A 57671-nucleotide genomic window follows, 5' to 3' on the forward strand; every position below is an offset into this window, starting at 1 on the left:
CGCGTTGAAATATCGTTCGCCACGAGCGTTCCGACGTGCGATGGATTCAGCAACCTTAGTGTGATGCTGTGTCCGGGATTACAGGGTCAACTCCACCATATAACCAAGTTAGACGCCAAGGAACATCATGACAGTTAGGCGCATGGACAACGTCGGCATCGTCGTGGAAGACATTGATGCCGCCATTGAGTTCTTCACCGAACTCGGTCTCGATCTCGAAGGGCGTGCCCCAGTTGAAGGAGCCTGGGCAGACGGCGTCACGGGATTGCGCGGCATGCGCGTCGAGATTGCCATGATGCGTACGCCGGACGGTCACAGCCGGCTCGAGTTGTCCCGCTTCCTCGCGCCGCCAGTGGTCGCCGATCACCGCATCGCCCCAGTGAACGCTCTCGGTTACCTACGCGTCATGTTCACCGTGGAGGACATCGACAATACGCTCGCCCGGCTCGGCAAATGCGGCGCGAAGCTCATCGGCGAAGTGGTCCAGTACGAAAACATGTATCGGCTCTGCTACATCCGGGGTCCCGAAGGAATTCTCATCGGGCTCGCCCAACAGCTCGGGCGGCATGTTTCCCGAGAGAACCCCATAGAAGATGGCGTCTAGTCCGGCAGTTGAGTGTCTGCTTACACGTAGCCCACCTTGGCGGGGGCAAATTCCGCTTTGGGTCGAGGCTGTGTGAAAACGCGAAACTACTCGGTTTTCAGATGTCGCTTTACCCTTCCCGGGCCGCTGCTAAGCCAATACACGGCGATCTGAACGGTTGAATTTTTCGACTCGAGCGTTCGGCGTGCGTTTTCACACGGCCTCGGTCGAGAGAGGCCAGTTGCGTGCGGCTACTCTCGGCCATAACAGACCTGCGTGATGATCCTGTGAGAGCCTGCTCCTAGATGTTCAACGAACGTTGGTTGTTCAAAACGCGTGCAACGGAAGAAGCGTGCGAGGCTCAATGCGACGAGACATACGTGGTATCGGCGAACGCCGGTACGGCGAAGTTTTCGCGCATGCGCTTAGTCTCTGCCGCTGGCGTCAAGCCGAAGAGGCGCTTGAACTCCCGGCTGAACTGAGAAGGACTCGTGTAGCCCACGGCGTGACTCGCGGCCTCCGCGGTCAGGTCCTGGCGCACCATCAACAGGCGAGCCTGATGTAGACGCGTCGACTTGACGTACTGCATGGGCGATACCTGCGTGATCGCCTTGAAGTGGCTGTGGAAGCTAGGGACGCTCATGCCCGCCTCCTGAGCAAGCTGCGTCACGTCGAGCGACTGCGCATAGCTGGCGTGGATGAGGCGCAGAGATTTGCCTATTCGGCCGAACTGTCCGCGCATCGCCAGGGCCTCTTTCATCGAGTGTCCCTGTGCGCCAGTGAGCACACGGAAGTACAGTTCGCGCAGCAGGCCTTGGCCCAATACGGCTGCTTCGAGTGGCCGGTGCATCGCCTCTAGAAAGCGCAAGACGGACGACTGCATTGCGTCGTCCATCGGCGTCGACATCATGCTCTGAGGCGCCTGCACGCTTTCCGTCACGCCTTCGCGATCAATCTGCGCCGCAAGTTCGGCGGCCATAGCGAAATCCAGATGTAGGTACAGCGCAAGCAGCGGGCGCTCCGGCGTTGCGTCAGTTTCCATCGTGAATGGGACGGGCACGGACACGGCGAGGTAGTGATGCTCATCGTAGAGATAGAGCTGGTCGCCGAAGTAACCTCGCTTGCGGCCCTGGCAAACGATCACAATGCCGGGATCGTATAGAACCGGCGTGCGCGACAGCGCCCGGTTCGAACGCAGGACGCGGACGCTCGGCAGCGCCGTCAGGTTGTAGCCTTCGTCGGGCGCCAACGCGCGCAGCAGGGTAACGATGTGGTTCTGCCTTCCACGGGAAAGTTCAGGCTGCTCAGTGGAGGCGGGTTTTGCTTTCATAGTTTTGTGCAAGAAAATTAGCGAAACCAGCCTATCTTGGCCTCGATCGCGAGATTAGCATGCACTTTTCATTCGACATTAGGAAGAGTGCTTCAATGGCATCCAGCAAAACTCTGCTCATCACTGGCGTCAGCAGCGGCTTTGGCCGTGCCCTTGCACAAGAGGCGCTCGCGGTGGGGCACAAGGTTGTCGGTACGGTGAGAAGTGCGCAGGCTAAGCGCGATTTCGAGTCGCTCTCCGCGAGCAGCGCGTTTGGATGGGTTCTTGACGTGACCGATTTCGGCGCCATCGATGGCGTCGTGTCGGAAATCGAGACGAGCGTGGGTCCCATCGATGTGTTGGTCAACAATGCCGGCTACGGTCACGAAGGCATCATCGAAGAATCGCCTCTGTCGGAGATGCGTCGCCAGTTCGATGTGAATGTCTTCGGCGCGGTCGCCATGATGAAAGCCGTCTTGCCCCGAATGCGTAAGCGTCGACGCGGCCACATTCTGAATATCACGTCGATGGGCGGTCACATCACCATGCCAGGAATCGCTTACTACTGCGGAAGCAAGTTCGCGCTTGAAGGCATCTCCGAAGCCCTTTCCAAAGAGGTCAAGCCTTTTGGTATCGCCGTGACAGCCGTGGCGCCCGGTTCCTTCCGCACTGATTGGGCGGGCCGCTCAATGACGCGGACGCCCCGGTCGATCCCGGATTACGACGAAATCTTTGACCCCGTCCGCAAAGCGCGCGAAGAAAAAAGCGGCAAGCAACTCGGAGATCCTAGGAAAGCAGCACGCGCGATGCTTGCGGCTATTGCTGCAGACAGCCCGCCCGTTCATCTTTTACTGGGCAGCGATGCACTTGGGCTGGTGCGAGGCAAGTTGTCGGCGCTCGAAGAAGAGATCCGGGCGTGGGAGACTGTCACGGTCTCGACGGATGGCTGAACGCGAGTCTTGACGGTCTGAGCACCATGAAGCGCGCCGGCGGTGTCGCCCTATGGCTTCGGAAGCGCTTCGAGCGCCTCCGTTGCCTGATCTCAATTACGCCACGTCCGTGGCCCGATGACGAGTTTCTTTATTCCGAGTCGAGCGTGTGACTGCCGACATTGAATTTCGGCTCCCGTGAGGTGTTTTCGAAGCCACCGTGTACATGGTTTGCCACGCTGTTATTGATTGCAGCGACCCGCCGCGTCAACCGCGGGTGGGTCCGGAAGATTTCAGTGAGGAAACCGAAGATGGGCGGCACCATCTTTTCTTGAGCCATAAACGCGTCGGAATCCATCGATGCATTCAGGCGTCGGCAGCCGCAACCCAGCATCTGCAACGCGCCGCGCGACGCGTGCGTGTCCTTTGATAGATAGGCGCCAATGCTGTCGCAGGTGTATTCCCGCGAACGCGAGTAAGCCTTGCCGAGAAATGGGACGACGTGCGCCGGGAGCTTGAGCCCGTTGAGCCACGGGTTCAAGTGTCCCGCTGCATGATGGCCCAGCTCGTGACCAATCACGAAACGCACTTGGGCATCGCTATTCGCTTCGACGAGTGCACTGGTCAGGAAGATATAGCGGCCGCCGAGCAGGCGCCGCGCAAAGGCGTTAAAAATGCCGTTTGAATTGTAGATGAAGGTTTTCGGCGGTTCGGACAGGCCGACCTCCCGCGACGCGTCGACGACCATCGCGTGGAGCTGCGGGAACTGTTCGTTGCTGAGCAGCACCATGTTACCGAATGCGGATGCGCGATAGGCGGCGGACGCCAGCCAGTAGAAGATCACGGCCGCGATACCATATCCCACGTAGAGCTGGATGAAGTGGCCCGCCTTGGGATCATTCCAATATTTGTAGATTGCCTGCGCAATGGCGAGCCACAGAAGGACGCCAATCACGATCATGATCCAGTGATAGCGCTTTTCCCGCTTGTTTCTAAGCAGGTCGAATATATTCGCCATTCTGATTTCCCCCGCCCCCAAGTTGCTAACTGGTTTTCTTTTAGAGCGGCGTATCGAGCCGCAGTACGTATATAACGTGTTTCGAGATTACGCGCAAGCAGTTGAAGGTCGAGCGTGAGGTGTGAGTGACCGTCAGTTCAGCATCCCTTCCTCGGGACGCAACGTCAAGACCCGTACGCCGTTTTGAGTCACGGCTACAGTGTGCTCGAATTGCGCGGACAGTTGGCCATCGCGTGTCACAACCGTCCAGCCATCCGCTTCAGTCCAGACGGCGGAGCGTCCCTGGTTGATCATCGGTTCGATTGTGAACACCATGCCCTCTCGCAACATCAAACCCGTTCGCGGCTTTCCCCAATGCAGCACTTGAGGGTCCTCATGCATCTCCCGCCCGATGCCATGTCCGCAATATTCCCTTACGACCGAATAGCCGTTTCTCCGGGCGTGCTGCTCGATAGCATGGCCCACATCGCCAAGCCTAGCGCCGGGACGAACGGCCCTGATTCCCTTCCACATTGCCTCGTAAGTCACCTGCACGAGCCGTTTCGCCTGCAGCGACACCTCACCGACGAGATATGTCTTGCTGGAATCGGCGATATAGCCATTCTTCTCCAACGTGATGTCGAAGTTGACGATGTCCCCGGCTAGCAGGATGCCCGTCGTGGAAGGGACGCCATGGCACACCACGTTGTTGCGCGAAGCGTTGAGCGCGTAGGCATACCCGTACTGCCCTTTGCTTGCCGGGCGTGCGTTGAACTCATTGACGATGAGATCATCGACCAAATCGTTGACCTGCATCGTCGACATACCGATCAGGCTCAATTGGTCCAGATGGGCAAACACATCCGCCAGCAATTTGCCTGACTCCGCCAGCAACGCGATTTCTTCTGGCCGCTTGGTCATGTCGAAGCTATCCCGACGGCTTGTGCTACCACGCCAGCGGCGCGCAGTTCCCGGGCAACGATCTCATTGAAACTCATCGTCGGATTCATTTCGCACAACATGCCGACCTTGATCCAGAAGGCCGCTTGCGCGTTGATTGACCGGCACGATACAGCGCTTGCCTTTCGGATCTGATCGTGCAAATCGTCGTCGATATTCACAATGCCCACGCGCCCCTCCATATATGAAACATATACGAATCGTATATCGACATCAGATGACCGTGCAAGCACTTTCTGTCATGAGAAATCACCGGCTTGCCGATATCGGCCACAAACGGTGGGTCGGCGCCTTCTGGTTGAGCGCTCACGAGTGGTTAGGGGCTTGCGTTGTTGAGTTGCAAGCAGACGCTCGCAACCATGCCGGATGACGCCCCCTTCGGGTCGAGAGAGGCCAGTTGCGTGCGACTACTCTCGGCCAGTTGTTGCCGTTCGCAAAAGATATGAAGCCGCCATTCCAACGGCCGATTCACCTCGATAGCGGTCCTTTCGATCAAGCCCAGGATCGACGCGATGGGCCAAATCCGGAAATGGCCACCCCACGCCTTTTTATCAACTCGTCGGCGGGCACGAGTGGACTGGTCAATTGGGGCAATGTTTGGATATGATGACTTGTTGCCTGCGCACGTTGCATGACAATTGCAAATTGCTCGACGAGCAGGGAGGAATGTCCATGTTTCGTAAACTCGTGATTGGCGCGCTAGGCGCCATGGCTGCCTTGTTCTCGGCCACGGCATTCGCGCAAGGTACTGCGGCGGACGCAAAGGCCATGCTTGAAAAAACGGTTGCGGCGATCAAAGCCGATAAGGCCAAGACGCTCGACCAGATCAACAAGGGCGAAAACGGCTTCCTTGCTGGCGACCTCTATCCGTTCTGCTTCAATCTCAGCGACGGACGCCTCGTCGCGATCGGCAATCCCAACGTTAAGGGGTTGCTCGGCAAGGATGCGAGGACATTTAAGGACCCTACGGGCGACGTGTATGGCCCAAGGCTCTATGACGCGGCAAAAGAGGGCCAAGTCAACGAGGTCAGCTACATGTCTCCCAAGGCCGGCGCTGACAAGACGTGGGTGCCGAAGGCGAGCTTCGTTACCGCGGTCGCCGGCCTGGGATGCGGCGTCGGTTACTACAAGTAGTCCGACCCAACCAACCGTCATATGGGCGCCGAACGGCCGAACTCCGACGCCCACACAATGCTATTTTCTCGCGTGACCGGTCAGTTCTGATGCCCTTCACTCCGCATGTGCGGTTTGCCATCGAGGCTGGTCAGTTTTGATATCCGCGGCCGTCATTGGTTGTTTTTTCGTAGTCCGGTACTTTAATTTCCCTTTCGCCCCGCTTCTTCAGCCATGACCATCGCTTTCGAATCCCCCGATCAACCAGACGTGATCGCCCTCGTCGCCGACCTGGACGCGTACCAAGACACCCTGTACCCGCCAGAGAGCAGGCATGCATTGGACCTCGCGTCGTTGAAGCAACCCGATGTCTTGTTTGCCGTTGCGCGGAACAGTGAGGGGCAGGCAATCGGCTGCGGGGCGATAGTCCTCCGTCCTGAATTCGGCGAGCTCAAACGCATGTATGTCAGTCCTCGCGGCCGAGGGCAAGGCGTCGCCAGGAAACTGATGGCTCTACTCGAGTCACGTGCAATAGCACTTGGCTGCAAGTTGCTCAAGCTCGAAACCGGACCGTACCAACATGAGGCGCTGGCTTTGTACGCCTCAGCCGGCTATGAGCGGCGCGGACCGTTTGGCGATTACACGAACGACCCGCTGAGCGTGTTCATGCAGAAACACATCGGGTGAGACGTAGCGTCTCCAGAGTGTCGTGTAAGGCAGATCATCGTCGGGCAGTGATCGGCCAGTTTCAGACTGGTCGGTGTCAGCGCTCGAATCGTCGACAATCGGTGTCGGAAACCCGTCATTGAGGATGGGGCAACTCCATCGAATTTCTTCTGCTCCGATGTTGATCATTTTCGCCGGACTTCCTGCAGCAAATTTGCCAAAGCGCTGACCTTTGGCTGCGGAGAATCTTTGCGCCAGATCAGAAGAGTCCGGACGCTGCGGTATTCGCCTTTCAGTTTGTGCACTGACAGCCTGGCCCGTTCGGTATAGGTATCAAGAACCGCAGCGGGAATCAGCGCAACGCCCATACCTGCAACGCAGCAGCCTAGAATTGCGTGATACGAGCCGACCTCGACAATCCGCTGAGGGACCACACTGTCACGCGCGCACCATGCCTCCAATCGCTGACGATGCGGGCAATCCGGCTCGAAGGCCAGTAGCGTACCCGTGCGCAAATCGCGAGCTGACCGGATGGGCCGATGATCCTGGGGGCCAATAATCACCAGGTCTTCGACATAGGCGAGCATGGTCTCCAGTCGCGTATCGGAAACCGGCTCGGCGACTAGCGCGGCGTCCAGTTCACCCGCGAGAACTCGCGCGGTCAAAGGCCGAGGCGCGCCCGTTCGCAGTTCCACCGACAGACCAGGATAGCGCTCATGCATCTGGCCAAGTACTGATGGAAGGCGAATGGCTGCAGTGCTTTCCATTGCCCCCAGGTTAAGTACGCCACGCGGGACTTCATCGTGCATCGCTCCACGCGCTTCTTCGGCCAGCGCCAGCAGGCGGGTCGCATAGTCGAGCAGAACCTTGCCTTGTGGCGATAGCTGAAAACGCTTGCCCTCACGTATGAAGAGCGTCGCTCCGAGATCGCTTTCCAGTTGCTGAATTCGAGTAGTGATATTCGACGGCACTCTGTGCAGCAATGCGGCAGCACGAGTGATGCCACCCGTATGAGCGACAGCTTGAAATACACGCAGATCGGTCAGGTCCATTTTCTTAAAATGAGAACAATATCTTCTTATATATTCATTTTACATGAAACATTGCTGAACTTAGACTCTGCCATGCCTGCTGCAATGTCGCACGCGTGGCTTTGTGAAGGAATTGAAAATGATCGTGACTGTCTTCAGGTCCAGGCTTAACGCTGACGCACAAGATGAATACAAACAGTGGGCGTCCCGGATGAGCACGCTGGCCGCCGATGTACCTGGCTATATCTCACACAAGGGCTTCGTTGCCGAGGATGGCGAACGCGTGACCATCGTGGAGTTCGAATCTGAGGAGGGAATGCGTGCCTGGGCAAGACACCCGGAGCACGTGGAAGCGAAGAAGAAGGGGCGCAGCGTCTTTTTTACAGAATTCAGAGTGCAGGTCTGCCACGTCGTACGCGATACAGCCGACCATGGGTCGCGCACCGCGGGCGTGCGGACGATACTATGATTTGACGCGGCATACCCCAGTGCGCTGAATGTCCGTTGCCGACAGAGGCGACGGGCCGTTGTGGGTCGATTAGAGCCAGCCAACCATCCATCCGCGCACTCACCGGATGAAGAGAAGTACCCCCCGCATACTTCACTCAAACGACCCACTATCCCCCGCCAGCCGCGCGACGAACCATTCGACCGCAAGCCGCGCGACTTGCTCGAGCGCGCCGGGCTCTTCGAACAAGTGCGTCGCGTCCGGCACGATCGCGATGCGATGTTCGCAACGCAACAGCCCCGCGGCCAGCCCATTGAGCCCAATCACTTCTTCGTCAAGCCCACCGACGATCAGCAGCGTAGGTGCTTCCACGCGAGGCAGCGCATCGTGCGCCAAGTCGGGCCGCCCACCTCGCGAGACGACGGCGCACACGTCGTCGGGATAGTCAGCCGCCACGACAAGCGCCGCGGCCGCTCCGGTACTCGCACCAAACAACCCAACAGGCAATGACGCAGTCGCCTTCTGCGTGCGCAACCATTCGAGCGCCAGCGCGAGCCGGCGCGCGAGCAGCGCAATGTCGAAACGGTATTCAGCCGACAATAGATCGCGCTGGTGCTCCTCGTCGGTCAGCAGATCGAATAGTAGTGTCGCGAGTCCGCTACGTTCGAACCTACGCGCAACCTCCTGATTACGAGGACTCAAGCGCCCACTGCCGCTACCGTGAGCAAACGCGACGATGCCCAGTGGAGACTTGGGGATCGCCAAGATCCCTTTGAGCACGACGTTGTCGCCCGAAATCTCGACTTCGCTCATTTGCATGATCAGACGTCGGGGCGCAACAACCGTGTAACGCGCATCAAGCGCGACCGGCACGCGGCGAGCACGATCGCGGGCGAATGGGCAAAAGGTCCGCTCAGCACCGCGACGTGGGCGCCGCGATCGAACGGCTGTCGGCGTACGACAGGCAGCCGCACGGCACGAGCCCGAGTGTGCTGCAACGGCCGGCATGCGAGACGACAGGCCGGCCGCGCCGAACATGCCGCATCGGGCGCCGTGTGCGCGCGCGGCGGAGGTGAGCGGCGCATCAGGCGGCTCGCGGCGAGTCGACAGGCGGTGTGCCTTCCTTGAATAGCGCCGTCAACTGCGAACGCAGCTCGGGCGAATCGACGTGATGATGAACGGTGACTGCATGCTGCACAGCTGCTTCGAGCAATTCTTTGTCGGTATCGGCCGATAACGCGACCGAGCAATTCATTTCGCTCGGATATTCCCTGCAATCGATGTACTTGCGCGACATGGCATCCCTCCTTTCAAGCGGTAGACGCTGCCGAGCGCGAACTCTCGACCGCCCAAGCCATTGGTAAGAAAAAAGAAACACGCACGAAAGCTCGCGCTCCACCAAGTAAAGCACTTATCGATTGCCCACCAATGGACGTAAACCCTCCCTGCTTGCTACGTGCGACAACGCACGCGATCGGCGTCGCTCAAGCCTCGCTCGACATTGAAACGGATAAAGAGAACCGCACGACACCGACGACGCAGGATACCCATACGTCATACGTTAAAACGGTCTCGCGCACAGACTCAAGGCACAAGGTCACGCTGCTGCGGATCGAACATGATCACGCCAGGAATGCTGCGCAGGAAGTCCATCGCGAACAAGACGTGATTCGTATGCTCTCGCGTGTCGTCGTCAGGGAACACGACGCGAATGCGCCTGTCGATGCTCGACAGATCGTAGGGCGCAATGGCCCCGAGGATCCTGGCGATCACCGTCGAGTCTTGTTCGACCTCGGGACCGTGCTCGTAGAAAAAGCGCACACGCCAGTCGCCCCAGCAGAGCATGATCGCCTCCTCGAACTCGAGCGCGAAATCATCTTTCTTACGAAAGTACTCTTTCAGTTCAGTGACCAACACCTCGTCCGAGATGGTTGGTGCCCTGTCTCCAAGCAATGCATAGATAGAAAAGGTCATGAACGGGTCACTCCATTTCCAGCGACTGTCGCGCCGATAGCGTTCTTGTTCGAAGATACGAAGCGTTGCGTCTAAATGCAAGTCGCCGCGCAGCTCGACGAGCCAACCGAGGCCATGCGTCACGCGTGTTCGCCTGCGCGTGCCAGCTTCTCGCGCTCATAAGCCTTCGCTTCGGCCTTGAGCCCGGCTTTCGCGTAGAGATTGGCAAGCCGGTCGAGCATCGTCATACGCAGTCTGTCGCAGCCGAATTGCTCGGCCAAGCCCTTCGCGTCGATCCAGCTCCTTGCCGCACCCGCCACGTCGTTGCTCGCCAGTAACGCGTCGCCAAGCCTTTGCATCGCCTCGATCTTCGCGTGCGGAAACATGATCCGCCCCGCGCTCCGACTCGCCAGCTCGAAGTAGATCGCCGCACGCGCATGCTCCCCGAGACGGCTGCAACAATCGCCCGAGGCCATCAACGCATTGAGCACCATCGTCAGATTCTTCGCCTCGAGCGCAACCGGAATCGCGCGCAGATACCAGCGCTTGGCCTCAGCCACTGCGCCCTCGTGCAGCGCGCAATCGCCGATACCATGCAGCGCCTGCGCTTTGCCTACCGGCTGCCCCTGCTTGCTGTGATACGCGTACAGCGCACGATACTTGAGCCGCGCGTCGTCAAAGCGCTTGTGTGCCAGGTCGAACGCAGCCAATTGCATCAGCGCATCCATGCGCTCGCGCATCGGGCACGCTTCGTCGCCGGCTGTCGAAAGCAAATGCTCGAACACGCGCCCGCCCGAAAAGTCGACCGGCAACAACAGCACGTGCGCCGCCCGGCGAGCCTGCGCGAGCGCGCCCAGCGAATCGGCACCGGCATCGTCGCGAATGCAGAAGCGATGCCCTTCCATCCATGGCTCGAAGCCATCGATCGCCAGCAACGGCAGCACCATCTGACGAAAGCCCTCCGCGTCCGCGAGCGTGGCCGGCAGCCATGCCCAGACGATCGGCGCGCCCGCCGGCACGAGCGTACGCACGTGCTCGACAGTCGCACGCAAGCGGACGGCTGGCGGCTGCCCCGCGTCCATGCACACGAGCGGCAGCGGTGCCCATGGCGGCGCGCCGGTGTTCGTGCGCGCAGCGTTCTCAGCCGCGATCTGCACGGCCAGCGCGTCGAGGCACTGACGCAGATAGGCCTGCACCGAGTCGCACGCGAACGGAAACACGAGAAAAATGGCCTGCTGCATCCTGCGATCGAGCGATTGCATCATCTTCAGCAGCACGACCACATCGTGATCGGCCGCCTGCACGAGCAGCGTCGGGTCGTCGGGCTGGGTCACGAACTCGCCCAGCGCACCCTCGATGGCAGCGAACTCGCGATGCATGGCCAGACGCTTCCTTCCGCTCAGTTCAATCGGATATAGCGCGCGCGCACGACGGCATCAGCCTCGGTACGCATGTCGATGCCACCGCGCCCGCCTTCGAGCTCGAGCATCTGCGCAGCAAGACGTAGCTTGCCGGCCGCTTCGACCGCGACGTTGGGTTCGAGAAAGCGCACGACCGGCCCCTCCGGCGAGGCCTGCACTTGCATCAATACCTTGCCTTGCGCGTCGGCGATCGACACGCACTGCCCCGGCTCGAGCTTCAACGACGCCGCACGTTCGGTATCCTGCGTGCTTGCCGTATCGGCGCTGCCCGCATCCAACGCATTGAACGCATCGAGCGTGCCGACGATAAGCGGCTCGGGCCAGTTGCCTGGCTGCTCGAGCAGCACGCGCTCGCCGCGCCGCGGCTTGACGTTGCGCAAGCAGGTCAGCCAGCGTTCGAGTGGCGCACCGCTCGAGTCGGCCCAGCGCACTTTGATGCATCCCATCGCCTCTGGGTGATGCGTGTCGATGACCTCACCGACCCACGTCATCGGCATCGTCATCGACGACGGTTGTGTCGGGACGCCGTATGCGGTGCGCGGTTCGGTATCGTCCGCACTGCCGGCCCCTGTATCGAACAACCGCCGCAACGCGGCGATCGCCTCCTCCTCGAATACCGCCTCGAGCGTCGCGCTATCGGTTTCGTCCGTCATCGTGAACCCTCGTGTCAAATGATCCCGCCTGATACGTCACAGGCATCCATGGCAAGCGCACCAGGCGGTGCCGATCAATTCACGTAAGCGATCACCCCCGTGATCGTGACGCCCGACGAGTCGAGCGTAATCGAGCCGCCTTTGACCGACAGCACGATCTTGTCCGCAGTGATCGACACCTCGCACGGCCCGCCGTTACCGCCGATGTTGACCTTCGGCGCCCCGAGATTCGCTTCCGACTTGCCGCCGAGGTTCAGCTTGGGATCGCCGAACGCGGTGATGCCAGGGTCACCTTTGCCGCTAATCTGCACGCCCTGTCCGGTTCCCTCGATGCCCACCCCCGTCGTGTTGCCGACGATACCGACCCCCTTCGTATCGCCTTGGATGAATACGCCTTGCTTTTGGCTGTAGACCTGCACGGCGCCACCCATGCTGACGAGACCGAGGTCCTGGCCGGTGGCCTGCACCAGGACCGACTTCGCCGCATTGAGTGCGTAATCGCCGCTCGCGACGTTGATTTTGTGCGAGCCGGCCTCGACGAGGTGCGTGCTGTCGCCTTTGACGACGAACTCCTGCGTGCCGGCAGCGACCACAACGCGGTGATTGCCAGCCGTCACGGTATGCGTGCTGTCGCCCTTCACGGTCACGCTATGGTTGCCGCCGATACTGGTCGTATCATTGGCACCCACCTGCGCCGTGCGATGCTGGGTAACGTTGACGGTCTCGTTGTTGCCGATGCTCTTTTGCCGATCGTTGCCGACTTGCATGGTCTCGTTACGTCCGACCGAATGCGAGCGGTCGCGACCCACCGAGATCGAATGATCGACCTCGGCTTCCATGTCGAGGTTGCGCTCGGCATGCATCCACAGCTGTTCGAGGCCCTTCGCATCTTCGAAACGCATCGCGTTCGCATGCGAAGCCGCGCCGCCCGGCGACGACCGCGACAACAAACCGCTTTGCGTCGCGCTCGCGGGCAGATCCCACGGCGGCATGCTTTCGCCGTTATAGACGCGGCCCGTCACGATCGGGTAATCGGGGTCGCCATTCATGAAGTCGACGATGACCTCGTCGCCGACGCGTGGAATCTGCACGCCACCGAAGCCGCCACCGGCCCACGGGCTCGAGACGCGCACCCAGCATGATGAGTTCTGGTCCCGCTGCCCGTAGCGATCCCACAGGAATTGCAGCTTGATGCGTCCATAGCGATCGGTCCAGATCTCCTCGCCGGGCGGCCCGACGACGAGCGCGCTCTGCGGGCCATGCGTCCGCGGACGCGGTGTCACGCGCGGCGGGCGGAACGGCAACGTCGTCGGCTGGACCAGCACGTTCGTCTCGTGCAGCACACCCTCGCCTTCGTGTTCGCTCGCATAGACATTTTCCTGAAAGCGGTACTGGCTGCGCACGATCAGATACTGACGGTTCTGATCCGCACGCGGACAACGTTCGAGCGTGAACAGATAGCCGGTCGCCATGCCCCGGACATCGGTATGCGCCTCTGCACGCTCATGCTCCGCTTGCAGCTCCTCGAGCCGTACGCGGGTGTAATGCTCGCCCAGCCCATCGTCGCGATAGCCGCCCGGCCATTCGAACGTCGCGTAGCCGTCGTGATCGTGCCCGCGCGGGTCGACGCGCTGAGCCGACAGATCGGCGCGCGGTTTGATGTAGTCGTAATCGCTGGCTTGATGCGTGCCGACACTGACTTCCTGCGCGGGCAGCCAGCTGTCGATGTGCTCCTCATCGGCAATCGCAGTGCGATCCTGTCCGAAGTACGGAATCGTCTCGTAGCCGGGCAGCACGACGTGTGAGGCCATGCCGTCACACAGCACGAGCGTATGCGACTCGGCCGCGTGCTTGAAGTAGTAGTAGATGCCTTCGAACTCCATGAGCCGCGCGACAAAAGTCGCGTCGCTCTCGTTGTACTGCACGCAGTACTCGCGTGGCGCATAGGTCTCGCTCAAGCGGTTTTCAATCGGAAAGCCATAACGTGCCAGCACCTCCTGCACGATGTCCGGCACCGTCTTGTTCTGAAAGATGCGGCAATCGGCGCGCCGCGTAGCCAGCCACAGCCACGGCCGCACGACGAGTTCGTAACCGTAGTGCCGCTCGGCGCGCCGGCCGTTCAGCGAGGCCCGCGCGACGATCCCGTTCAGGTAGCGCGTGCCGCCATCCTGCATTTGCACGGTCACGGTCACGGGTTTGCCCAGCAGTTCGCGCAGCGACAAACTGTGGCTCGACGCCAGTGCGTCGATGCGGTATTCGAACGGCGCGCCAAGCGCCTCCCAACCGCTCAGGCGATGGAACTTGAGCTCGTCGCCGAGCGGGGATTCGAGCGTAAAGATGCGTGCCACGCGATCGTTCCTCGTCAGTTGTCGAAATCGAAGACGAAGTCGCCGTCGCGAGCGCCCACGCGAATCGCCGAGATGCGCCGAGCGCCTTGCGCTGCGCCGAGCAATTCGCGGCTGATACGCGGCAACACGGTATTGGTCAGGATGGCATCGATGACGCGCGCTCCCGATTCGGTTGCGTTCGCGCGTTCGAGAATCAGCCGCACGGCATCGTCGTCGTACGACAGCGCTGCGCCGTGATGCGCGTCGACGCGTGCACGAATACGCTCGAATTGCAGCTCGACGATACGCGCGAGCATCGCGTCCGACAGCGGGTAATACGGCACGATCGTCAGTCGCCCGATCAGCGCGGCCGGAAACACGCGCAACAGCGCGGCGTGCAACATCTCGACGAGCTCAATCGGCTCGGGCAGTTCAGTCGCATCGCGGCAGGCACGCGCGATCAGTTCCGAGCCCACGTTCGAGGTCAGGATGATGACGGTGTTGCGGAAGTTGATGTAGCGCCCCTCGCCGTCTTCCATCCAGCCTTTGTCGAACACCTGGAAGAACATCTCGTGCACATCGGCGTGCGCCTTTTCGATTTCGTCGAGCAGCACGACGCTATAGGGCCGGCGGCGCACCGCCTCCGTCAGCACGCCGCCCTCGCCGTAGCCCACATAGCCGGGCGGCGCGCCCTTCAGCGACGATACCGTATGCGCTTCCTGGAATTCGCTCATGTTGATCGAGATCAGGTTGCGCTCGCCGCCATAGAGGGTTTCGGCAAGCGTCAGCGCCGTTTCGGTCTTGCCGACGCCCGATGGCCCACATAGCAGGAACACGCCGACCGGCTTGCCCGGATCGACGAGACGGGCGCGCGCGGTCTGGATGCGGTTGGCGATCGTCTCGAGTGCGAACGGCTGGCCCAGCACGCGTGTCGCCAGCGTGCCGGTGAGATTGAGCACAGCCTCGGCTTCGTCCTTCAACATCCTGCCGACGGGAATGCCGGTCCAATCGGCGACGACCGAGGCCACGGCCTGCGCGTCGACGGCATGCAGCACCAGTGGCTTCTCTCCTTGCAACGCGCTCAGCGATTCGAGCAGACCATCGAGCTCCGCGAGCTGTACCTCGTCGGGTCGATCCGAGGCCCGTTCAACCAACTGCTTGCGCAAGGCGCCGATGCGTTCGATGAGCTCGCGTTCGGCTCGCCAGCGCGCTTCGAGCGATTCGAGTTCGGCGCGCTGTGTTGCCATCGCTTCGTCGATCACGTCGAGCTGCGCGCGCTCGGCGCCGCCGAGCATGCATTCGCGCTCGGTCAGCGCACGTTCGGTATCGAGTGCCTCGATGCGGTGGCGGGCATCGTCGATGGCGGCCGGCACGCCGTGCTGACTGACCGCCACCCGCGCACACGCCGTATCGAGCAGGCCCACCGCCTTATCGGGCAACTGCCGCGCAGGGATGAAGCGATGCGAAAGCGTGACCGCCGCCGTGAGCGCTTCGTCGAGCACGAGCACGCCATGATGCTGCTCGAGCTTGCCCGCGAGACCGCGCAGCATGCCGAGTGCACGCGCTTCGTCAGGCTCGTGCACCTGCACGACTTCGAACCGCCGCGACAATGCCGGGTCCTTTTCGATGTACTTCTTGTACTCGGTCCACGTGGTCGCGCCAATCGTACGGAGCAGCCCGCGTGCCAGCGCGGGTTTGAGCAGATTCGCCGCGTCGCCCGTCCCCGCGCTGCCGCCCGCGCCGACCAGCACATGCACCTCGTCGATGAACAGCACGATCGGCTGTGCGCTCGACGTGACTTCGTCGATGACCTGACGCAAGCGCGCCTCGAACTCGCCGCGCACGCTGGCCCCGGCCTGCAACAAGCCGATGTCGAGCAGCACGAGACGGATATCGGCCAGGGCGGGCGGTACGTCGCCGTTCGCCACGCGCAGTGCGAAACCTTCGACGACGGCCGTCTTGCCGACGCCGGCCTCGCCCGTCAGCAGCGGATTGTTCTGCCTGCGCCGCAGCAGGATGTCGATGAGCTGACGAATCTCGTCGTCGCGGCCCGTGACCGGATCGATTTCGCCCGCACGTGCGCGCGCGGTCAGGTCGACACCATAACGGGCCAGCGCGGAATCGCCGGATACGGCCGCATCGCTCGCCGTCACCGCAGACGTTTCATGCAGCGTCTGCGCGTCCTCGGGGGAACCCGCCACGATGCGTTCGAGCTCGTCGGCGAGCGTATCGGGCATGATTCGTTGAAACTCGCGCGAAATGCCGTGCAGCACGTTCCGCAGCGTCGGTGTCTTGACGATGCCGAGCAGGAGCGCCGCGCCGCGAATACGCGCCGCCCCATACTTGAGCGTCGCGTAGAGCCAGGCGCGCTCGACTGCTTCGTCGATATGCGCCGAAAAGTCCGTCACGGACCCTGCGCCGCGCGGCAGCGCATCGAGTGCCGCCAGAATGTCGCGTGTCAACCGATCGGGCGCGATGTCGAAATGCTCGACGATGCGCCGCAAATCGTTGTCGGGCTGCTCGAAGAGCCGATTCAACCAATGCGCGAGCTCGACATAGGGGTTGCCTCGCAGTTTGCAAAAGCCCGTGGCCTGTTCGAGCGCTTCGTAAAGCTGCGCATCGAGCTTGCCGAACAAGGTGGCGCGACTGATATCGGACATGGTCGTCTACCGTGCAAAGCGCGCGCGTTCGCCGCGCGCGACGAGATCGAGGCGCAGGTCGCGCGCCGGTTCGCGGCTCATCCGCTTTCCGAGCCACATCGATTGCCCGAGGCGCTCAGTGCCGCCGAGTGCATGACGAGGCACTTCGTCGGCGGCCAGCTCGAGCTGGACTTCCCATGCGAATTCGGCACCGACGTATTCGCGCGCCCACTGCGCGAGACGTCGTGCATGCTTGCCGCCGGGCAAGAATGAGCAATAGCGTGCATGCGACATCGGCCCGAGCACGATGCGAAAGCGCGATTGCGCGTCACGCACGGCACGCCCGAGCATCGCCCCCGCACCGAGACGCGCATGCGGCCCACAAGCGTTAAGCGTCGTACGCGCTCGCTCGTCGACGCGCATCCAGTGCACGATGTGCTCCTCGATGCGTGCCGGCACACCGAAATCGGCACTCAGCATGTGTGCGAGCCCGGAAGGATTGCGCGTTTGCCTGACCCAGTGGCCCGCATGGAAGTACAGCGTGTGGCGCGTCAGTCGCCCCTCGCCTTCGCTGCCGACCGCTGTCTTGCCGATGAGATTCGCGATGTAAGCATCGATGCGCGCCGGGCCTGGCCGATCGTGATCGACGACGACCTGCGCATCGGCCCACGCGCGATAGAACAGCGCGATCAAGCGATGATGAAAAATGTCGGCGAACGCCGTGAGCGTGGCATCGCCGAACGTCTTTGCGCGCTCGCGCGCGTGTTCGGTCAAATGATGCGGCAGCGGTCCGTTCGGGCCGAACAAGCCGAGGCCATGGATCGTCACGCGTGCAGGCACCCCCGGCCTCGTCTGCGCCGCAGCGGTCGCGACCAGCGACGGTGCGAAACACAGCGACGGCTCCTGCCCGAGCCGCACCGGCTCCTCACGCGGATGCGACGCCCGGCCGATCAGCGCGTTTGCACCGCTCAACGCATCGAGCCAGCGCAGCACATGAAACAGGTCGTGTTGCGACGTGGCTTCGCTCAGGCGCGTCCAGTACGCGTCGTATCGCGAGGCCGGCGCTGAAGGAACCGGGTCGCGCGTGTTCATAGAGCAGGCCTGCGCCCGATGCGTGCGGGCCATACGGCGATCTCGCCACGCTGCGGCGAACACAGCGCGAACTTCGTGAACGCATTGATCGATGCATGGCGCGCGAAGAACTGTTCGAGCACGGCGCCGAGCAGATAAGGACTGTCGCCCGCGAACGCCTGTTCGTCGACGGTCATCGATACACGCACGCCACGTCCAAATACGATTGGCCCCGGCTGTGGCACGCGTTCGAAGATCGGCGCACAGGCAAGCCGTCTGATCGCGCGAATCTGAGCGAGCGTCGCGGCATCGGCCGAGTCGGCATAAATGCCCAGCACCTCGCGCAACGCATGGGCGGCCGCTTCGTCGTCGATGCCGTCCAACGCCTGATAGTTGAGGCCGAGATGGCCGATCAACTGCCAGGTCGCCTGATCGTGCGCGAGCGGCGGACGCGGGCGCGTCGGCCCTCGCACGATCTTGACGCGCTCGATCGGTGCCGACAGCTTCGCGGTCAGATCGCTAGCGCCGCTCAGCGGCATCGTCAGCGGCAAGTCGCGATTCGTGCATAGCGTATCGGCCGATAGCAACTCGATGCTTTCGTCGAACGGTGCGTGTCGACGATCGACGAGCGAGACGTACACATCCGTACCCGCATAGCTCGATCGTGTGTTTTGACGCGCGCCATGGGACGCCCCATGCACCGGCACGAGGCGCGGTTCGCGCCGCAGCGAATAGTAAGCGCCGAAGTCGGCCTCGTCGTCTGCCATCGAGGCGTAGAACGGCCGAAACACACAATCGCCGCCGGCGCCGACGCGATGGCCGATCACGCGCTTGACCGCATACACCTCGTAATCGAGCGCACGCGTGCGATCGACGACGAGCCGGTAATCGGCACTACCAGGCGTCACGGCGATGCGGTCGGTCCGCTTGTCGAACAGATTGACGACAGGCGTGCAATGGAGCGCCAACGAATTCGCGTCGACGTTACGCTCGAGCACCGCATCGTGCGTATCGAACGGCAGCACCAGTTCGACTTCACTGCCGCGCACGGCGCCGATCGCCTTGCGCAGCCCCGCGATGCTGAAGAACAAATAGCGCGCCGGAAACGCGAAGTACTCGTGCAGAATCCGATAGCCGTCGAAGATACGCGCATCAAACGGTAACATCGCCTGATCGGCGCCGAATCCTTCATGAGCGATCGCGCCTGCATCGGCATCGACCCATGAGAGCCAGCGGCCGTCTGCCGGATCGCGGCAGGCCACGCCCGCGCAATGTGCCGTCACGAGTTCGAGCAGCCGTGTCGCATGCGGCTCCGATGCCGTCACATGAAAGACCAGACGCTCGAGTGGCAACTGCGCCAACGGTATGCCACCCTGCGCGCCCAGCCGTATGCGCAGCACGCCGCGCGCACGCGCCGCTCGTCCCGCATGCGGCGGCGGCCAGTCGGGCGGTGTCGCCGTCATGCGCGCATCGAGCAATGCAAGCGGCCACAGCGTGACCTCATGGGCGGTACGAAACTCGCAAGGTGTCGGAGAATTGCCGCGCGCCTCGCCGCGCAGGTTCGTTCCGGCCGGCACGACAAAACCCTGGGCCAACGTACCCGCACGCATGTCGACATGAAACTGCACGACGCCCATCGACGGCATCGGCGCCAGATGATTCGGATAGACGATCTCGAGCAGACGTTGCGAAAAGCGCGGAAACTCGGCATCCATCTTCAGCTGCACGCGTGCCGTCAGAAAGCAGAACCCTTCGAGCAGACGCTCGACGTAAGGGTCCGCGACGTCGATGCCATGCATGCCCAACCGCCCCGCCACCTTCGGAAACTCGCGCGCGAACTCGGTGCCAAGCTCGCGCATGTAAGCCAGCTCGCGGTTGTAGTAGTCGAGAAAGCGCGTCTCCATCGCTTAGCGCTCCCCAAGCGGGCGTAGCGATGCGACACCCGATTCGAGGTCGAGATCCGTCCGCACGAGAATCGGCAGCGGATACGGCGCGCACCACAGCGTGCCCGCGATTTCGAACGTCAGCACGTTGTAGCGCCCGCCTTGTGCCGCTTCGTCCACGTAGCGCACATCGACGCTCGCAGGCAGCAACCGCGGCTCGAAACGCACGATCGCCTGCTTGAGCGTCTCTTCGAGCTGCACCGGGTCGATCTCCGACATGCACGAACCGGCCAGCGGCGCGATGCCGTAGTTGACGACCGAGCGCGCGGCCTCGGGATAGTGGGCCTCGTTCGAGGTGTCGAGCGCACACGTGGTGTTGAGCAGCCAGGCCAGATCGCGCAACACGGCTTCGCGCAACCGCGCCGCGTCGATCCACTGCGACGAGTCCAGCTCGCTGCGCGACTGCGGCGCGGCATCGGTCAAGCGATCGAGCAATGCAGGCTGCAGCCGTTCGCGCACGCGACGCGCCTCGCCGCGCGCGCTGCCGGTGCTGGTGCCGTTGCCTTTACCTGTGCCGTAGGTTGCCGTGGACATGAGCGCCATCCGCTACATCTCGGTGTTCTTCTTGATGTCCCAGCCCATCTGGACCTCGGCGCCCTTGCCGCCGCTCTCGGTCTGCTCCCAGTACTGTTTCTTCACGCGTGCGGCCTGAAAGCCGTACTGCATGACAAGGCGATCGGTCGCATCGCCCCCGTCGGAACCGGCGATCTGCGCAAGCGTCACGATGACTTCCTCGAGCGTCACACGCGAGAACTCGATCTGCTTGCCCCCCGTCTTGCATGACGATATCTCGACCTTCGACAAGTGCTTGCCGCTTGCGCAATGCTTCATGATGGCTGGCGTCGCCTTGTCCATGTATGCCGTCACGACCAGATCGCTGAAATTGGCCTTGCCGGCATTGCCGCCGCCACCGCTTGCCATCGCGGCCGGCTGCGCCGCGCCCCACGAGAACGACTGGATGTCGGTCCAGCCCGTATGCTGCGAGTCGGCCGACTCGCCCGTCGTGCCATCCACCTTCATGAACATCGCCACGCCCATAGCGCCCTCCGTTTCAGATAGAAACCACGGTTCACCTGTCCTCGGCCTTCAGCGAAGGCAGCCTCGAGACGAGCCGCAGCGACACCGTCAGCCCTTCGAGCTGGTAGTGAGGCCGCAGGAAGAATTTCGCCGCGTAATAGCCGGGGTTGTCCTCGATTTCATCGACGACGACCTGCGCCGCCGCAAGCGGCTTGCGCGCTTTCGTCTCCTGCGACGAGTTGGCCGGGTCGCCATCGACGTAGTTCATGATCCAGTCGTTGAGCCAGCGCTCCATGTCGCTGCGCTCCTCGAACGCCCCGATCTTGTCGCGCACGATGCACTTGAGGTAATGCGCGAAGCGGCTGCACGCGAACAGATACGGCAGGCGGGCCGACAGCCTGGCATTGGCCGTCGCGTCCGGGTCGTCGTATTCGCCGGCCTGGAACAGAGACTGTGCGCCGATGAACGCGGCCACGTCGGAATTCTTGCGATGAATCAACGGGATCAGGCCGTTCTTCGCGAGCTCCGCCTCGCGCCTGTCGCTGATCGCGATCTCGGTCGGGCATTTGAGGTCGACGCCGCCGTCGTCGGTCGGAAACGTGTGACACGGCAGATTCTCGACCGCCCCACCCGACTCCACGCCGCGAATCGCCGAGCACCAGCCGTACAGCTTGAACGAGCGGTTGACGTTGGCCGCCATCGCGTAGGCCGCGTTCGACCACGTGTAACGGTCGTGACGCTCGCCGTCGGTTTGCTCCTCGAAGTCGAACTCGTCGACGGGATCGGTACGCGCGCCATAGGGCAACCGTGCCAGAAAGCGCGGCATCGCGAGGCCCACGTAGCGCGAATCCTCGGCTTCGCGCACGCTGCGCCATGCCGCGTATTCGGTGTTCTGAAAGATCTTCGTCAGATCGCGCGGATTGCCCAGCTCCTGCCACGAGTCCATCTGCATCAGCGCCGACGACACCCCGCCGATGAACGGCGCATGCGCGGCCGACGCGATCTTCGAGAGCTCGCGCAACATCTCGACGTCGGGCGGGCTATGGTCGAAGTAGTAATCGCCAACGAGACAACCGAACGGTTCGCCACCGAGCTGCCCGTACTCCTCCTCGTAGACCTTCTTGAACAGCGGACTCTGATCCCACGCGACGCCTTTGTGACGCTTGAGCATGCGCGCCACTTCCTTCTTGCTCGCGGGCATCACACGGATTTTCAGCATCTCGTCGGTCTCCGTGTTGTTGACCAGATACTGCAGCCCGCGCCATGAGCCTTCGAGACGCTGGAACTCGTCGTGATGGAGGATCTCGTTGATCTGCCCGCTGAGCTTGCGGTCGATTTCGGCGATCAGCTGACGCACGGTGTCATAAGCGTCGCTCGACACCGTCACCGCATGTTCGAGCGCCTGGTGCGCGAGCGTCTGCACGGCGTGCTGCACCGCCTCGCGCGCCTGCTCCGTCTTCGGTTTGATCTCTTTGTTCAGCAGCGCCGTGAATTCGTCGCTCGCCAGCACGTTCACGGGGAGCGGCGCATCGCCTTTGACGTCTTGCCCTTCGAGCCTATTCATCTGCACCTCCGTGCGTTGCGCCGCCGTTGCCGTTGCCATCGCCGTCGCGCGATGCGCCCGTTTCGGCCATCACGCCTCGCGAAAGCGCCGCCAGCAGAGCCGGATCGGCGAGCGCTTTGGCCAGCAGCGCTTCGGCGCCGCGCTTGCCGTCGATGTACGACAGCAGATTGGCAAGCTCCGTGCGCGCCTGGAGCAGCCGCCGCAGCGGCTCGATGTTGCGCGCGATGGCCGTAGGCGAAAAGTCGTCCATGCTGCGCAGCGACATCTCCACCTGCAGCTTGCCGTCGCCGCTCAACGTATTCGGCACCTCCAGCGATAGCGTGGGGTTGATCGACTTCATGCGGTCGTCGAAGTTGTCGACGTCGATTTCCATGAACTTGCGCTCGCTCAAGTCGGGCAACGCATCAGCCCGGTTGCCGGCCAGGTCGGCGAGCACGCCCATGACGAACGGCAACTGCACCTTGCGCTCCGATCCATACAGCTCGACGTCGTATTCGATCTGCACGCGCGGCGCCCGGTTGCGTGCAATGAACTTCTGGCCGCTCGTCGATGACTTGTAACTTGGCATGTCGATTCGCTCCTCGCGCACGAAACGTGCGCCTCTCGTCTTACGGGGATTCCGTCGAACGCCGTTCGCCGGCGTCTGCGCCCTCGAGGCCGCGACCGCTCAGCACGTCGAGCTGTGGCAGGCTGTCGGGCGCGATGTCGCGGATGATTTCGTAGAAGTTCAGCTTGAGCAGACGCTGTGCCCGGCGCAGGAACATCGGCGCCGGGTGGCTCGGCTCGTGTTCTTCGAAGTAACGGCACATCTTTTCGAGGCCCAGGTCGACGTCGGCACGACTCGATATCTGCATGTCGCGCCATGCCGAGCCGTTTGCCGAGCCGTTTGCCGAGCCGTTTGACGAGCCGTTTGACGACGCACGAGGCATGTCGCTCGCGGGCAAAGGGTTCGTCGCCGCATCGACGGCATCGCGAATCCTGGTGGCATCGGCTGCTTCGACCTCGACAGCCGGTCGCGTCGCATCGAGCGCGCCCTTCACGGCGATCAGGCAGCGCTCGAATCCGCTCGTCTCGAGCGACCATTCGTCGCCAAGGTGCTCGCGCACCATCGCGCGGACTGTCCTCAACGCATCGTGCGCATCGAATGCCGCGCACACGTTGTCATCGTGTGCGTCGAATGCCGTTCGCAGTTCATGGGCGAGTGAATCGCGCCCACCAACATAGCGCGCACCGCTATCGGCAACGGGCTCGCGACCTTCGAGCACATCACCGGCGTCTTTCACCGTCAGTGCCCCGATCAACACGCAATCGCGCGCCATGCGAGCGCCCCCTTGCGGCCCGATGAGTTCCACCAGCGCATTGATACGCGGCATCGGATCATGCACGCCGTCGATGTCGAGCCGTGGATGCAAGCCATCCCAATACCGGCTCACCAGCGCCGCGGCGAGCCGCAGCGCATCGGCATAGCCTGGCAAGCCACACGAGCGCGTCCATGCGCGTGCCAACTCGACCAGCACGCGCAAGTCCTTCGTGCGCGTAAAGAGACTGGCGGCAAGCGCTTCGACACGCGCCCAATCGGGTGGCTGCGCCGCGATGACCGTCGTGCCGTACTGCTCCTCGGGCCGTCCCTCCGCGCTCTGCTGCAGCTGCAAAAAATCCTCGTCATATTCGAGGTCGGGACCGCAGGGCGCATCATCGGCTATCGGCGCAAGCATCGCTTCGATCATCGGCATCTGCTGCGCTCCTTATCGTTGCCTCCGCATTGCCAATCGTGGCTCATCTTCGGCCTCGCATTCATTCGAACGTGTAGGTGATGTCGATCGGCTGACTGCCCGCTTCGATGCGCACGGTGCGACGCAGCGGCGTCAGCGCGCCGTTGCGGATCTCGATGTGATAGGTGCCCGGCAACAGGCTCATGCGCATGAACGGCGGCGTTACGCCACGCTTGACCCCGTCGACGTACACCTCGCCCCATGGATAGACATGAAGCCGCACCGGGACCGGCTGCATCGCGTCTGCTGTCGGTTGGGTTTGCGCAAGTTGTGCGGCCGCGCTCGACGCGCCACGAGACAAGTCGTTCGCGCTGGCGATACGACGCTCGGCGAGCGGCGGTGGTTGCTGCGGTTGCTGCTGCACTGGCCTTGGCGACGCGACAGGCGGGGTCGGCGCGACGACCGCTGTCGTCGGCGCGGATTGCATCGCCGACGGTGCATTAGATGCCTGCTGCACGGCTGGCGCGACCTGTGTGCTCTGGGCGCTCTGCCCAGGTGTCGTCATCGGAGGAGATGCCACGACAGCAGGTTGATTCACGGGTGGCGTCGCAAGTGCTGTGGTCGACACGGACGCCGCTGGTGCCTGTGCAGCGTTGACCACACCGGAGACGGCTGGCGGTTGTGGCGTAACAGGTACGGTGGGTGAAGCAAGCTGAGCCGTTCCACTACCGCTACCGTTGGCCGCAAGCTGCGCGGGCGTGGGCGTGGGCACAGGTGAGAACGGCCGTATCACGAGATGCAGCAACGCGACACCGACCAACACCACCACGCCGACGACAAGTGCCGGCACGCCGATCGTCTTCCAGGGGCTAGCCGTGAAGAGGTCCTGCACCCATGACGCAGGGGCCGCGCGCGTACGCAGCGCATCTTCGTCAGCGATCGTCGACTGAGCCGCGGCAGCGGCGGCGGCATGGACCGTGGGCGTCGTGCGATCTGCCGTGGAGTCGTTGGTCTGATGCGTGGTCTGGTGCACAGCGGATGGCTGTGCCGCCCCTACCTGGGCCGCCACGCCATCGCGTGCCGTTGATGAAGCAAGCGCATCACGCTGAACGCGCTCATCACGCGTGCCGCTCGCTTGAACGGCACCCGATCGCTCCGCCACCGGTTCCGACTGTGGTTCCGCCTGTGCACGCGGGGCCGCGTCAGCCAATCGAGTCGACGAAGACGACGATGAAGACGCCGCAGCCTGACGCTCGCCATCCGTTGGCTCACCATGACGATCAGCCACCACGAACACGCCCGGCGCGGCCTCGTGCAGGCCCAACAGCTGGGCAAACGCCGCCACCGAATCGGGCCGATCCTCGATGCGCAACGCGAGCGCCTTATCGATCGCGGCCAGCACCCTCGGGCTGAAGCGCATCTCGCCAGGCAGTGCGCGCGTGGCGAGCGGCCGGTACTGATCCTGGATGCTGCGCACGACAGCGGCCGGCGGCACCTCGCCCGTGAGCAAGGCATGCATGACCGCACCCAGCGCATAGATGTCGGTCCAAGGCCCTTGACGGAACGCCGGATCGTCGGTGTACTGCTCGATCGGCGCATAGCCGGGCTTGAGCATCATCGCAGTCTCGTCGACGATGTCGCCGATCAGCTTGCGCGCCGCACCGAAGTCCAGCAGCACCGGCTTGCCGCCCGGCTGCACGAGAATGTTGTCGAGCGCGATGTCGCGATGAAAGCATTGCGCCCGATGCAGCACATCCAGTGCACCGAGCAGGGCAGCCAGCATCGCCAGCAGCTCGGGTTCGCCCATATGCAGGCCTTTGGCCGCGAGCTGCTTCAGCGTCTGTCCCTCGTAGAACGGCATCACCATATAAGCGGTGCCATGACTCTCCCAGAAGTGCAGCACCTTCAGCAAGCCCGGGTGATCGAACTGCGCGAGCAGCCGCGCTTCGTTGAGGAACGCGGCACGCCCGGCCTCGAACGCCTCCGAGAAACGTGGCGAGCGCAGCGCGACCGTGTAGTCGCCTGCCCGCGCAGCCAGCATCGCCGGCATGTACTCTTTCACCGCAACCGCGCGCTGCAACTTGCGATCGAACGCGCGATAGACGATACCGAAGCCGCCGATGCCAAGCACCGAGTCGAGCTGAAACTCGCCGAGCCGGTGCCCGTTCGGCAACGGCCGGATAGGGTCGCTGGCGTCGCGATCGGCGCTCGTCTCGCCTTCCGCGAATCGCGATTCCGTCATCTGCTTACCCTCCGTATCCTCGTGCGATCGACGCGCGGTACGATGCGCCACATCGCCGGCTCACCTACTCGAATCGTTGCTGCGCCCGCTCGCCGAACAAGCGCCTGAACAGCGCGCCGTCGAGCCTGCCCGTGTGGACTTCGGTGCGCGCCGGCGCCGATCCGGCCTCGCGCGTCCACCAGAAACTCGTCGTCCCGTGCGGATCGAAGTACTCCAACAAGTTCGGCCATCCTGGCACGGGCGGCGCTGCCGATGGTGCGTGCCCCAGTGCGACTTGCTCGGCCAGCACCGAGTCGAATTGCTCGGGCCCGTGCGCCCGCTCGATCGCTTCGGTCAGTGCCTCGCGCATCGGCCCCAGCCTCGCACCCGCAAGGCCGCCTGAACGCGGCGAATAGTCGGCGGCGGTCATGGCATCGGCCACGACGAGCGGGTAATGGCGGCCCACACGATCGCGGCTCGGTGCAAGGCAGCCGAACTGCACCCAGCCCGCATCCGCCCCGGCCGGCATGGCGAAGTCCCACACGGGCGCCTGCAAATAGGCTTGCACGAACGCCTCGCGCCGCGCTTCGTGCAGCTCAGCCATACCCAGCGCAAACCATTGCTCCCATGCCTGCGCCAGCGCGCGCGGCATGCGTCGATTGACGAAGTCGCCCGCCCCTGGCAGCTTGCCGTACCACACGGGCAGAGTCCGCTGCACGCTCGCGCACGCGCCGTTCACGATTTCGCCGGACACGAGAACGCCTCCAGTTGGGGAAGCCGCAATGGGTTACGCACCGAATCGGCCGTCACCTGCATCGCGAACGATTTGTGATCGAGCGAAAAGCCCGCCACCATCTGCTCCGACGCACGGCCCGCCGCCATCGATGCCCGATCGAACAGACGCAACAACGCCCATGGGCCCGTCACGACGAACCCGTCGGTGGCCCCGGAAAGCTCGGTGATTTGCAACCGCACCTGATTCGTGCCGCCAGGCCCCGGCCAGCGCACGGTGATGGGCGCCTGTGGCCCGTGCGCATAGCGCACGACTTGACCGTCGACGTCGAGTACCCACTCCGAGAGTCCCGGGTCCATGTCGAGTGGCCGGATCTCCACTTTGATCGACGGATCATGCGCACCACCGCCAAAGAACGTGTCACGAATGACGGCAGCGTTCTCGAACGAGGCTAGAAACGGCGCACTGCCCACGCCGTTGAAGCGCCAGGGTTGTACGCTCGTGTCGACATGGGCCTGCAGGTTCTTCTGGAAGAAGTCGTCCATCATGCCGCCCGGCGCGAACAGGCGTGCGAAGTCGCCGGGCGTGACGTCGAGCGCGGACGCCCGCGCGAACGGATAGCGTCCCACGATCGCCTGCCGGCAGAACTCGCCGATGTTGGCCGATGCGCTTTGCGCGAGGTTACGGTCCATCACGCGCAACACACTGCCCTGAGCGGCGTTGCCGAGATCGTCGAGCATCTGCCGGAACGGCACCGGCATGCGGCCCGCCTCGGCGCGCAACCGGTCGGGCGCATCGGAGGGCGGCGGCGTCGCCCCGCTGCGCAAGGCCGAATCGGCCGCGTTCAGATACGTGTAGACGGCGTCGATCTGTTTGACCACGTCGCTCATCGGCGAGCCCGCCTCGGACGCTTCATGTTGCGTGAGCTGGCGCACACCGGCAAAGTGGGCATCGACGACCGACTCGGGTTCGTTCGCGTCGGTCGCCGAGACCGCGCTCGCAGCCTGCTGCTCGCCGAAGATCTGGGCCAACGATTCACGCGCGCTGTTGACCTTGTCCTGCGCGCGCGCCGCAAGACCATGCGCCGAGTCGCCGCCTGGCACGAGCGTGACCTGGTGCGCCAGCGCGTCGGCAAAGCGCAGCAACGGAGAATCGTGCGACGACAGCACACGCGCAATCTGCATGGCCTGCGGCAGCGCGCTCGTGTCTTGCAGGCGCAGATCGCTCAGATAGTCGTCCCACACTTTGATGTAGTCGTCGAAGTACAGCGCGCGCACGTTGTTCGCCAGCGTCGTGGCGGCCGCCGCCGTCGGCACCGCCGACTCCTTGAGGCCGAGCACCCACACCTCCTCGTGGCCGAACAGATCGACGGCCTGGTCGACGCGCCGATCGAACACGTTCCAGTACCCGTCATAGGTGTAAAGCCCCGGCACGCCGGCGTTGAGGCTCGCCCCGCTTTGGCGGCGAAACACGAGCGAAGCCGCCGTCCCGGCCATGTGCGACGCGTCGACCTCATACTGCGCGGCGGCCGGACGCAGCGTGCGCGTGAGCTGCACATAAAGTCGCTGCGCAAACGTGAGCCGCAGCAGCGCATCGCGCACGCCAGCCACGAGTGCTTCGTCGCGAGCAAACGGCGACAGCACGACCCGATCCGCGAACAGTGCCGCGACGTGTCCGCGCAACGCGTTACGTTGAGCCGGCGTGAAGTTCGCGGGCAGCGACGGCCCGTTCTCGAGATCGAGCACGGCCTGGATGAAGACCGGGTCGTAATGCGCGCTGTCGTACAACATCAGGTACGCCTTCAACGCCTGATACGCGTACGCAGGATCATTCGCGGGCGCGTTGCGCAGTGCCGTCTCCAGCTTGCGCGCGGCAAGCGGCAGCAGCAGTTCGTCGAGCGCGCGGTGATAGACGTTGTCGGCCGCCGCCTGCAACTTGTCGCCTTGAAACAGTCCCCAGCGGTAGCGCATCGCCGGGCTTTGAGGATCGAGGTTTCCTGTCGACGCGATATTGCGTATCGCATCGAGCACGGGCAGCACGTGCGCGATGTTGTCCGCATCGGTGATCGTCACCTGTCGCAGCTGCTGGTCGATGACGGGCACACGTGAGGCCACTTCGTTGACGTAGGCGCGATTGCGCCAGTAGCTGCCGAACCAGCCGAAGAGCAGCACGATCCCGAGTACGGCGAGCACCGCATAGCTGGACGTGGCAATCACGCGCCGGCGCTGATACCAGCGCAAATCGGTGCCGGCCAACGCCGCTTCGTTGAAGATCAGATCCTGCAACAAGGCCCTCAGGAAAAAACTCTTCCCGCCAGGTGCCGCCTGCGCAACGGGCGGCACGGGGTCGATCCGCAGAAATCGCTTCATGCCACCCATCACGCGGTCGAAGACCGTCCCCTCCTGCGTGCCGCTGGTCAGATAGACACCGCGCAGGAGCGGCATCGAATCGAACTTCGAGCGCGAGAACACCTGCTCGACGAACTGGCCGAGCACGTCGTGCAGTCCCGCAAACTGCTGCGGCAGCGAGTAGATCAGGTCGCGCCGATACGCGTCGGGTTCGGCGGCTAGCAGCTCCGGCAGCGAATCGTTCAAGCGCCGATGCAGCAGGCGATACTCGCGATCGAACGCGGCACGCAGATCGAAACCGGCTGCGCCCGCTTCGCGCAGTGCGAACGTGAAGCCCCACACCTGCGTGCGCTCTGCACGGCCCAGGCTGGCGAAATACTCCGAAAAGCCCGCCAGCAGGTCCGCTTTCGTGACCAGTACATACACGGGAAACTGGATGCCGAGCTCGGTTCGCAGTTCCTGCAGGCGCTTGCGCAACGCCATCGCATGTTCGGTGCGCTCGACCTCCGAGGTGCCGAGCAGATCCGACACGCTGATCGTCAACAGCGCACCGTTGAGCGGCTGCCGGCCACGATATCGCTTGAGGAGCCCGAGGAAGCCCTTCCATTCATCTTCGTCGAGCGCGCGATTGCTCTCGTGCGTCGCATAGCGGCCCGCCGTATCGATCAGCACGGCCTCGTTCGTGAACCACCAGTCGCAATGACGCGTGCCCCCCACGCCGCGAATCGCCGCGCGGCCGAATTGTTCGGCAAGCGGGAAGCTGAGCCCTGAATTCACGAGCGCCGTCGTCTTGCCCGAGCCCGGCGCGCCGATGAACACGTACCACGGCAGCTGATACAGATACTGACGCGTCAGGCGTTCGAACCAGCGCCCAGGCCCGCCACGGGCATCGACGTTGCCGAGCCGTGCCGTCTTCAACAAGCGCGCGGCCTCGTCGAAACGGTTGCGCAACTCCTGCACGTGTGGCGCTTCCTCGCTTTCCGGTTGTATCGTGTCGGGCGCCGCACCGCGCAGCTGTGACAGCAATTGCGCGTTCATGCGCGCCGCACGCCAGCGCAGATAGGCGACGCGCGCGGCCCAGATCGCGACGATCAGCAGGATCACAAGCAGCCGCGCGCCCACGCTGTCGAGCGGGCGGTAGATGCCGATCGCCACGAGCGGCCCGATCAGCCAGATCGCCGCCGCCAAAGCAAGCAGACCGACGACGATCCAGATGCGCCGATCGACGAGCAGGCGCATGAAGCGCGTCGCGAACCCGAGGGCGGCGCTCATTGTGCGGCCCCTGGCGCCAAGGTGGCGCTCGGCGCAGGCGCGGCCAACAGCGTGATCTCGACGCGTCGGTTGCGTGCGCGGTTGGCTGGCGTATCGTTCGGTGCGACCGGGTCGCTTTGCGCACGGCCCTCCGCCCGCAGGCGGCCAGGGTCGCTGAGGCGCGCCGCGAGCAATCGCCCGACCGACTGCGCCCGTTCGAGCGACAGATTCCAGTTCGAGGGGAAGCGCGCCGTGTGCACGGGAACGTTGTCGGTGTAGCCCGCTACAACGATGTTGCCGGGCACGCGTTCGAGCGCATCGGCCACGCGCGCGAGCACCGGTTCGTAGCGATCGAGGATCGAGGTCGAGCCCGATTCGAACAAACCGTCGCCACGCAACACGACCACGCTGCGGTCCGCCGCATCGTGCACCTCGACCAGCCCCGCGCGAATCTCCGGCTCGAGAAAGCCCGCGAGACGCGGTGCGGCCGGCACGTGCACCGCTTGTGGCTCGGGGGCCTGCTGCTGCAGCTTGGGAATGGGCAAGCGATCGATCATCGCGAACGCGCGATCGGAGCGTGCGGCCAGCGTCAGATCGAGCGCGACGAAGATGCCGAAGCCGAGGACGGCCGCAATCGCCGCGCATGCCCACATCGGGACGATGAGTCGTCGCGGACCATCATGCGCGACCATCTCGTCACGCCAGTGCGGCGAGAGCGCAACGTCGAACTCGCCGCGCACGTTACGGATCGTGCGCGCCAGGCGCTGCCGCAACTCGTCGAGTTGCGCGCGCCCGTTGTCGAGCACGCGATAGCGCCCTTCGAAGCCGAGCGCGAGACAGTAATAAAGCAGCTCGAGCAGCGGCAGATGCTCATGCGGCCGCTGCATCAACCGATCGAGCACCTCGAAGAACTTCTCGCCCCCCCATGTCTCGTTGTGAAACGCGACGAGCAGGCTGTCGGACGACCAATTGGCCGCCCCGCCCCAAGGCGTCAGCGCCGCCGCCTCATCGAGCGCCGTGCACAGGCAGTAACGCGCGGCACCGACTTCCTCGGCATGCACGCCTGCCTGCTGCGCGCGCGCCTCGAATTCGCGCACCTGCGAGGCCAGATGCTCGCGCAGCCAGCCTGGGTTCGGATGATGCACGGTATAGCGGATCTGCGGCACGAGATTGAGTAAAGCGTTGGCCGCCGCCACCAGCGGATTACGGTCGTCGGCCACCTCGAGCATCGCGGCCGTACTCGCTGGGCCGGGCTCACGTTCGGCGAACCCACGAACATCGTCACGCGCGACCGGCGCACTATCGCTGTCGGGCGTCGCGAACGCCCCATGTCGGCTCGGAAAAGGATCGTTCAAAGGGTTCATGTCGAACTAGCCTCGAATGGCCCACAGTTCCATCGCCAGCCCGGGGAAATCGCCGGCCAGATGCAGCGCAAGGCCTGCGGAGCGTTCGAGTTGCCGCCACAGCTCACTGCCCTTGTCCACCTCGAAATAGGTACAGCCGGCGTGATACGGAATCTGCCGCGGCGCGACCGGCAAGGCGTGCACGGCGATGCCGGGCAGTTGCAAGTAGACGAGGTCGCGGATCCGCTCGACGGGGCCGAGCTTGATCTGCGAGGGAAAGCGCATGCAAACCGTCTCCGCGGGCAGATCGGCCCGCACCGCCAGGATGAAGCCGGCCTGTTCGCGCAACTGCGGATCGGGCACCACGGCCACGCGCACGCCATTGCCACCGTCTTGCAACGCAATCTGCAGCGCACTTTGATCGAGCACAGTAGACAGCGAGCGGCGCAGCTCCGCGAACAGCTCGCCGAAGCACCTGCGCAGATCGTCGTGGTCATAGACGGGCAGCGCAGGCGGACGTCGCGTCTCGGACGTAAACGTCGCAAAGTCGCAAGCCAACTTCAGCCACTCGCGAAAGAGCGGCTCGGGATGCACGCGCGGCATTTGTTCGGTATGCCAAGTAACGGCCAGATACCGGTTGACGAGCTGCAGCAGCAGAAAATCGGCGACCTCGGACACCCCTGCGCGGCCAGGCTCGGCAAGCCGGCTGGCGATCACTTCGCTGCGCAGGTTCAGCAGCCGGTGCAGCTCGCGGATGTAATCGGTCAGCACCGGGTGCGCGTGCGCGTTCAGCATCGGCGGGATGTAGCCTTCGTCGAGCACCAATTGACGATCGCCGCGTCGTTCGATCACGCGCAGCATGCCGAGCGCATGCCAGTCGTCGCCGAGCTCCGAATCGAGCATGAGGCGCAATCGCAAGCGCCCTAATTGCACGAGCGCGGGCTCGAGCCCGATCTCGTTGACGTCGGCAATCTCGCTCTCGTGCGCGACGAAGCGCGCCAGCGGCGTAACGGACGCACTATCGAACGACACCTGTACGCCGTCGCCGCGCCATGCGGGCAATGCCAGCACGACGGTGGCATCCTTGACCTCCGGCCCGATCTCGAGCGCCAGCGGCGCGTCGTCGAACCGTGCGAAGTCGAATGGCGTCCCGTCGGGCATCACGCCGGCCGCTGCGGCCAGCGCGACCTTGCCGTTCGCGAGCGCTTCCGCGTCGACGCTCAGCGACGCGAATCCCCAATGAAAGCATTGCATCGGCGCGCAGCGCAGATGCACATAGCGCTCGAAATACCGTTCGAGCTGCTGAAAATGTTGCGGCCGCAGGAACATGCCCTCCGACCACACGACACGCTCGCGCAATACCGGCGCGGCAAATGGAGAAGTCGCGGTATCGTTCATTGAGTTTGGCCGCCCGTCGCCAGCGGCTCTAATCCATTGTTTCGAACAGCAATCACAAGCCGCATCTCGTGCGGCGACATTTGCCAGAACTTGAACAGATTGGTTTGTTTGGGCAACGGCAATGGCACAACCGACTTCCAGCGGCTCTTTTCGAGGTTGCGATATCCGCCCACCAGCCCGAGTTGCCGCACTGCTTCGTCGCCGGTGTAATGCAGCGTGCGCGATTCGCCGGGCCTCAGAATGACCCGATCGACGCCGACCAAATCGCCGCCCAGCGCTTCAGCCGGCTTATCCTGAAGCGCAAAATAATCGGCCCTTTGAAAGCTGTCTCCTGATTTCAACCGAAACACTTCGAGTGCAATCGGCGCCGGACGCCGCTGCGCGTCCGGGTTGATGTCAGGCGCCACCTGCAATGTCACCGAATAGGGAATCGAAATCGATCGCTCGGTCGCTGCGCAACCGGCGATTAATACAGCACTTAAAAATAAGCGAACGAGCGCGTAAGTGTTATGCCACCTCAACATCCCATTCATAATCTCCGCAAACGTCAAGGACGCAACATGGCCGAGGCAGACGAACCCTCTCGTTATTTCGAAAATTAATAATCCGGGCCGCGCCAGAAAAAGTGAATAGACTATAGTTCATCGAACTCCCCATCGCAACTTCACGGAACCGCAAAAAATCGACAACGCGCGCAAAATTTACCCGTCAAAAAAAATATCGGTAAATTAATACTCACACATTCGCCATGAATATTTACTCTACAAGCTTCGCGACTAGACGATGCATTACGGTTGGCGTTGCATGGCTATGGATCGCGGTCGGGGTTGCGTGCTCGAGCGTGTCGCCGAATCAACGCGTGGCCGATGAAACGTTGCAGGCTGCGCATGTGTCCTATACGGCCGGTGATTACTCGCGCACGATCCAGCTGCTGCGCGACAGCAGCGAAATCGAAACGTCCGATCGCCGCACGCGCGTCGAAGCGCACAAGCTCATGGCGTTCAGCTATTGCGTGATCGGCCGCATCACGCTGTGTCGTGTGGAATTCGAAAGGGTGCTGCAACTGGATCCGCATTTCGAACTGTCGACCGCCGAGAAAGGACACCCGATCTGGGGCCCGGCGTTCGAGGCGGCACGCAAACATGTCGCATCATCGTGACGGGAGCGACGGGGCGCTTACTCGATCACTTCGAGATTCTTTGGACTGCTTATGCAATTGACTGTCATCGAATACGCCGGCAAGCCCGTCAAGTCGAAGACGACGGTCGAGTTCCGTCCGCCAGGCGGCACGATCGGCCGCAATGCCGACAACCAACTGGTGCTACCCGATGAAACGCGCCAGATTTCGCGGCTCCAGGCGCTGCTTCAAACCGACGGTACGCGCTGCGTGCTCAGGAATCTGAGCAGCGTATCCGTGGTGCAGGTCAACGACACACCGCTCGCGTGCGAGCAGGAGCGGCCCGTTCAGGCCGGCGACGCGATCCGCATCGGGCCTTACGTGCTGCGCGCCGACACCCATGGCGAGACGGCGAACCACGAAGACGAAGTACCACGCGAGCGGCGCGAGCCGGCAGCAGGCGTGCAAGCGATACCGACGGACCCGCTTGCGCTGTTCGCTTCCACGGCCGACGAACTCAGCCATGCGGCTCGTCCCGCCGCGGCAAAGCCGATCGCCGCACCCGCACCGCAAGCCCCTCAAACGCCGCAACCGCCGCCTCCGGCAATCCAAGCACATGCCTCCACGCGTGAAGCAAGCCGCGCCGGCACACCACCGGGGGCCACTACCGATCGCCAATCGGCCGACGCCCTGCTCGCCGCCTTCCTCAGAGGCGCCGGACTCGACAAGGCCACCTGCGATTGGTCGACCGAGCAATTGGAGACGGCTGGGCAGTTGCTGGCACTATTCGCGAACGGCACGGTCGAGCTGCTGTCCTCACGCAGCATCCTCAAGCGGGAAGTCAAAGCCGACATGACGGTGTTGCTCGATCGCGAGAACAATCCGCTGAAGCTACTGCCCGACGGCAGTGCCGCGTTGAGGCAAATGTTCGGTCTGCCGTTTCCGGGTTTCATGCCCCCGGCCAGCGCCGTCGAAGATGCGTTTCACGATCTGCATGCCCACCACATCGCGATGGTCGCCGGCATGCGCGCGGCGCTCATCGATCTGCTCACGCGTTTTTCGCCCGAACAGATCGACAACCGTGCCGGCCCGCGTCAATGGCATGAGCAGATGCTGCCGCTCGCCCGCCAAGCCAATCTATGGAGCCGCTACGCGAGCCTGCATCGCGACATGGTGCTGGCCGTCGAGGACGACTTCAGCGCCGTCTTCGGCAAGGCGTTCCTTCGCGCCTACGACGAAGAAGTCAAGCACTATCACGCGCAGCGACGCGGCCGGGGTGCCGCCGAGACATGAATGTCTCGCACGCTCACTTCACCGGTGCGGGGTCCCGGACCAGCAATCAGGACTGCATCGGGTTTCAGCTATCCGAAGACCGTGCCTGCTTCGTGGTCAGCGACGGCATCGGCGGTGCGCCCGGCGGCGAGGTGGCCGCACGCTGTGCCGTCGACAGCGTCCTCGCCTGCTGGAGCGGGTCCGAGCGCCCCGTGGCCGAGCTCGCGCGCGCGTGCGTCAAGGCGGCAAACGCCGCGATCGTCGCCCGGCAAGAGCACGATCTGGCGCATCGGCACATGAGCGCGACGGTCGTCGCGCTGTTTCTCGACCGACGCAACGCGACAGCACAATGGGCCCACGTCGGCGACAGCCGGCTCTATCGCTTTCGCCGTGGCGCACTGCTCGACAGAACGCGTGACCACAGTGTCACGCAGCGCATGAGCGATGCCGGGTTTCCTGGCAACGGCATCAGTCCCAACCTGCTGCACATGGCGCTCGGCATGCGCGGCCCCATCTCGCCCGGCCATAGCGGCGTGCACTCGCTGCAGGATGGCGATGTCTTTCTACTGTGCACCGACGGCTTCTGGCAGCTCGTTCCCGAGAAGACGATCGAGCATCGCCTGCGGATCGTGCAGTCGGTCGACGACTGGATCTGCCTGCTCGAACACGAGGCTTCGCGCAGTTGCGAGCACTCGGGACACGGCGACAACTATTCGGCGCTCGCCGTGTGGATCGGCCGTCCCGAGAACGTCACGCTCATGAACGTACGCCCATAGCAGGCTTCCCGTCGTTCCCTCAAGATTTATATCGGACTGCCGATAAATGGGCAGGGGCACACCCGCTGTGGACCGCTCGATAAATTTGCTCCATGCCTCACGAAGAATATTGTGGTGGGCGGATTCCGCACATCTTGTGCTGTGTCGTGCTCGTTTTACCGATGCTGTCGGCTTCGGACAGAACCCGTGCCGCAGAGGTCGCGCCAGCGCCTGACGGCGCCCTTTCGGCTTCACCGGCCGACCTCGCCTCGATGCCGCTCGAAGCGTTGATGCAAGTGAAAGTTAGCACTGCATCACGTTTCGCCCAGCCCGTGGCCGAGGCGCCCGCTGCCGTCGTCGTTCTGACGGCACAAGACATCAAGGACTACGGCTGGCGCACCTTGGCCAGCGCACTCGCTTCGTTGCCCGGGGTTTATACGTCATACGATAGGACGTATGCTTACCTCGGCACGCGCGGCTTTCGCCGCCCCGGCGACTACAACAGTCGCTTCCTGTTGCTGATCGATGGCATGCGTGTCAACGACGCTGTCTACGATCAAGCGGCGATCGGCAGCGACTTCCCGCTCGACATGGACTTGGTAGAGCGCATCGAGTACGTGCCGGGGCCGGGTTCGGCCGTCTACGGTTCGAACGCGCTGTTCGGCGTCATCAATGTCGTCACGAAGAAAGGCTCGGATATCGGCGGTGCGCAAGTGGCAGGCTCGCTCGGCAGCTTCGGCGAGAAGCGCGCCCGTGCGACCTACGGCTGGCATGGCGACAATGGAGCGGACCTGCTGCTGTCCGTGACCTCGTACGACCGCAGCGGCCAGGATCTGTACTACCCCGAGTTCGATACGCCGGCCCAGAACCACGGTATCGCGCAGGGTCTCGACTACGATCGCGCGCAGGATCTGTTCGCCAAGTTCGCTTATCGCGATGTCACCGTCTCCGCAGGCTACGGCAATCGCACGAAGGGGGTCCCTACCGCCCCCTACGTCGCGGTGTTCGACATGCCGTCCTCGAACACGGACACGCACAGCTTCATCAACGCCGCGTATCGTCACGCACTGAATGACGGTGTCGAAATCGCATCCGAGGTCTACTGGGAACGCTACGACTATCGCAGCCTCGCGTTTTACGGTGCGCCACCGGTACTCAACGTCGACGGCGACAAGGCGATCTGGTACGGCGCCGATCTGCACGCGACCGTCTCGTCGATCCCGCGCAACACGCTCGTGCTCGGCGTCGACGTCAACCGCAACGCGAGCAGCAACCAGTACAACTACAACGCCGATCCTTACCAACTGATTCTAGATTCGCGCAAGAGCGACAATTCGATTGGCGTCTACGCCGAGGACGAAGTGCAACTTGCCTCGCGCCTGGCCCTGAACGCGGGGTTGCGCGTCGACTGGCAAGGCGACGTCGGCAGCGCCGTGAGCCCGCGGCTCGGGCTGATTTTCAAGGCGACGCCGCGCGATACGTTCAAGCTCGTCTACGGCGAGGCCTATCGTGCGCCGAACGCCTACGAACGCTACTACACGGTCGCGGGCCCGGGTGGCCAAGAGGGCAATCCGTCGCTCAAGCCCGAACATATTTCGACGACCGAACTCATCTACGACCGTACGATGAGCGCGACGGGCCATGCGACGCTTTCGCTGTTTCATTACAGCGTACGCGACTTCATCGCAGAGGTACCCGATCCATCGGGCGTGTTCGTATTCGAGAACGTCAACCGCGTACACGCGTCCGGCATGGAACTCGCCTACGAGCAAAACGTGGCGCATGTGGCACGCGTGCGCGCGAGCTACGCCTGGCAGATCGCACGCGACACCAAAACAGGCTCGATCCTGGAGGACTCGCCGCGCCATCTCGGCAAGCTCAATTTGACCGTGCCGCTGTTTCACGATGCGGTGCGCCTCGGCGCCGAGTTTCAATGCGAGTCGGCACGGACTGCGGCCGTGAGCGTGGCAGGCGGCTATTGCCTCGGCAACGTCACGCTCGGCACGTCGCGCCTGATTCGCGGTGGTGACCTGTCGTTCTCGGTCTATAACGTGACCGACAAACGCTACGCCGATCCGGCCGGGCCGAACTTCGCCCAGGACGTGATCACGCAGCAGAGCCGCACGTTCGTCGCCAAACTGGTCTACGGTTTCTGACATGACCAGCATCAGACGAACATTGTGCACGGCCGGATGCTTGCTGGCGTTGATCGCCGTTCTGCGCGTGCCCGCGCGCGCGCAGGCGAACCTGTACGCGCTCCAGGCCGCCTACATTTTCAACTTCACCGAGTTCGCGGACTGGCCGGTCGCGCCGGCGCATGGGCCGAATCTCGTCGTATGCGCCAATCAACACAGCGCGCTCGGTACCGCCCTATCGAAGCTCGACGGCCGTCTCGTGGCGGGCAAAGCCTGGCGTTTGCGTCCTGTCCCTGAAGCGGTCGGCGTGACAGCCTGCAACGTGCTCGTGATCGACGAGAGCACGGCCGGGGCACCGTCGACGAAAGCCGTGCTCGCCTCCGACGCCCCGCTGCTGGTCGTGCGCACGGCCGAAGCCGGCGACGGTCCGTACGTGATCCTGCTCTTTCGCGACGGAGACAAACTTCGGTTCGACATCGACAAGAGCGAAGCGACTCGCCGTCATATCACGTTGAGTTCGAAGCTGCTTCGTTTGGCAAGGAGCGTGTTGTGAAACGCAAAGGACATGGAACGCCGAGCCCGGTCAAGGAGATGGCTCGCGTCAAGCTGGCGGGCGTCTGCGTAGCGCTGTTGATTTCGAGCGCCGTGCTGCTCGTTTATCAGGCGGTGACGCTACGCACCACGCTGACCGAAAACGCCAATTTGCAGGCTGAAATGATCGCCGACAACGTCTCGGCATCCGTCATGTTCGCCGACGCTCGTTCGACGGCCGAGGTCCTGCATTCGCTGGGCAAGGTGCCGTACGTCGAGGAAGTCTGCATCTACACTGAAAGCGGCAAGCTGTTCGCGGGCTACCGGAAACCGGGCTTCGACAAGCATGATCACGCGGTGGGCTCGCTGGCCAAAGCGACAAGCCAAGGCAAACGCCTGTCGTTGAGCGACGTATTCGTCGCCTCGACGATCAGTCAGAACGGTAAAACCCTTGGCTACGTCGTGCTCGTCGCGGGCACGAGCGGCATGCTCGCGCAACTGCTGCACTACGGCGGCTTTCTGGTCGCGGCGTCGATGTGCGCGATCTGGATCGCGTTCGCGGTCACCTCGCGCATGGGAATGCGCATCGTGCAAGCGGAGAAGAAGCTCGAATACCTCGCCTCCACCGATCCGCTTACGGGCTTGCCGAACCGGCGCGCCTTCTACGAAGAGCTCGACGAGCGGCTGCAAGATGCGCTGGCGTCGGCCACGCGCGTGGCGCTGATCCTCGTCGATCTCGACGACTTCAAGACGATCAACGATACGCTCGGCCACGGCGCCGGCGACGACTTGCTCAAGCATGTGGCGATCGCATTGCGGCAAGCGGTGCGCAAGACCGACGTGGTGAGCCGTATCGGTGGCGACGAATTCGCCGTGCTCGTCGAGGCGGCCGATCACAAGGCGGAAGGACTGGCGACGGCCGAGCGCATCGCGCGTGCGCTTGCGCGTCCGTTCGACCTGACACGCGCGAGCGTGGTGGCGACGGCCAGCGTCGGCGTGAGCGTGTACCCCGACGACGCCGAAGACGTCGCTGCGCTCGTCAGCAGTGCCGACATTGCCCTGTACGCGGCCAAGAGCACGGGCAAGAACGTCGCTGTCGCATTCCACCCCAGCATGACTGTCGAAGCGCACCGGCGCGCACGGCTCGAAACCGAACTGCGCAAGGCCATCGACGCGGACGCGCTCCATCTCGTCTACCAGCCGCAATTCGATTGCCGCACGAGCCAGCTCATCGGCGCCGAAGCGCTCGTGCGCTGGACCCACCCTTCGGATGGCGAGATCTCGCCCGCCGAATTCATTCCGGTCGCCGAGGGCAGCGAGCTCATCGTTGCGCTGGGTCAATGGGTGCTGCGACGCGCCTGCCTCGACGCCGCGCGCTGGAACGCGGAGCACGACACGGCGATCCATGTCTCGGTCAACGTATCGGCACGGCAGTTGCGGCAGGCCCAATTCACCGAGCAGGTCAAAGCCGTGCTCGACGAAAGCGGGCTCGCCTCGCCTCTGCTCGAGCTCGAGCTGACCGAAAGCCAGCTGATGGCGAACATGGCCGTTGGCGTCGAAGCGATGCAGCAGCTGCGCACGGCTGGCGTGCGGCTTGCACTCGACGACTTCGGCACGGGCTACTCCTCGCTGTCGTACCTGCAGTCGTTCCCCGTCAACAACCTGAAGATCGATCGCAGCTTCATCCGGCCGCTGCCGCAAGCGGGCCAGCCGATCGTAGCGGCCATCATCTCGATGGCGCGCAGCTTCGGTATCGCCGTGGTGGCCGAGGGCGTCGAAGAACCGTCCCAGCTCGCGTGGCTGTGTGACGCGGGCTGCGACATCGTGCAAGGCTACCTGACCGGCCGGCCGATGCCGGTCGCGCAGTTCCGCGAGTTGCTCGGCGCAGAGATATGCTGACGGCCCGACGCTGCTGAGCCCGTCTTTGCATCGCGGCTGCAAATGCCAGCGGGTTCAAGCACTTAGCTTCGCTGTCCCGACGATATCCACAAGGCCTTGCACAGAAGCTGTGGAAAAGCCTCCTCGACGGAGGAACGTTGTGCCATCCGGTGCCCCTTGCAGGCCGAAACCGATCCATCGCGCGCATCCACTCGTAACAAGGCTTATCGTGCATCGGCCCGCCCGCGCCAGCGCCCGTCTTTGCATCGCGCCCACAAACCTCAATCGGCTCAGCCACTTAGCTTCGCTGTCCCGACGATATCCACAAAGCCTTGCACAGAAGCTGTGGAAAAGCCGCGCTAGCGGCCTCGCTCGGCGCTACAACTGCTTACAAATCTCGTGTCTCGACGGTCCACCGGGCCAGCGTTTGCCGCGTTTTTGCAGGCATCTACCCCGGAGCCTGTCATGAACACGAACAACTCTACCGACTTCCCGCAACGCAATCGCATCCATCCGCTCGTCGCCGGCGCCGCGGTCGCCGTCATGCTCGTCAGTGTCACGGGCATCGCTGCGATGACGGGTTTGCTGCCGACCTCGCATGCCGTCACCGCGCCCCCCGAGCAAGCGGCGTCGACGCCGATGCTCGCGCAAGCGGCCAGCGGCGCGGTCACCTCACCTGCGCAGCAACCTGCCGTCGAGCCGCGGGTGACGCGCGAAAAGACTGTCGACGAACCGCGCGTTCATCACCATCACAGCGCGCCGGCGGCCCCCTCGCCGGCCTACACGAGCAACCAGGGTTATGGCGAGGCCACGCGCCCCGTCGCGCAGCAGCCGGCCTACGACCCGAACGCCGGCGAAGTGGTCGCCGTGAACGCGGTACAGACGGCCCAGCCGACCACGGGGGTCGGTGCCGTCGGCGGCGCGATCGCAGGTGGCCTGCTCGGCAATCAGATCGGCGGCGGACGCGGCCGCGTGCTGACGACCATCGCGGGCGCAATCGGTGGTGGCCTTGCCGGTAACGGCATCGAGCATGAGGTGCACAAGGCGACGTCGTATCAAGTGCAAGTGCGCATGCGGGACGGCAGCTATCGCAACTTCACCTACAACCAGGAGCCTGCCTTCGGCATCGGCGAACACGTCCGCGTGATGGGCGATACGCTGATGGCCTCTTGACGCATCGAGCACCCGCCCCACCCGCTGGCGGTGCAGCACAACGTGCGGATCTTGGCAAGCACCGCCGTTTGCAGCACTGCTTGCGGCGCCCCCTTCGGAGGGGGCGCATGAGGCCGAACCGATTACGGGTTGATCCCGAGCCTCCGACGTCCGAATCTCCTCCTATTCTGTATGACGTTAGCGTGACGCGTAGGCCAAACGCGCGTTTAGTCGCTGCGCGCGCCACGCCGTGTGAGTCACGCATCGTCCGAGGAGCGAGCCATGGCCATCGTCAATCGATTGATCAACAAGGTTTTCGTGCTGATGCTCGAAAACCGCTCGTACGACAACGTGTTCGGCTGGTCGGATCTCAAAGGCTTCACACCCGAGGGCGTCGCCACGCAGGCGGACGGCCTCATCGGCAAGCCGCTCTTCACCAATCGCGACCGCAGCGGGAATCTGCACACAGTCGGTGCCGGTGCATCATTCCAGATGCCGTTCGATCCCGGCCACGAGTTCTCCGATGTCCTGCTGGCGCTCTGCGGGGCGAATACGGTGTCGACGGCCAACTGTGTCGCCGACACGGCCCGTATCACGGGTGCCTACCCAGCGCCTGCCGCGTCGGCCAACGACTTCGGCTTTGCCGCCTGCCTCGAAGATCATGGTTTCGATACGGCGCTCGGGCTGCGTGCATTCACGCCCGATCAACTGCCCGTGCTGAACTTTCTCGCGCAACAGTTCGCCGTCTGCGATCGCTGGTTCTCGTCGATGCCCGGGCCGACCTGGCCCAACCGCTTCTTCGCACTGGCCGGAACGTCGTGGGGCCTCGATCACAGCCCCAGCGACCTGTCGACGTTTGCCTCGAACTTCCTGAACGCGGCGCGTTTCGGCAATGGGCGGGACTCGGTACTGACGCTGCTGCCCAGCGATGCCTGGATGGTCGTCGACGGCGATTCCCCGCAATCGTGGGCACTGGCCGGCGTCGAGCGTTATCCGCAAAACTTCGTGCACTTGGCAGACTTCTTGCCGCAGCTTGCCGAACCGGGCGCCTTGCATCCGCGCTTCATCTTTATCGAACCCGCTTACGATGCGCTGTCGCTCAATCATTTCCGCAGCGGCAACTCGATGCATCCGCTCGGCGATGTACGGCGCGGCGAGATGCTGATCAAGACGCTGTATGAAGCCATCAAGTCGTCGCCGTATTGGGAGCAAAGCGCGTTCGTCATTCTGTTCGACGAACATGGCGGCTTCTTCGATCATGTCGTGCCGCCGACCTGCGTCCCGCCAGCGCCCCCGACGGACGACGACCTCAATCGCCACGGCCTGCGTTTCGATCGCTATGGCTTTCGCGTGCCCGCGATCGTCGTCTCGCCGTATGTGCGCCAGGCGACGATCGATCACACGGTCTACGATCACACGTCGCTGCTCAAGACGCTGAACGGGCTGCTCTCGCCTGCGCAATCGCTGTTGACTACCGCGCGCGTGAACGCGGCCAATTCGTTCGAGCGCTTGTTCACGCTCAACGTACCGCGCCATCGCGACGACATTGCGCCATGTCCTGCGCCGGTGCCGCTCCCCGCCGATGCGGCAGCGGCGCTCGCCAATGTCGGCACGGGCCGGTCGATCGGGGCGTTCCAAACGCTGCCTACGTATCGTGGTCAAGCTTGATCGCAACGCCGCGCGGTGGAACACACCGTGCGGCGTCGCGGAGCCATGTCAAGTGGATTGATTTATTTGGCTCCCTGCCTGACTGCCTTGATCAGGTATCCCATCGTCCAGGATGAGTCGACGCCGGTCTGTAGTTTATCGTTCGGGAAGTTGAGCTTTCCGAACACGAACGATTCAGAAAAAACGGCGTTGGCGCAAGTATGGAATTTGGTGCTGAACGTCCGCGACTTGCACGCCGTGTCGATCCCCCCCGAGCCTTTACCGAACCCAACGTCAGCCGAAAATTTGATGGCATTTCCCAAACCGGCGAACTTGTCTCTGTCATCCACAGGAAGAGCTTGCTGTAGCGCGAGCGCCGTTTTGGTCACGCCCAGGCTCAGCTTCACTGGAGCGTCGTTCTGGCCGGTTTCGGTCTGGTCGTAGACGGTCGTGTCATAAGCCTTCCGGCATTGCGCGAAGTCAAAACCCCCACCCTCCTTGCATTTCTCCCCGTACTGGGAATCCTTCGCCAACGCCCACGCATCGTTCGCCCCCAGGCCAAGAAACGACCGGCTATAAACCTTATGCGGCTTGCCATCGATCGTGACGGACTCCACATCGTCCGCGTTCCTTTCTACTTCGAATGCGACCTGCGCCGACGCGCCCCCTACCTCGACAATACCGCGCGTCTTTGCATGGGGGGCAAACCTGCCTTCCTTGTCGTTGACGGCTATCCAGGCATACAGTCCCTCTTCCGCACCCGAGATGGTACGGGCCTCTCCCACGTTGTACGGTGATTCCTGGATCTGCTTGAGCACGGCCGCATAGACGTTGCCGCTGTCATTGACCTTACGCATGCCGGCCGTTGCAAGCACGTCGACGGTGACGTCGTTCGGGCTCACACGGACATTACGTTGCAGCCAGAGGTTCACGTCGCCCAGCAACTTCTTGACGACGCCCGCCGAGCCGTCGACGTCACCAGAGAGCTCCGTCCCCGTCGGCATCGAGTCGGGATTGCCGGCGAGCGTGATCGTCCTTCCCTCTATCTTGTAGATCAGCGCACGCGAGCTGCTGCTGCCCGCATCGACGACGACACGATAGGTTTGAGCCTGCGCCCACCCTGCATAAGCCACCGAAGCCACGCCGATGGCCGCACTGAAAAGAATCTGACGCACCCGCCATGCGGCACGCCGCGGCTCGTGCTTGATCGTCGCTAACATGTTCGACCACTCCTTTAGTTGTTCGAATCGAATTCCCGCGTGCCGCAACGATCGGCCAGACGGGCAATGTAGGCCGGCCTTGCGCCGCAAGTGCCGGTTCGAACAAGTTAGCGATGGAGCTGCGCCTATCGAATAGAGCAGATGGCCCACACGTGGTCACGGGCCCAAGGTCATGCGACCGACGATCGATCAGCGATCGTCCGCCTGTGGCGGGTCTTGCCAGATGCGATCGATCGCATCGAGTTGCGCAGGCTTGTGAATCATCGAGATCAGTTCGCGCTCGCCCGTCGCGCTTTGCTCGAGCGTCGCGCGCACGCCCAGATTCAGTCCCGGACTGCTTTGGCGGCTGACCCGCTCGTACACTTTGAATTCGACGGGCAACCACGAATCGGGCCGCTCGAGCAGCGCCGCGTAATCGGCCTCCCAATGCGCGATCTCATCGGACGGCGCACGGCGCGCGGTCAACATGGCAATACGGTCGGCGTAGGTATCGAGGGCTTTAGCCGCATGCTCGCGCAGCCGGAAGCGATGAAACATCACCTGGTTCTGCCGGTAATTGGCCTTGACCTCCAGCAGATGCGCATCGATGCGGGCGCGTCCGCGTTCGAGCATGGCATGTCGCTCGTCCGGGTTGTCCGGCATGCGCGGGGCGTTGAGGTCCATGCCGAACATCAGTGCCCAACGCTCGTCACCGCGAACGGCATCCGCGTAATCGTTGAAGTGCATGAACTCGGTGTCGGCGTATGAGACCCGGTGCACGAGCCGTCCCTCTTCGCGCACCAGTGACACCTTGGCCATGTGCTGCCGGTCGCGCACACGCACGCGCATGAGCGGCGAATCGGCCGACAGCAAGCCGATGCTCGCACTATCCTTGATCGCATGCGGCGAGTCGCCCACGCTGACCGTCACCCCCGCGCTGACGATGTGCCGGCCGCCACGCCCACTGCGATGCGTCTCGACCGCCGTCGTGCCGTTCGTGTCCTCGCTCGTGCCCTGGTTGCGCGATGCGTAGTCGTACGCGTAGCCGAGTTGCGGACCGATGCGCAGCGACGTTTCGCCGATGCCTGCTTTCACGGTCAACCCGCCCGTGACACTCACGCCATGATGCGTCTCACGCTGCGTCTGATCGTTCCAGACGACCGAGAAATCGTCATTGACGAGAAACGTCCGCGCGAGCGCGTTCCAGGCATCGTCGCCGTTCGTGAGATCGTGTGCCTGAGCATGCTCGAACACGAACTGGTTGATGTCTACCATGCCGCGCTGCAATCGCTTGTCGTCGAAGCCGCTGCCGTCTTCCTTCATGCGACGGGCGAGGATCAGCGAGAATGCGTTGCGGTCGAGGCGATCGGCTTGATAGGCGATCACGTTGACGGTTACGCCCGCTCGCAGCAGCAAATAGTCGCCCCCCACCTGCAGGCCCCCGCCCGCCTCGAAGTTGACGCGCTTCTGCGAACCGGCCGTGAAGTAGAAGCACGCCGTGCGACGGCCATATTCGAAGAATGCCTGACGTCCGCCTCGGGCGCGCAGGTTCAGACGCGGCGAGACCACGATGCCGGCCGCGGTCAGTAGCTTGCCGACGTTCGCCGACAAGCCCGATGTGCTGATGCCGACCTGCCCTCCGTCGACGAGCATGACCTTGCCGCCCGACTTGATCGTGCTGGCGAGCTCGTCGAGTGCCTCCCTGATCGCCGCGGGTGACAGGTTTGCCGGCACGATCGGTTCAGCGCGGACAATGCGGCGCAGGTTCTTGAAGTCGCCCTGCGTCGCCTCCGCCAGATGCGCCATGCTGCCGGCCATCGTCTCGAGCATGTCGAGATCGAGCACGTCGCTGCCTTTGGCCAGATGCGGTTGCAAAGCCGCGCGTGCGAGAGCGGCATCGGTGCGGCTCGCGCGCAACTTGACGGCGAAATGGCGCAACGACTGCATGGCCTCGCGCTCGCCGAGCGACGCCGATTCGCCTGGTGCGCGTAGCCCCTCGATGAGGCCGACCACGCGCGAGGCGATAGCAAGATAGTCGCTATCGTCGAGCGTCGCGCCGTAATCCAACTCCGATCGCCCCGCCCATTGGGCAAGCTCGGCGCGCTCGACGAGTGCGTTCAACGTCGGCCTTGCATCGCTATGGATATGGCGATCGGCTTCGGCATCGCTTTGCGCAAGCGCTGTATGCAGCGTCCGCACGATGTTCGCAGCCGACGCGTTGAGCATCGGCCGCTCTTTCTCGACGATATCGAGGTGTGCGCTATAGATGCCCTTGCTCAATGCCGTAAAGGCGCTCTTTTTACGACCCACGATACGCGGCAGCGCCGTTTTCCAGCCCGAATCGGACGCGCGCGGGATCGATGTATTGATTGTCTTGAGCAGCCTCGATTTGACTTTGGCGAGCGGCGTGCCGGGGCCATCCGTCATGAAGCCGTTGCGGCCGGCGAGTACCGAACCGATCTCCGACGGATCCAGCGCGGAGACATCGTTCGCATTCCAAAGTTTTAGCGAGGCCTCCACCATACACGCAAGGTGTGTCTGTTCGGCCGTCGGTGTCGAGGCTTTCCACGCTTGCGCTCGCGCGAGCACCGCGCTTGGATCTGCGGCGCAGTGGCTGGCCCGGACGATGGCATCGGCGGCTCGCAACATCACTCGCGGCGCGTAGCATGCCCCTTCCATGGATGGCCAACGTTCACCGGCCAAGCGCTTGACTGCGTCGTAGCCGTTTGCGGTCCCGCTCATCAACTGCGCCGTGCGCCACGCTGCGCGTTCGACGTCGTTCGCTCCTTCGGATGATGCCGAAGCGTCTTCGCCGCTAGCGGGTGCGTTCACGTCCAGCCCCTGGCCTAGACGCTCGATGACGCGCAGCGCCAGCCCTACGTCATGACCTGTCGCTTCGGCAAGGGCATCTGCCCATGCGACGGCCTCGCCGAAGCGCACTTCTGGCGCCACGGTGGGCGCGCCTGCCGCGGCATCGCACAATCCGACCAGTCGCTGCGCGAGCGCGCCGACGTCGTCCGTCGACTCGACCTCGCTAGCCTCCTCAGCCTCGTTCTGCGCGCCCGTGTGAAAGTTCTGCCTGATGAAATTGTCCAACACCCCTCGATCATGCAACGCCGAACGCGCGAACGCATGCGTAGCCGCATCGGCAATCGCGAGCGGACGCGAAGGAACAAAGGCGCCTACCGCTCGTACCATGTCCAACTGCGTGCGCGTCGACGAGCTCGCCACTTGCCTTGTGGCGTAAGGCATTGGCGCGTGGCTCAAGCGCACGTTGTCGGTCGACGTTTTCGAATCGGGTGTCGTGAACGTCTGGCCGAAACGACGTCCGTTCCCTATCAGGCTGGTCGTCTCTATGTCGCAATGCCCGAGTTTGGCCGCTTGTTTGCGCAGACCGCTCAGGGAGTGCGGGATCGACTGCATCGTTGCCGATGCAAGCCGCGTCGGCAACGTTCTCGATGCCGGGTTCGTTTGTGTGGCTTGCTGCGTCTGCGCCTGCATCGCGCTTTGCGCGTGTGGCTGCGACGGAATCGTCGTCAACTCGAAAGCGTGGTCGACGGCTGCAATGCCATCTTCGTTCGTCGGCCTGACCATGCGTGCGGGCTCCGGGGCGTAAGTGGAGCCTGCACTTTCAGTTCCGCCTATGACGCCCCTGAGTGCCCCCCGAAGCCGAGTACGCGGATGCGAAGTTCACTGTTATCCGCGTCGTTCGATAGCCGCTTTAGCCTGGTCGAAGGCATTGCCCAGATTCTGGAACTTGGCGGTTGCCTCTTCTATGCCAGACTTGATCGTCGCGTCATCGGCACCTTCGCGCCGCAACCGTTGCCCTACCTTGTCCGGGTGCATCTCGAGCGATTTCTTGAGGTACATCTTCTTGACCTCGGCCAACGAGGCCGTCTTGGGGTCGACGCCGAATACGTCGTGCCACGCCTGCGGCTTCGGCTGGGTCGATTCGCCGGACGTAGCGCCGCCCGTCCCACCGGTCGATTGAGGCCTCGGTCCGGCGTTGGCGCCCGTGCTGCCGGTCGGCCGCGCGCCACTGCTGGGCCGAGCGTTCCCGCTTGCTTGTGGACCGTGGCTGGCGCCCGTTCTTGGGGGCGTGCTTGGCCCGGAGCCGTCGCTTGGGCCCCTTGGCGTCGCACTCGGCCTCGGCGGCATTCGCGGTCCACTGCTCGGCCGTGCGCTCCCGCTTGCTTGTGGACCGTGGCTGGCGCCCGTTCTTGGGGGCGTGGTTGGCCCGGAGCCGTCGCTTGGGCCTCTTGGCGTCGCGCTCGGCCTCGGCGGCATGCGCGGCCCACTGCTCGGCCGTGCGCTCCCGCTTGCTTGTGGACCGTTGCTGGCGCCCGTTCTTGGGGGCGTGGTTGGCCCAGAGCCGTCGCTTGGACCTCTTGGCGTCGCGCTCGGCCTCGGCGGCATGCGCGGTCCACTGCTCGGCCCTGCGCTCCCGCTTGCTTGTGGACCGTGGCTGGCGCCCGTTCTTGGGGGCGTGGTTGGCCCGGAGCCGTCGCTTGGACCTCTTGGCGTCGCGCTCGGCCTGGCCGGCATTCGCGGTTCGCTTGTAGGCGGCGCGGCATGCGTGTGCGCAGCGGGTGCAGGACCCGACTGCCACCATTGATGCGCACCCGGCTGGGCTTGCGCTTGCCAAGGTGGCGCCGGCATCATCCCTGGTTGCGGATGTGCCATGTACACGTACGTCGTACGCGGCATGCCGTAGCCAAAGGATCCTGAAGAGCCGAACGCTCCGAACGAAGGCCGAGCGCCGAATCCTTGGCCATAGCCGCCGCCCATCGCGCGGCCGAAGCGCGCCCCCAGCATTCCGCCCAGTACCCCGCCCAATACACCGCCTCCCCCCGGAAACAGCATCGACCCGCCCAACGCACCCAGCCCCCCGCCGAGCATCGAAAGCATCCCGCTCGCCATAAAACCGCCTGGGCGCGCGAAGCCCGACCCGTAAGCGCCCATGCCGAAGCCTGAGGAAAAACGGGTGCGCAGTGGAGAAGGAAAACCGAAGAAAATGGTCGGGGGCACATTCGGTCGACCATAGGCAAACCGGCCGAATCCGTTAGCCGATGCATTCATCTGCGGTAGCGGCGCGCGCAGGTTCGACGCGCCGGCACGTGCCGCGCGACCTAGACCAGATAACCCGTCAAGCGTCGAGCCGGCCATGCCTGCCCGACTCGAACCATAGCCGCCCTGCGGCGTCTGAGCATTCGAATGCCCCTCGACGCCGTCGCCGCCGACCGGTTCATTGCGGCCAATGCCGAAACCGTAGACCATGCGATCAACCTTGATGCCGCACCAATGCGGCTAATCGTGCCGGCGATTGTCGCGCCGCAGCCGCTAGCGACGCTGCATCGAATGCGAAGCGGCGGACTAGTTCGCGAAGTGCAGCGGCGCGATGTCTTCGTCGAGAAAGCGGCTGACCGAAATCACGTCGTCGATGGCCCAGACACAGTGATACCAGCCCGGAGGCACGATCAGCAGGTCGCCCGCATCGATCGTTATGTCGACGTACCGAGCCTGCGCGAACAACGGGAAGCGCGTGAGGTCAGGATTCGCGGCGTCGACGCGGCACGGCTGGTGGACGTTGAACGCTTCGAACGGATAGAGCCGCTCGCGTTCGGCTGGCGCAAACAGCCGTACCTTCTTGCGACCGTGCACCTGCGCGAGAAACGAGGCAGCCACGTCGCAGTGTAGGCGCGTCACGAGTGCGTGCTCCCGCCGCGCACCGGCCCAGATCTGCGGGGCGCTGAACGCCGCCGGTGCGAACATCGGAAACGGAAACAGCGGTTCGAGCGCCGCTGGCAGCAGGCAACCGTACGTGTACGGCACGTCAGCCACCTCGCGCGACGCGCTGCGCAGCGCCCCGATGAATGTGCGCAATGACAGCACCTTGCCGTCCGCGCCGCCGAGCAGCGCCACATCGCCATGCTGCGCGGCAAACTCGTCCAGGCTCCATCGGCATGCGGGCCACTCGAGCACGCCACGCAAGCACAAGGGGCGGCTGGCCGTCAGCGAGGCCAGGACCGCAGACGCATCGACGGTCGAGGTCTGCGGCACCTCATCCAGCCATGCCGGTGCCATCGCACGCGCACGCTCGAGCCGTGCGACTGTTTTCGGCGTGGGGCGCTTGAGAAGCTGCAGCAGATGATGTGCGACCTGCACGTCGCCGGCGATCGCGATGCGACTGCCGAACTCGACAATTCGTGCATCGAATGTTGTGGGCGCGGCGAGTATCGCATCGAGTGTTGCCGCGGTCATCGAGACCGTCGCTTCGACCGGCCTTGCCCCGTCGTCGGAGACTGTCGCGAACGTCGCGCCGATCTCGAACGTGCGCGTCACACAGCGCCGCCCATACACCGCCACCCTAACTCTCGCCGCCTGCGAGCGCGGCACATGGCACTCCGCCGCTCGCGTACCGAAACGCTCGAGCGCCGCGTTCACCCGCTCGTCCACCGGCTGCGCCACCTCGTATGCAAGCTCCATTGCGCTTTCCCCTCGTCTGCCCTGCTTTGGTCGATATGCCCAGCGGCACGCGGTGACGATAGCGCCAGGCATGCCGGCCGTCGTCAGCCACGCGAACTGCCGCACAGTCACGCGAATGCGGTAGCCCGTACACCTCGAAACGTCACGACGGCCGTCCGCCTCCTTCGCACAGCGTTACGCGTTTTCGTCGCGCGTACGTGACTCCCCGCGCGTCATTTTTAATCTTACGGCCATCGACACGCATCGTCAGCCGATGCGTCGTTTTACGTGAGGAGACACTCATGTCGGCACCCACGCAGGAAGTCGTTCGTCATCCCGGCCAGGTCGACGACGACGCGCGTCACGCGCTGTTCGGCCACCGTCCCGCGACCCTCTGGCTCACCGGCTTGAGCGGCGCGGGAAAGTCCACGCTCGCCTATGCGCTCGAGGCACGGCTAACGGCCGAGCACCACGCATGCTGCGTACTCGACGGCGACAACCTGCGTCACGGGATCAATCGCGACCTAGGTTTTACCGACGCAGCGCGCCGCGAAAATCTGCGTCGCGTCGCCGAGGTCGCCAAGCTCATGAACGACGCGGGGCTTATCGCGATCGCAGCGCTGGTCTCGCCTTTCGATGCCGACCGTGCGCTCGCGCGCGACATCGTCGGGCCGGCGAAATTTCTGCAGGTGCACGTCGCCACGCCGCTGGCCTGCTGCGAGTCGCGCGATCCCAAGGGCTTCTATCGGCGCGCGCGTGCCGGCTCGATGCGTGGCTTCACGGGCATCGAGGCGCCCTACGAAGCGCCGGCCGATCCGGCACTCGTGCTCGATACGAGCTGGATGAGCGTCAACGCCTGCGTTGATCGTCTGTGCCGCCTGCTCGAGCCGTTCGGCATCGCGCCGCATACCGCGGCGCGCGCTGCGTAACGCTCGTTTCGAGCTCGTTTCGTCCACTCGCTCATTACGGAAAAGTCACGTGTCGCCACTACTGATCAGCTTTTGCTTCACGAGCCCGCCCGGCTTCGCGCTCGGCAAGCTCGACATCGATTCCGAACGGCTCGAATGGGTCGACCTTGCGCATCCCGACTACGCCATTCACGGCGCGATGGGAATGTGTCGCTATCGCGGCGGCTACGCAGTCGTCTTGCACGCCTCGCACGACGGCCGTCATCTGAGCTGCATCGGCGAACTGGACGCGTCGTTGCGCTTGACGCGGCTCGCACCGTTGGACAGCGTGCGCGACGGACATTCGGTCATCGAACACGACGGCGCCCTGCTCATCGTCAGCAGCGGGACGAACCAGGTCGTGCGCGTCGAGTGGCCTCACGATGCGGCGCCGCGCGAGCAAGTGTTCTTCGAGATCGAGCCTGGCAGCGACACGCTGCACATGAATTCGCTGCAGACATTCGAAAACAAGCTCTATCTGTCGATGTTCGGCAACCGCGGCAGTTCGTCTTGGCGCGACGCCGCCAACGGCCGCGTGATCTGTATCGACAGCGGCGCGGCCATTGCCGACGGACTCCATCATCCGCATGGGCTGTTCGTCGACGACGGTGCCCTCCTATGCCTTGCCTCGGCGACGGGAACCATCCGCCGCGTTGCTGGTGTAGCGGGCGTAGCCGAGCCGCGCCTCGAAGGCTATTTGCGCGGCATTGCATCGGATGCCCATGCGATCTATGTCGGCACGAGCCGCTTGCGCAACCGCAGCAAAAGTACGGGCGCCAAGGAAACGCCGCTCGTCGAAACGGGGGTCGGCTGCGGGCTGCACATCGTCGACAAAGCGAGCGGACAGACACGCTGGCTCGATCTGAGCCCGTTCGCTTCGGAAATCTACGACCTCATGCCGCTTCCCGAAGGCACGGCCGTCACCGGTACGCGCGAAGCGGCGATGCTCGCAAGGCTGCGCGCGCTCAATCGCCATACGCCCGAACTCATGCAAAAGGCTGCTCAGGCCGAGCAGTACTTCCACGAGTTCAACGGCGTGATCGGCGAGCTCATCGCTGAGCGCGACTACGCGACGGCGACCACGATCCTCGATCGTCTCATGCGCGGCCCGTTGCGCGCCCGGCTCGACTGGCATGCCGATTACGCGCTGTGTCTGCTGCACCAGGGCGACACGCTGGGCGCGATGAAGCACTACGCCAAGGCGCTCGGCGAGAACCATCCGCGCCTGGCCGACATTCAACACCTCGCCCAAGCAGGCCTCGAGTGCGGCGATCGAGCCGAAGCGATCCGGCAATTGCAAGCGTCGCTCGCCTTGCTGAAGGGGCAGTCGCGCACCGGCAAACGCCGACATCCCGGCACCTCGCGCGGCGCCGGCGGCAAGCGGCCGCGAGCGGCCGGACCAGCCGCGAGCCTGACAGTCGTACCGCATCACTCGTTGCGCGCCTAGTGCGCAACGCAAGGGAATGCGCGGCGCGCCCCGGCTGCTCGTGCGCTGGGGCGGCAATGTTCGAAGCGACGTTCGCCGCGCGTCGCTTCATCAACGTAAAGGAGAAGTCCTATGAGCGTGACACCAGTCGGCACCCAGGATACCGCGTCGCCCAGCAGCGTTTCATCGCCGAGCAGCGCGTCGTCGCCAAGCAGCGTCTCGTCGGCCAGCAGCGCATCATCGCCGAGCAGCGCCTCTTCGAACAGCAGCCCCTCGTCAGCGAGCGGTCCGTCCAGCGATCAACACCAGATGGACTCGCAGCTGGTCGATAAGCTCATCCACCTGCTCGAAGAACTGCTCCAACAGCTGGAAGGCAACCAGTCGGCGGGCTGACGCCCTACTCGCCCAGCCGGGCCGACGCAACGGACGGTCCGCTTCTTCAAGCCATGCGCTTCTCTACGAACCTTCCGTGAGACGTCTGATGACCCGACTCTTGATCAGCTTCCGCGTGGCAAGCCCACCGGGGCATGCACTAGCGCAACTCGATACCGACACCGAGGCATTCGAATGGATCGACCTCGGCGATCCCCAATTGAAGATTTACGGCGCGATGGGCCTGTGCCGCGACGGCGAGCGCTACCTCACCGTATTCCAGGCCCGGCGCGAAGGCCAGCCCGTCAACTGCATCGGCGAGCTCGACGCCAATCTGCGCCTCACGCGCCTCGCGCCGCTGCGGCGCGTAAAAGACGGCCACTCGATCGTGATGCACGACGGCGCATTGCTCGTCGTCAGCAGCGGCACGAACCAAGTCATTCGCGTCGACTGGCCACGTCACGGCGAGCCGAAGGAAAGCGTCTTCTTCGAGATCGAGCCGGGCGCCGATACCCTGCACATGAATTCGCTTCAGTATTTCGACGGCCGGCTGCATCTTTCCATGTTCGGCCCGCGCGGCGATGCACTGTGGCGCGACGCCTCGCAAGGCCGGGTGATCCGTATCGACGACGGCGCCGTCATCGGCGACGGTCTTTACCACCCGCACGCGCTGTTCGTCGACGGTGATGCGCTACTGTGCGTCGGCTCGATGACGAGCAGTGTCCATCGACTGTCGGGGCTCGCGCCCGACGCGTACGATGCCCTCTCGGCTGGGGCTGACGCCGCTTCGCCCGCATTGCGTGGCTATCTGCGTGGCGCGGCAGCCGACGACGACGCCATCTACATCGGCACCAGCGCGGGCCGCACGCACAGCCGGGCGAATGGCGTCGCGCTCGGCACAGCCCCTGAGTTGACGCACGGCATCGACTGCGGCGTCTATGTCGTCGACAAAGCCACCCGCGCGATACGCTGGATCGACCTGAGCCCGTTTGCGGCTGAAATCTACGATGTCCTACCGATTCCTGCCGACACGCCGATGCGCGGCGATCGCAGCGCCGCCATGCAGCAGCGCCTGCGCGCATTGAACGCCTACACGCCCGAGATGCGGCACCATGCCGTGCAAGCCGATCAATATTGTCGCGAATTCAACGGCGTGATCCGCGAGCTCATCGACGAGCGCAACGACTACTGCACCGCCTCACGCATCCTGCAACGTTTGTTGTCGCGTGCGGGCCGCCCCAGGCCGCACTGGCAGTTCGACTACGCCACCTGCCTGCTTGAAACGGGAAATGCGAAAGGCGCGCTCGACCATTACCGACGAGCGCTCGCCGAAGGCCATCCGCGTGAACCGGTGCGTGTCGCGGTCGCACGTGCCGTGGCAGCCGTAGGCTCCATCAACGTCGACGATGACCTGCGCGAACTCATCGGTATCGGGAACGAACCCGCGCGTACACGCGGCATTTCATCCACTCGGCAGGCTGGCGGATCAATAGATCGCACCGTTGCAACGCCTGCCGATACCGCACGTCCCCCCGTCAATGCGCAAGCGCGCGCAAAGGCCATGCTTGCGCAACTGCGGGAAAAGACCCAGCAAAACGGCACCTCACGCACCGCCAAGGCGGCAACCGCCGGCACCGCGTCCAATACCTCATCTACGTAGACATCACAGGAGAATGCGCATGAATATCAACTTCCCTAGCGAGAACTCGACGCCAGAGACGTTCGATTTCGGCGGCGAGCACAACTGGGGTTCGGACCACGAGTCACCGGATCTCGACTCGATCAACAAGGATTTCTCGGACGTCAATAAGGAGATCGAAAAGCTGATCGAAGAGCTGCTCCAGTACGCCGAGAATCAATCTAACGGCAATTCGCCACAACCGCCGGAGGGTGGCCACGAATCGCACAACGGCGGACACAAGCACGGCCACGCGCACAAGAGCGGGCACGGACATGAATCGTCGGGCTCGCACTGCAAGCATCACGACAGCTCGTCGCCCCACGACACGCAGACACATCATAGCCATGAGCCTGCCGATTCGAACCCCGACGATACGACGCCTGTCGGCGGCCCGACCGGGAAGAACACAGGCACGTACAACGCCGGCCACAATCCGCAGATCGACAAATGGTCGAATCAGATCGATAAGGCATCGAAGCTGACTGGCCTCGACCCGAACCTGATCGGCGGCCAGATGTGGGCAGAGTCGCGCGGCGATTCCGGGTCCGACATCAACAGCAAGAACATCGACGGCACGACCGATCTCAGCCTCATGCAGATCAGCCAGGAGCGTTGGGAGCACGACGTGCTGCCGACGCTGAGCGCGCAGGACAAGGCCAACATCAAGGCCGCGACGGGCAAGGACGCCTCACAACTCGACATGAGCAACCCCGACGACAACGTGATAGGCGGCGCATTCGAATTGCGCTCGCACATCGTCGATGCGGGCGGCGACGTCAATAACCCGATGGGCAATCATGACGCCGTGTTCAAGGGGCTCGAAGCCTACGTCGGTGTCGGCGACGAGTCCAAGTACGCGAATAACGTGCTCACGAACGAGAAAGTGCTGCAAGAAGGCGGCAAGCTCGACGACAACCAGTAACTCGACAGGAGAAAGCCATGCGTGTGGGAAACCCAGAACCGAATCAAGGCACTCATGAGCCTGGTTCGTTCGATTTCGATTCGGAGTCGTTCCCGGAAGGCAAGCAGACGGACCAGCCCGGTCAGTCGTCGAACGACCCATCGAGCTCGATCGAAGACACCGAGCAAGAAATCATTCAGGAACTCGAACAACTGCTCGAAGAATTGATGCAGATGACCGATCAACAGCTCGGCGCCGGCAAGAACAGCCCGGAGAACGTTCCAGGCGGCGGCGGTGGTGGGGGCAAGGGACACGGACATCATCACGCGCCCGTCGGCGAGCACAGCGGATCGACGCCGCACGGCGAAAAATCCGTTACGCCGCATGGGTCGCATGAGCCGACTACGCCGACGGACACGACGCCGACCGACACGACCCCGACCGACACCAACAACGACACGCCGCTCGTCAAAGGCAAGTACACGGCGTCGGATCTCGGTACGCTGCCGCCGGCATTGAAGCCGTTCGAAAACGACATCCTCAACGCGGCCAACAAGTCGGGC

Annotated in this window: 49 protein-coding genes (1 of these 49 running past the window's edge); 20 read left to right on the forward strand and 29 right to left on the reverse strand. The window is 63.6% G+C overall.

Translation table 11 applies throughout. The features are described from left to right. The first annotated feature begins 127 nt into the window (after positions 1–127). The gene (locus D7S89_RS21710) at positions 128–604 is read left to right on the forward strand and encodes a VOC family protein (protein ID WP_121280938.1); all 477 of its coding nucleotides are present in this window, start codon (positions 128–130) and stop codon (positions 602–604) included. Positions 605–944: 340 nt separating this feature from the next. Here the strand turns inward: D7S89_RS21710 and D7S89_RS21715 are convergent, their stop codons facing one another. Beyond that, entirely contained in the window at positions 945–1913 is a 969-nt protein-coding gene (locus D7S89_RS21715; protein ID WP_121280939.1) for an AraC family transcriptional regulator, read from the reverse strand. Positions 1914–2008: 95 nt separating this feature from the next. On the opposite strand from D7S89_RS21715, the gene D7S89_RS21720 reads away from it, so the two are divergent. Further along, on the forward strand, positions 2009–2842 hold the full coding sequence (locus D7S89_RS21720) for an oxidoreductase (protein WP_121280940.1): 834 nt from the start codon (positions 2009–2011) through the stop codon (positions 2840–2842). A 130-nt stretch (positions 2843–2972) separates the two neighbouring features. On the opposite strand, the gene D7S89_RS21725 is transcribed toward D7S89_RS21720, so the two are convergent. The 3 genes from D7S89_RS21725 to D7S89_RS21735 form a co-directional block, all read right to left on the reverse strand. Beyond that, positions 2973–3839 carry a M48 family metallopeptidase gene (locus D7S89_RS21725; protein ID WP_121280941.1) on the reverse strand — a complete coding sequence of 289 codons (867 nt, stop codon included), beginning with the start codon at positions 3837–3839 and terminating at the stop codon, positions 2973–2975. Positions 3840–3971: 132 nt separating this feature from the next. Next, a complete protein-coding gene (gene map, locus D7S89_RS21730; protein WP_121280942.1) occupies positions 3972–4739 on the reverse strand; it encodes a type I methionyl aminopeptidase in 768 nt (255 codons plus the stop codon). Next, positions 4736–4948, reverse strand: a complete 213-nt coding sequence (locus D7S89_RS21735; protein ID WP_121281058.1) for a ParD-like family protein — start codon at positions 4946–4948, stop codon at positions 4736–4738. The genes map and D7S89_RS21735 overlap by 4 nt, the downstream gene beginning before the upstream one ends. A 502-nt stretch (positions 4949–5450) precedes the next feature. Between D7S89_RS21735 and D7S89_RS21740 the strand changes: the two genes are divergently transcribed. Together D7S89_RS21740 and D7S89_RS21745 are read left to right on the forward strand one after the other, a co-directional pair. Continuing rightward, positions 5451–5912 carry a cache domain-containing protein gene (locus tag D7S89_RS21740; RefSeq protein ID WP_121281059.1) on the forward strand — a complete coding sequence of 154 codons (462 nt, stop codon included), beginning with the start codon at positions 5451–5453 and terminating at the stop codon, positions 5910–5912. Positions 5913–6125: 213 nt separating this feature from the next. Next, on the forward strand, positions 6126–6578 hold the full coding sequence (locus D7S89_RS21745) for a GNAT family N-acetyltransferase (RefSeq protein ID WP_121280943.1): 453 nt from the start codon (positions 6126–6128) through the stop codon (positions 6576–6578). A 164-nt stretch (positions 6579–6742) separates the two neighbouring features. Here D7S89_RS21745 and D7S89_RS21750 read toward each other — a convergent pair whose 3' ends face one another. Continuing rightward, the gene (locus D7S89_RS21750; protein ID WP_121280944.1) at positions 6743–7609 is read right to left on the reverse strand and encodes a LysR family transcriptional regulator; all 867 of its coding nucleotides are present in this window, start codon (positions 7607–7609) and stop codon (positions 6743–6745) included. A 118-nt stretch (positions 7610–7727) separates the two neighbouring features. On the opposite strand from D7S89_RS21750, the gene D7S89_RS21755 reads away from it, so the two are divergent. Further along, entirely contained in the window at positions 7728–8057 is a 330-nt protein-coding gene (locus tag D7S89_RS21755) for an antibiotic biosynthesis monooxygenase family protein (protein ID WP_121280945.1), read from the forward strand. Between the two features lie 132 nt (positions 8058–8189). Here D7S89_RS21755 and D7S89_RS21760 read toward each other — a convergent pair whose 3' ends face one another. The 20 genes from D7S89_RS21760 to tssJ form a co-directional block, all read right to left on the reverse strand. Continuing rightward, positions 8190–8855, reverse strand: coding sequence for a dienelactone hydrolase family protein (locus D7S89_RS21760; protein WP_121281060.1), 666 nt, complete (start codon positions 8853–8855; stop codon positions 8190–8192). Positions 8856–9120: 265 nt separating this feature from the next. After that, positions 9121–9333 carry a DUF1059 domain-containing protein gene (locus D7S89_RS21765; protein WP_121280946.1) on the reverse strand — a complete coding sequence of 71 codons (213 nt, stop codon included), beginning with the start codon at positions 9331–9333 and terminating at the stop codon, positions 9121–9123. 287 nt (positions 9334–9620) lie between these two features. Then, positions 9621–10133 (reverse strand): hypothetical protein, encoded by a 513-nt coding sequence (locus tag D7S89_RS21770; protein WP_121280947.1) that lies wholly within the window; start codon positions 10131–10133, stop codon positions 9621–9623. Continuing rightward, entirely contained in the window at positions 10130–11368 is a 1239-nt protein-coding gene (locus tag D7S89_RS21775) for a tetratricopeptide repeat protein (RefSeq protein ID WP_121280948.1), read from the reverse strand. The genes D7S89_RS21770 and D7S89_RS21775 overlap by 4 nt, the downstream gene beginning before the upstream one ends. Positions 11369–11388: 20 nt before the next feature. Next, positions 11389–12063, reverse strand: a complete 675-nt coding sequence (locus tag D7S89_RS21780) for a hypothetical protein (RefSeq protein WP_121280949.1) — start codon at positions 12061–12063, stop codon at positions 11389–11391. A gap of 74 nt (positions 12064–12137) precedes the next feature. Beyond that, complete coding sequence (locus D7S89_RS21785; protein ID WP_121280950.1) at positions 12138–14411, reverse strand: type VI secretion system Vgr family protein; 2274 nt, start codon at positions 14409–14411, stop codon at positions 12138–12140. A gap of 14 nt (positions 14412–14425) precedes the next feature. Then, positions 14426–17050 carry a type VI secretion system ATPase TssH gene (gene tssH, locus D7S89_RS21790; protein WP_121280951.1) on the reverse strand — a complete coding sequence of 875 codons (2625 nt, stop codon included), beginning with the start codon at positions 17048–17050 and terminating at the stop codon, positions 14426–14428. Positions 17051–17056: 6 nt separating this feature from the next. Continuing rightward, complete coding sequence (gene tssG / locus D7S89_RS21795) at positions 17057–18121, reverse strand: type VI secretion system baseplate subunit TssG (RefSeq protein ID WP_121280952.1); 1065 nt, start codon at positions 18119–18121, stop codon at positions 17057–17059. Continuing rightward, a complete protein-coding gene (gene tssF, locus D7S89_RS21800) occupies positions 18118–20004 on the reverse strand; it encodes a type VI secretion system baseplate subunit TssF (RefSeq protein ID WP_121280953.1) in 1887 nt (628 codons plus the stop codon). Before tssF ends, tssG begins: the two co-directional genes overlap by 4 nt. A gap of 3 nt (positions 20005–20007) precedes the next feature. Further along, positions 20008–20577, reverse strand: coding sequence for a type VI secretion system baseplate subunit TssE (gene tssE / locus D7S89_RS21805; protein ID WP_121281061.1), 570 nt, complete (start codon positions 20575–20577; stop codon positions 20008–20010). A 12-nt stretch (positions 20578–20589) separates the two neighbouring features. Continuing rightward, complete coding sequence (locus D7S89_RS21810) at positions 20590–21081, reverse strand: Hcp family type VI secretion system effector (RefSeq protein WP_121280954.1); 492 nt, start codon at positions 21079–21081, stop codon at positions 20590–20592. A 31-nt stretch (positions 21082–21112) separates the two neighbouring features. Continuing rightward, entirely contained in the window at positions 21113–22624 is a 1512-nt protein-coding gene (tssC, locus tag D7S89_RS21815; RefSeq protein ID WP_121281062.1) for a type VI secretion system contractile sheath large subunit, read from the reverse strand. Continuing rightward, complete coding sequence (tssB, locus tag D7S89_RS21820) at positions 22617–23192, reverse strand: type VI secretion system contractile sheath small subunit (protein ID WP_121280955.1); 576 nt, start codon at positions 23190–23192, stop codon at positions 22617–22619. Before tssB ends, tssC begins: the two co-directional genes overlap by 8 nt. 40 nt (positions 23193–23232) lie before the next feature. Beyond that, positions 23233–24357: a type VI secretion system protein TssA gene (tssA, locus tag D7S89_RS21825; RefSeq protein ID WP_245983130.1), complete on the reverse strand. Its 1125-nt coding sequence runs from the start codon at positions 24355–24357 to the stop codon at positions 23233–23235. A gap of 61 nt (positions 24358–24418) precedes the next feature. Continuing rightward, positions 24419–26578, reverse strand: coding sequence for a serine/threonine protein kinase (locus D7S89_RS21830; protein WP_121281064.1), 2160 nt, complete (start codon positions 26576–26578; stop codon positions 24419–24421). Positions 26579–26642: 64 nt separating this feature from the next. Continuing rightward, positions 26643–27311 carry a type VI secretion system-associated protein TagF gene (gene tagF / locus D7S89_RS21835; RefSeq protein WP_245983132.1) on the reverse strand — a complete coding sequence of 223 codons (669 nt, stop codon included), beginning with the start codon at positions 27309–27311 and terminating at the stop codon, positions 26643–26645. After that, positions 27293–30910: a type VI secretion system membrane subunit TssM gene (gene tssM / locus D7S89_RS21840; RefSeq protein WP_121280956.1), complete on the reverse strand. Its 3618-nt coding sequence runs from the start codon at positions 30908–30910 to the stop codon at positions 27293–27295. The genes tagF and tssM overlap by 19 nt, the downstream gene beginning before the upstream one ends. Continuing rightward, positions 30907–32253, reverse strand: coding sequence for a DotU family type VI secretion system protein (locus D7S89_RS21845; protein ID WP_121280957.1), 1347 nt, complete (start codon positions 32251–32253; stop codon positions 30907–30909). The genes tssM and D7S89_RS21845 overlap by 4 nt, the downstream gene beginning before the upstream one ends. A 6-nt stretch (positions 32254–32259) precedes the next feature. Next, on the reverse strand, positions 32260–33630 hold the full coding sequence (tssK, locus tag D7S89_RS21850) for a type VI secretion system baseplate subunit TssK (RefSeq protein ID WP_121280958.1): 1371 nt from the start codon (positions 33628–33630) through the stop codon (positions 32260–32262). Continuing rightward, complete coding sequence (tssJ, locus tag D7S89_RS21855) at positions 33627–34163, reverse strand: type VI secretion system lipoprotein TssJ (protein ID WP_425470876.1); 537 nt, start codon at positions 34161–34163, stop codon at positions 33627–33629. The genes tssK and tssJ overlap by 4 nt, the downstream gene beginning before the upstream one ends. Positions 34164–34471: 308 nt before the next feature. On the opposite strand from tssJ, the gene D7S89_RS21860 reads away from it, so the two are divergent. The 8 genes from D7S89_RS21860 (at position 34472) to D7S89_RS21895 (ending at position 44138) form a co-directional block, all read left to right on the forward strand. Beyond that, positions 34472–34789: a TssQ family T6SS-associated lipoprotein gene (locus D7S89_RS21860; protein ID WP_245983134.1), complete on the forward strand. Its 318-nt coding sequence runs from the start codon at positions 34472–34474 to the stop codon at positions 34787–34789. 51 nt (positions 34790–34840) lie between these two features. After that, on the forward strand, positions 34841–36040 hold the full coding sequence (gene tagH / locus D7S89_RS21865; protein WP_121280960.1) for a type VI secretion system-associated FHA domain protein TagH: 1200 nt from the start codon (positions 34841–34843) through the stop codon (positions 36038–36040). Continuing rightward, entirely contained in the window at positions 36037–36795 is a 759-nt protein-coding gene (locus D7S89_RS21870; RefSeq protein ID WP_183085305.1) for a PP2C family protein-serine/threonine phosphatase, read from the forward strand. The genes tagH and D7S89_RS21870 overlap by 4 nt, the downstream gene beginning before the upstream one ends. Positions 36796–37064: 269 nt before the next feature. Beyond that, complete coding sequence (locus D7S89_RS21875) at positions 37065–38930, forward strand: TonB-dependent receptor plug domain-containing protein (RefSeq protein WP_245983135.1); 1866 nt, start codon at positions 37065–37067, stop codon at positions 38928–38930. Between the two features lies 1 nt (position 38931). After that, the gene (locus D7S89_RS21880; RefSeq protein ID WP_121280963.1) at positions 38932–39462 is read left to right on the forward strand and encodes a YfiR family protein; all 531 of its coding nucleotides are present in this window, start codon (positions 38932–38934) and stop codon (positions 39460–39462) included. Continuing rightward, positions 39459–41339 (forward strand): bifunctional diguanylate cyclase/phosphodiesterase, encoded by a 1881-nt coding sequence (locus D7S89_RS21885; protein WP_245983137.1) that lies wholly within the window; start codon positions 39459–39461, stop codon positions 41337–41339. Before D7S89_RS21880 ends, D7S89_RS21885 begins: the two co-directional genes overlap by 4 nt. 444 nt (positions 41340–41783) lie before the next feature. Further along, positions 41784–42491 carry a glycine zipper 2TM domain-containing protein gene (locus D7S89_RS21890; protein ID WP_121280965.1) on the forward strand — a complete coding sequence of 236 codons (708 nt, stop codon included), beginning with the start codon at positions 41784–41786 and terminating at the stop codon, positions 42489–42491. Between the two features lie 261 nt (positions 42492–42752). Continuing rightward, positions 42753–44138, forward strand: a complete 1386-nt coding sequence (locus D7S89_RS21895) for an alkaline phosphatase family protein (protein ID WP_121280966.1) — start codon at positions 42753–42755, stop codon at positions 44136–44138. A 62-nt stretch (positions 44139–44200) separates the two neighbouring features. Here D7S89_RS21895 and D7S89_RS21900 read toward each other — a convergent pair whose 3' ends face one another. The 3 genes from D7S89_RS21900 to D7S89_RS21910 form a co-directional block, all read right to left on the reverse strand. Then, entirely contained in the window at positions 44201–45337 is a 1137-nt protein-coding gene (locus D7S89_RS21900; RefSeq protein ID WP_121280967.1) for an acetate and sugar kinases/Hsc70/actin family protein, read from the reverse strand. A 189-nt stretch (positions 45338–45526) separates the two neighbouring features. Continuing rightward, the gene (locus D7S89_RS21905) at positions 45527–48910 is read right to left on the reverse strand and encodes a hypothetical protein (protein WP_121280968.1); all 3384 of its coding nucleotides are present in this window, start codon (positions 48908–48910) and stop codon (positions 45527–45529) included. A 102-nt stretch (positions 48911–49012) separates the two neighbouring features. Next, positions 49013–49186 carry a hypothetical protein gene (locus D7S89_RS21910; RefSeq protein WP_220702192.1) on the reverse strand — a complete coding sequence of 58 codons (174 nt, stop codon included), beginning with the start codon at positions 49184–49186 and terminating at the stop codon, positions 49013–49015. Between the two features lie 145 nt (positions 49187–49331). Here D7S89_RS21910 and D7S89_RS27245 point away from each other — a divergent pair, with 145 nt between their 5' ends. Beyond that, a complete protein-coding gene (locus D7S89_RS27245; RefSeq protein WP_147426728.1) occupies positions 49332–49931 on the forward strand; it encodes a hypothetical protein in 600 nt (199 codons plus the stop codon). Between the two features lie 758 nt (positions 49932–50689). Here D7S89_RS27245 and D7S89_RS21920 read toward each other — a convergent pair. Beyond that, positions 50690–51802, reverse strand: a complete 1113-nt coding sequence (locus tag D7S89_RS21920; protein ID WP_183085307.1) for a cupin-like domain-containing protein — start codon at positions 51800–51802, stop codon at positions 50690–50692. 281 nt (positions 51803–52083) lie between these two features. Here D7S89_RS21920 and cysC point away from each other — a divergent pair, with 281 nt between their 5' ends. The 6 genes from cysC to D7S89_RS21950 form a co-directional block, all read left to right on the forward strand. After that, positions 52084–52710 (forward strand): adenylyl-sulfate kinase, encoded by a 627-nt coding sequence (gene cysC / locus D7S89_RS21925; RefSeq protein WP_121280972.1) that lies wholly within the window; start codon positions 52084–52086, stop codon positions 52708–52710. 49 nt (positions 52711–52759) lie between these two features. Continuing rightward, positions 52760–54175, forward strand: coding sequence for a DUF4915 domain-containing protein (locus D7S89_RS21930; protein WP_121280973.1), 1416 nt, complete (start codon positions 52760–52762; stop codon positions 54173–54175). 56 nt (positions 54176–54231) lie between these two features. Next, positions 54232–54486 carry a hypothetical protein gene (locus D7S89_RS27560; protein ID WP_183085308.1) on the forward strand — a complete coding sequence of 85 codons (255 nt, stop codon included), beginning with the start codon at positions 54232–54234 and terminating at the stop codon, positions 54484–54486. A 149-nt stretch (positions 54487–54635) separates the two neighbouring features. Beyond that, positions 54636–56186, forward strand: coding sequence for a DUF4915 domain-containing protein (locus tag D7S89_RS21940; protein WP_121280974.1), 1551 nt, complete (start codon positions 54636–54638; stop codon positions 56184–56186). A gap of 19 nt (positions 56187–56205) precedes the next feature. After that, positions 56206–57129 (forward strand): hypothetical protein, encoded by a 924-nt coding sequence (locus D7S89_RS21945; RefSeq protein ID WP_147426730.1) that lies wholly within the window; start codon positions 56206–56208, stop codon positions 57127–57129. A 17-nt stretch (positions 57130–57146) separates the two neighbouring features. Further along, positions 57147–57671, forward strand: partial view of a lytic transglycosylase domain-containing protein gene (locus D7S89_RS21950; protein WP_121280976.1) — the 5' portion only. Its footprint extends 396 nt past the window's final position; only the first 525 of its 921 coding nucleotides appear in the window; its start codon is at positions 57147–57149; its stop codon lies off the right edge, out of view.

This window comes from Trinickia fusca (genome assembly GCF_003628145.1).
In the GTDB taxonomy this organism is placed as follows: domain Bacteria; phylum Pseudomonadota; class Gammaproteobacteria; order Burkholderiales; family Burkholderiaceae; genus Trinickia; species Trinickia fusca.

Excerpts from the sequence above, each read along its gene's own strand:
- D7S89_RS21710 (WP_121280938.1), top strand. The coding sequence starts at position 128 with ATGACAGTTAGGCGCATGGACAACGTCGGCATCGTCGTGGAAGACATT.
- D7S89_RS21715 (WP_121280939.1), bottom strand. The coding sequence starts at position 1,913 with ATGAAAGCAAAACCCGCCTCCACTGAGCAGCCTGAACTTTCCCGTGGA.
- D7S89_RS21720 (WP_121280940.1), top strand. The coding sequence starts at position 2,009 with ATGGCATCCAGCAAAACTCTGCTCATCACTGGCGTCAGCAGCGGCTTT.
- D7S89_RS21725 (WP_121280941.1), bottom strand. The coding sequence starts at position 3,839 with ATGGCGAATATATTCGACCTGCTTAGAAACAAGCGGGAAAAGCGCTAT.
- map (WP_121280942.1), bottom strand. The coding sequence starts at position 4,739 with ATGACCAAGCGGCCAGAAGAAATCGCGTTGCTGGCGGAGTCAGGCAAA.
- D7S89_RS21740 (WP_121281059.1), top strand. The coding sequence starts at position 5,451 with ATGTTTCGTAAACTCGTGATTGGCGCGCTAGGCGCCATGGCTGCCTTG.
- D7S89_RS21745 (WP_121280943.1), top strand. The coding sequence starts at position 6,126 with ATGACCATCGCTTTCGAATCCCCCGATCAACCAGACGTGATCGCCCTC.
- D7S89_RS21750 (WP_121280944.1), bottom strand. The coding sequence starts at position 7,609 with ATGGACCTGACCGATCTGCGTGTATTTCAAGCTGTCGCTCATACGGGT.
- D7S89_RS21755 (WP_121280945.1), top strand. The coding sequence starts at position 7,728 with ATGATCGTGACTGTCTTCAGGTCCAGGCTTAACGCTGACGCACAAGAT.
- D7S89_RS21760 (WP_121281060.1), bottom strand. The coding sequence starts at position 8,855 with ATGCAAATGAGCGAAGTCGAGATTTCGGGCGACAACGTCGTGCTCAAA.
- D7S89_RS21765 (WP_121280946.1), bottom strand. The coding sequence starts at position 9,333 with ATGTCGCGCAAGTACATCGATTGCAGGGAATATCCGAGCGAAATGAAT.
- D7S89_RS21775 (WP_121280948.1), bottom strand. The coding sequence starts at position 11,368 with ATGCATCGCGAGTTCGCTGCCATCGAGGGTGCGCTGGGCGAGTTCGTG.
- D7S89_RS21780 (WP_121280949.1), bottom strand. The coding sequence starts at position 12,063 with ATGACGGACGAAACCGATAGCGCGACGCTCGAGGCGGTATTCGAGGAG.
- tssH (WP_121280951.1), bottom strand. The coding sequence starts at position 17,050 with ATGTCCGATATCAGTCGCGCCACCTTGTTCGGCAAGCTCGATGCGCAG.
- tssG (WP_121280952.1), bottom strand. The coding sequence starts at position 18,121 with ATGAACACGCGCGACCCGGTTCCTTCAGCGCCGGCCTCGCGATACGAC.
- tssF (WP_121280953.1), bottom strand. The coding sequence starts at position 20,004 with ATGGAGACGCGCTTTCTCGACTACTACAACCGCGAGCTGGCTTACATG.
- tssE (WP_121281061.1), bottom strand. The coding sequence starts at position 20,577 with ATGTCCACGGCAACCTACGGCACAGGTAAAGGCAACGGCACCAGCACC.
- D7S89_RS21810 (WP_121280954.1), bottom strand. The coding sequence starts at position 21,081 with ATGGGCGTGGCGATGTTCATGAAGGTGGATGGCACGACGGGCGAGTCG.
- tssC (WP_121281062.1), bottom strand. The coding sequence starts at position 22,624 with ATGAATAGGCTCGAAGGGCAAGACGTCAAAGGCGATGCGCCGCTCCCC.
- tssB (WP_121280955.1), bottom strand. The coding sequence starts at position 23,192 with ATGCCAAGTTACAAGTCATCGACGAGCGGCCAGAAGTTCATTGCACGC.
- tssA (WP_245983130.1), bottom strand. The coding sequence starts at position 24,357 with ATGCCGATGATCGAAGCGATGCTTGCGCCGATAGCCGATGATGCGCCC.
- D7S89_RS21830 (WP_121281064.1), bottom strand. The coding sequence starts at position 26,578 with ATGACGGAATCGCGATTCGCGGAAGGCGAGACGAGCGCCGATCGCGAC.
- tssM (WP_121280956.1), bottom strand. The coding sequence starts at position 30,910 with ATGAGCGCCGCCCTCGGGTTCGCGACGCGCTTCATGCGCCTGCTCGTC.
- D7S89_RS21845 (WP_121280957.1), bottom strand. The coding sequence starts at position 32,253 with ATGAACCCTTTGAACGATCCTTTTCCGAGCCGACATGGGGCGTTCGCG.
- tssK (WP_121280958.1), bottom strand. The coding sequence starts at position 33,630 with ATGAACGATACCGCGACTTCTCCATTTGCCGCGCCGGTATTGCGCGAG.
- tssJ (WP_425470876.1), bottom strand. The coding sequence starts at position 34,163 with ATGAATGGGATGTTGAGGTGGCATAACACTTACGCGCTCGTTCGCTTA.
- tagH (WP_121280960.1), top strand. The coding sequence starts at position 34,841 with ATGCAATTGACTGTCATCGAATACGCCGGCAAGCCCGTCAAGTCGAAG.
- D7S89_RS21870 (WP_183085305.1), top strand. The coding sequence starts at position 36,037 with ATGAATGTCTCGCACGCTCACTTCACCGGTGCGGGGTCCCGGACCAGC.
- D7S89_RS21875 (WP_245983135.1), top strand. The coding sequence starts at position 37,065 with ATGCAAGTGAAAGTTAGCACTGCATCACGTTTCGCCCAGCCCGTGGCC.
- D7S89_RS21880 (WP_121280963.1), top strand. The coding sequence starts at position 38,932 with ATGACCAGCATCAGACGAACATTGTGCACGGCCGGATGCTTGCTGGCG.
- D7S89_RS21890 (WP_121280965.1), top strand. The coding sequence starts at position 41,784 with ATGAACACGAACAACTCTACCGACTTCCCGCAACGCAATCGCATCCAT.
- D7S89_RS21895 (WP_121280966.1), top strand. The coding sequence starts at position 42,753 with ATGGCCATCGTCAATCGATTGATCAACAAGGTTTTCGTGCTGATGCTC.
- D7S89_RS21900 (WP_121280967.1), bottom strand. The coding sequence starts at position 45,337 with ATGTTAGCGACGATCAAGCACGAGCCGCGGCGTGCCGCATGGCGGGTG.
- D7S89_RS21905 (WP_121280968.1), bottom strand. The coding sequence starts at position 48,910 with ATGGTCAGGCCGACGAACGAAGATGGCATTGCAGCCGTCGACCACGCT.
- D7S89_RS21910 (WP_220702192.1), bottom strand. The coding sequence starts at position 49,186 with ATGTACCTCAAGAAATCGCTCGAGATGCACCCGGACAAGGTAGGGCAA.
- D7S89_RS21920 (WP_183085307.1), bottom strand. The coding sequence starts at position 51,802 with ATGGAGCTTGCATACGAGGTGGCGCAGCCGGTGGACGAGCGGGTGAAC.
- cysC (WP_121280972.1), top strand. The coding sequence starts at position 52,084 with ATGTCGGCACCCACGCAGGAAGTCGTTCGTCATCCCGGCCAGGTCGAC.
- D7S89_RS27560 (WP_183085308.1), top strand. The coding sequence starts at position 54,232 with ATGTTCGAAGCGACGTTCGCCGCGCGTCGCTTCATCAACGTAAAGGAG.
- D7S89_RS21940 (WP_121280974.1), top strand. The coding sequence starts at position 54,636 with ATGACCCGACTCTTGATCAGCTTCCGCGTGGCAAGCCCACCGGGGCAT.
- D7S89_RS21945 (WP_147426730.1), top strand. The coding sequence starts at position 56,206 with ATGAATATCAACTTCCCTAGCGAGAACTCGACGCCAGAGACGTTCGAT.